Origin of the sequence: Mesorhizobium sp. M0011, assembly GCF_040324155.1 — a bacterium.
Taxonomy (GTDB): Bacteria; Pseudomonadota; Alphaproteobacteria; order Rhizobiales; family Rhizobiaceae; genus Mesorhizobium.
This window is the reverse complement of record NZ_JAMYVQ010000002.1, coordinates 1-57,045: the sequence shown is the minus strand read 5'-3', so window position 1 is coordinate 57,045 and position 57,045 is coordinate 1. Positions and strand designations below refer to the sequence as shown.

Genomic DNA, 57,045 nt, shown 5'->3' with positions numbered 1-57,045 from the left:
GCGCCGAGACCGGTGGGGCGATCACGCTGTTTGCCGCGACCTGGCTCGGCGTTCCCGTATCGACCACGCACACGATCACCGGCGCCATCATCGGCGTCGGCGCCGCCCGCCGCGTCTCGGCCGTGCGCTGGGGCATTGCCGGCAATATCGTCATCGCCTGGATCGTCACCCTGCCGGCCACCGCTTTGATTTCGGCGCTCACCTACCTCGCGGTTGGCTTGGCCAGGTGAGGTGAGGAAATCTACCTGTCCACAAGGTTCAGGATGTTGCCGTCTGGATCCTTGAACCAGGCGACCTTCATTCCGTAACCGACGTGGATATCGCCCTCCAGTGTCAGGCCCGGCATCTGATAGTGCTCGAACGCGACGCCCTTCGACTTCAGCGCCTTGACGATATCGCCGATCCCGTCGCCAACCATCCAGGTCACCGCTGTCGCCTTATTGGTTCCGGCAAATTGGGAATGATAGACGTTGAGGGTGGTATCGCCACTTTTGTAGACGATCAGTTCGCCGCCCTCATCGTGCACCTGTTGCAGGCCAAGCGTTCCCTCGTAGAAAGCCTTGGCCTTTGCCAGGTCGCTTACCGCCAGATTTGCCGTTGCGTTGCTGTTTGCGAGCATGATGGTCTCCTTTCCTGGTTGTCGGCCCGTGCTGGTCACCGAAATAGGTCGCCGCGATTGTTTGACGACTGTCGCTTGACCTGATTGTTGGCCGCATCGGCGCTCGATTATCTGGAAGACGTTTGGCGTGGATGAAATCCGACAGGACCCGCCGCTTTTTCAGGCACGCCAAGACAGCCATTGCTCCACGGCTTGGTTCTGTCCGGAAACTGCATTATCTCAGGTGCAAGCTGCATCTCAGGCGCAAGCTGCGTAAGGAAAAACTGCCATGTCCGTCACCAAGGAAATCGTCACCGAGCGTCTGAAGACGGTCAACGGGCCGGATTTCACCGGCAACATCGTCGACCTCGGCATGGTTTCGGAAATTTTCATCGCCGACGGGAAGGTCTTCTTCTCGATTACCGTTCCCGCCGCCCGCGCCCAGGAGATGGAGCCGCTGCGCGCTGCCGCCGAGCGTGTCGTCAAGGCGATCCCCGGTGTCGCCGGCGCCGTCGTCGCGCTGACGGCCGAAAAGAAGGGCGGCGGCATGGAGGCGCCGGTTCCCTCGCGCCCCGCACCCAGGCCCGCGCCGCCGGCTCAGCCCGCTGCCGCCGCGGCGCGTGCGACTCCGCACGCACCGGCCTCGCACAGCTCGGGCAAGCGTGGCGTGCCCGGTATCGAGGCGATCATTGCCGTTGCCTCCGGCAAGGGCGGCGTCGGCAAGTCGACCACCGCCGTCAACATCGCGCTCGGCCTCGCCGCCAACGGCTTGCGCGTCGGCGTGCTGGATGCCGACATCTACGGACCGTCCATGCCCAGGCTGCTCAACATCCACGGACGGCCGCAGACCGTCGACGGCAAGATCCTGAAACCGATGGAGAATTACGGCCTGAAGGTGATGTCGATGGGCTTCCTCGTCGACGAGGAAACGCCGATGATCTGGCGCGGCCCGATGGTGATGTCGGCGCTGACGCAGATGCTGCGCGAGGTCGAATGGGGCCGTCTCGACGTGCTCGTCGTCGACATGCCGCCCGGTACCGGCGACGCGCAACTGACCATGGCCCAGCAGGTGCCGCTGGCTGGTGCTGTCATCGTCTCGACGCCACAGGATCTGGCCCTGATCGACGCGCGAAAAGGCCTCAACATGTTCAAGAAGGTCGACGTCCCGTTGCTCGGCATCGTCGAGAACATGAGCTATTTCATCGCCCCGGACACCGGCAAGCGCTACGACATCTTTGGCCATGGCGGCGCGCGCCGCGAGGCCGAGCGCCTCGGCGTCACCTTCCTTGGCGAAGTGCCGCTCGAGATGGGCATCCGCGAAAGTTCGGATGCCGGCACGCCGGTTGTCGTCTCGAAGCCTGACGGCGCCGAGGCGAAAATCTATCGCGACATCGCTTCGAAGGTCTGGGACCGGGTCAATGAAGAGCGTGGCGCGGCGGCAGCGGCGGTGCCGAGTATTGTGTTCGAGTGATGCCCGCTTGAGGGCTCAGCCGCCGACCTTTTCGCCGAACGACGAAAAAAACTGTCCGGCCAGTTTCTTCGAGGTCGATTCGATCAGGCGGCTGCCGAGCTGGGCGATCTTGCCGCCGACATCGGCCTTGGCCGCGTAGTTCAATACCGTGGCGTCAGGTCCATCTGCCGTCAGCGTCACGTCGGCGCCACCCTTGGCGAAGCCGGCAATGCCGCCCTTGCCTTCGCCCTGGATGGTGTAGGAGTGCGGCGGCTTCAGGTTCTTCAGCGTCACTTCGCCGTTGAACGTCGCCTTGATCGGTCCGATCTTCACCACCACAGTTGCCGCCATCTCGGTCGGCGACTTCATCTCCAGGCTCTGGCAGCCGGGAATGGTCGCCTTCAACACCTCGGGATCGTTCAGCGCTTCCCACACTTTTTGCAGCGGTGCGGCAATGCGCTCCTCGCCTTCGATCACCAAAGCCATGAAAACCTCCCGGACAAGACTGTCCGAACCCGTAACGCACGGCTTGGTGCGTGTCTATCGCACCAAAGTCCGGTTGCGACCGCACGCCCTCTTGCCTGCTCCCGCGCGTTGCCATATCGATTTGTCTTACAAATACGGAGACCATGATGGCAGGCGCCCCCACCCACAAGAAAAAATTTCGCTCGCAGGAGTGGTTCGACAATCCCGACAATCCGGGCATGACGGCGCTCTATCTCGAGCGCTATCTCAATTACGGCCTGACGCGCGCCGAACTGATGTCCGGCAAGCCGCTGATCGGCATCGCACAGACCGGCTCGGATCTGTCGCCTTGCAACCGTCACCATATCGAACTCGCCAAGCGTGTGCGCGAAGGCATCGTCTCGATGGGCGGCATTCCTTTCGAATTCCCCTGCCATCCGATCCAGGAGACCGGCAAGCGCCCGACCGCGGCACTTGACCGCAACCTTGCCTATCTCAGCCTTGTCGAAGTGCTCTACGGCTATCCGCTCGATGGCGTCGTGCTCACCATCGGTTGCGACAAGACGACGCCGGCGCTGCTGATGGCAGCGGCCACCGTCAACATCCCGGCGATCGCGCTGTCGGTCGGGCCGATGCTCAATGGCTGGCACAAGGGCAAGCGCACCGGCTCCGGCACCATCGTCTGGGAATCACGCCAGCGCCTGTCGGCCGGCGAGATCGATTATGACGAGTTCATGGACATCGTCGCCTCGTCGGCGCCGTCCACCGGTTATTGCAACACCATGGGCACCGCCACCACGATGAACTCGCTGGCCGAAGCGCTTGGCATGCAGTTGCCGGGCTCGGCCGCGATTCCCGCGCCCTACCGCGAGCGCGGCCAGATTTCCTATGAGACCGGAAAGCGCATCGTCGAGATGGTGCATGAGGATCTGAAGCCGTCCGACATCATGACGAGAGAAGCTTTCGAGAACGCTATCGTCGTCAATTCGGCCATTGGCGGCTCGACCAACGCGCCGATCCACCTCAACGCCATCGCGCGCCACCTTGGAGTCAAGCTCGACAATGACGACTGGCAGACGGTCGGCCTCAATGTGCCGCTACTGGTCAATTTGCAGCCGACGGGCGAATACCTTGGCGAGGACTACCACCATGCCGGCGGCGTGCCGGCGGTCATCGCCGAACTCATGAAGGGCGGGCTGTTGCCGCATCCCGGCGCGCGCACCGTCAACGGCAAGTCGATCGGTGAGAATAGCGAGGGCGTCGCCAACGAAAATCCCGACGTCATCCGCTCTGTCGCCAAGCCGCTGAAGGCCAATGCCGGCTTCATCAATCTTCGGGGCAATCTGTTCGATTCGGCGATCATGAAGACCAGCGGCATCTCGCCGGAATTCCGCGAACGCTATCTCTCCAACCCCAAGGATCCCGAGGCTTTCGAAGGCAACGCCATGGTTTTCGATGGGCCGGAGGATTACCACGCCCGCATCGACGACCCGGCGCAAGGCATCGACGAACACACCATCCTGTTCATGCGCGGCGCCGGCCCGGTCGGCTATCCAGGCGGTGCCGAAGTCGTCAACATGCAGCCGCCGGCCTATCTCATCAAGAAGGGCATCCACGCGCTCGCTTGCATCGGGGACGGCCGCCAGTCGGGTACGTCGGGTTCGCCGTCGATCCTCAACGCCTCGCCGGAAGCGGCGATCGGCGGCGGACTGGCGCTGCTCAAGACGGGCGACAGGGTCCGCATCGACTTGCGCAAGGGCACGGCCGACATCCTCGTTACCGACGACGAGATCACCCGGCGCCGCGCCGAACTGCAGAACAATGGTGGCTTCCACTATCCCAAGCACCAGACACCCTGGCAGGAGATCCAGCGCGGCATGGTCGCGCAGTTCTCGGAGGGAATGGTGCTGAAGCCGGCGGTGAAGTATCAGGACGTCGCGCACACCAGCGGCGTTCCCAGAGACAATCACTGATTGCTCCGGGGACAATCACTGATTGCTCCGGGGACAATCATTGATTCTGGATCGACGGATGGCGGCTTGATCAAATCAAGCCGCCATCGGTTTTCCGGTCAGCGTGTTGCCGGGTAGGTCGAGGACGGTCACCGTCCTTGACAAGCGCGCCCAACAAATCCACCATCATGACAAGGGGTGCATCGCGACGACCCCGTGAGGCGTCAGCCCAACGTTCGCGTCCAAGCTTCTCTTCCAGGAGGTGGACGCCATGCCGTCAACAACCGCTATCACTGTATCGCAACTGTCCCGGCTCATCGGTCTGCCGGGCGCGCCTGTCATTATCGATGTTCGCATCGATGACGATTTCGACGCCGACCCGCGCCTGTTGCCGGCTTCGTGCCGGCGCGATTTCAAAACCGTTTCGACCTGGGCGGCCGCATTCGCCGGCAAGCCGGTGGCCGTCGTATGCCAGAAGGGGCAAAAGCTCTCGCAAGGCGTCGTTGCATGGCTGCGCCATGAGGGGATATCAGCCGAATCCCTTGAAAGCGGGTTTGAGGCCTGGCGCGATGCCGGGGGACTTCTGGTCCGCACCGCCAAAATGCCGCCACGCAATGAAAAGGGCGCCACCGTCTGGGTGACGCGATCGCGCCCGAAGGTCGACCGCATCGCTTGCCCATGGCTGATCCGGCGTTTCCTCGACCCCGACGCGGTGTTCCTGTTTGTCGAGCCCGCTGAAGTGTTGGCTGTTGCCGACCGCTTTCAGGCCGTGCCGTTCGACATCGACAATGTGTTCTGGAGCCATCGTGGCGAACGCTGCACCTTCGACACGATGATCGAGGAGTTCGGGTTGGAATCCGAGGCGCTCGATCGCCTCGCCGCAATCGTGCGTGCGGCCGACACCGCAAGCCTCGACCTGGTGCCCCAGGCGGCCGGTTTTCTGGCTGCCTCGCTGGGTCTGTCGCGTATGTACCGCGACGATCTGGAACAACTGGAAGCAGGCATGCTGCTCTACGACGCGTTCTTCCGCTGGTGTCGCGACGCCACCGAAGAAACGCACAACTGGCCCGCTGCGGGTAAGCCGTCATGACCATTCTTGTCCCCGACAACAAGGCGGTGGCCGTCGAGCCGCCGGCTGCGCCGACCTTCGCGGAAGCCACGAAGGTCTGGGCGAGGATCGGATTGCTCAGCTTCGGCGGACCTGCCGGGCAGATCGCGCTGATGCACAAGGAGCTGGTCGAGGACCGGCGCTGGATCGGTGAACAGCGCTTCCTGCATGCGTTGAACTACTGCATGTTGCTGCCTGGCCCGGAAGCCCAGCAACTCGCCATCTATGTCGGCTGGCTGCTGCACAGGACGATCGGCGGCCTTGTCGCCGGCATCCTGTTCGTCTTCCCGGGCGCGCTCGTCATGCTCGTCTTGAGCAGCCTTTACATGCTCTACGGCGACATGCCGCTCGTCGCGGCGCTGTTTTTCGGGGTCAAGGCGGCGGTGCTCGCCATCGTCATCGAGGCGGTGATCCGGATCGGGCGACGCGCCCTGAAAAACCCGGTCATGGTGTCGATCGCGGTCGCGGCGTTCATTGCCATCTATGCGTTGAATGTGCCGTTTCCGCTCATCGTCCTGTTCGCCGGCCTGACGGGATGGCTGGGGGATCGCATTGCTCCCGGCCTGTTTTCCGGCTCGGCCCATGGCAAGGACGGTGTTGCCGACTTCAAGGGAGCGGTCGACCTGATGTTCGAGCGTGGCGAACTGGCCCATGTCAAACCGACCAGATGGCATGCACCGCGCACCGTCGCCATCTGGCTGCCGATCTGGCTCGGGCCTGTTCTTTTGATCTGGTGGTTCACCGGCTCCGCAAGCGTCTGGACCGAGATAGGCCGGTTCTTCAGCCTGATGGCTGTCGTCACCTTCGGTGGCGCCTATGCGGTCCTCGCCTATGTCGCGCAGGCAGCCGTCCAGTCCTTCGGCTGGCTGGCCCCTGGTGAAATGGTTGATGGCCTTGGGCTTGCCGAAACGACGCCGGGGCCGCTCATCCTAGTGCTGCAGTTCGTCGGCTTCATCGCCGCGTTCCGCCATTCCGGCTCGCTGGACCCGTTGCTTGCCGGATCGCTGGGGGCGTTGCTCACCCTGTGGGTGACGTTCACGCCCTGCTTTTTCTGGATATTCCTCGGGGCGCCCTACATCGAGGCGTTGCGCGGCAACAAGGCACTGTCGGCCGCACTGGGCGCGATCACCGCCGCAATTGTCGGGGTGATTATGAATCTGGCCCTATGGTTTGGCTTGCACGTCATCTTCCGTGAGGTGCATGCGACGGGTCTTGGCATGAATGTGCCGGTGCTTTCGTCGATCGACTGGCGTGCGGCCTTGCTTTCGGGTGCCGCCATGATCGCGATCCTGAAGCTGAAGATCGGCATGCTGCCGACACTCGCGCTATCCGCCCTTGCAGGGGTCTTGCTGGCGGCGGCTGGTTAGATAGCACCGCCTTTGTAATTCGCTTGCCCACCACCTAAGTGGGCTGGAACGGAAGGAAACATCATGGCCGGACGGCGCTCTTCCCTCGGCTTCCTCGGAATGTTCGGCCGCTCGGGCGACTTGAGGCAGCTCGACGATGCATTGCGCGGCGCGGATCTGCATCCAGCCCTTGTGCCGGAGGGCGTGAAGCTTACCCTGGTCAATCTCATGAAGGATCGCTGGCCCGACGAGCCGCCACGGGGTACCTATGCGTCGGTGGCACAATTATGCAGCTATTGCATCGCGGGTCCCGAAACCTTCGAGCAAGCCAATGGCCATCAGCGGACGCTGGAAGCCGAGCGCCGCATCGAGGCGGCGCTTGAAACCGGCGACAGCCTCGACGCGCAGATCGTGCTGATGACACTGCATGCCAAGCTCATCAACCCCGAAGTCGTCGACCGATACGGGCTCAGCGCGGAATGACGCGAAAGGCAAGATCTGCCTGATCCTCCTAAGGCAGCCGAACCGTTCAGGCCCGGCTGATCTCCTCGAGATACCAGCCGATGTAGCGCAGTTCGTTGTATTCCATCGGCGCGATAGGTCCGGGCACGAAATAGTGCGAGCGCACGCCGCGCGCGGTGTGCTCGATGATCTTCTTGTCTTCGTCGGTGGTGACCTTCCATAGCCAGGTCAGCTTCTCCAGATCGTAATCCTGACCCTCGACCGCGTCGCCGCGCACCAGCCAGATCAGTTCCATCTCGCATGTACCAGCCGTTTTCGGGATGAATCGGTAGATCATGCCGTGATCGGGATAGCAGACGAGAAAGGTCGTGCCGCCGAGATGGATGGAAGTGACGCCACCGTCATAGTCGGTGAAGCGGCCCATCAGCGGGGCCACCGGAGAGCCGTCCTGGCTGCCGCTCGAAACGCCGTCATAGAGCGCGTAGCGGAAGGTGTCGATTGCTTCCTGACCGGCCGCCGAGTTCTGCCAGCGGTTGGCGCTGCCGATCTCGATGCCGAGCGCGCAGGTGCGCTGCTCCATCGCCGCATTGAGCTGCTCGATCATCTCGGCCGGTTTTTCCAGCGCATGCGTCTGCGAATATTCCGGATGCGCCGGTCCGCAATGGTAGCATTCGACATAGTTCTCGACGGCGAGCTTCCAGTTGGCGTCGAGCGGATAGGACTGACGATACGCCACCTTGGCGTCGCCCCAGCCATATTGGCCGCAACTCGTGCGCAGCGACTGTTCGATCGGATCGAAATCGAGCGGCGTCTCGGCGAAGGAAATGAAGACCAGCCCGGAGGCGACGCGGACATGAAGCTTCTTCAGCCCGTGCGCCGAGCGGTCGAAATCCTTCGGCATCAGGCGGGCAGCGCGCAATGAGCCGTCATTGGAATAGCTCCAGGCGTGGTAGGGGCACACGAACATCTTCGCGTTGCCCTTTTCCTTGGTGCAGACCTCGGCGCCGCGGTGGCGGCAGACATTGAGCATGGCATGCACGGTGCCATCCATGCCGCGTGTCAGGATGACCGCCTCGTCGCCCAGTTTGAACAGCTCGAAATCGCCCGGGTTCGCGATGACGCTGGCATGGGCCAGGCAGTGCCAGTGGCGGCGAAAGACACGTTCCATGTCGCGCTCGAAGATTGCCTGGTCATGATAGAAGGCACGCACCAGGCCGTGACCTGGCCGATGAGATGCCACCAGCCGATCGATCGCGTCGCCGTCTGTGTGGGCTTGCTGGATAGGATGCACACTCATTTGTCGTTCTGCCCGATGGTTGTCCCCAGAGCAATTTCAGGAAAGGTGTGAAGCGGTTTTCCGTCCTGAATTGGCTCCGGGTGGTGGCTGTATGGCTGCACGAACTCGTCTCCGGTCAGCCGCCCATTTGCGTGCGCGGCAGGTGGATCAGGTTGCCGAAGCGGGCACGCAATCTGTCGTCGACTTGTTTTGGCACGTGGCGCGGAAACCGTTCGGCAAGAATGCGTTTCTTCTCGGTGATCGCACGCAGCAATATATCAGGCCGGCCTTTTTCGTTCCATTCCTTCGGCGAGGAACGATCGCCGAGGGCGGGATAGAAGTGCTCGGTCTGCATCAGCTTGAGCGTCTGTTCGTTGTCGAGATAGTGGCCCGGGCCCTTGAGGCAGACCTCGGCGATGCTGTCGATCGACAGGGCCTCGTCAGTCACGTCGATGCCACGCGCGCAGCCCAGGCAATGACCGAGCATGTCGTTGTCGATGACCAGGCTCTCCAGGCAGAAGCCGAGCAGCGAGGCATGCATGCCGGCCGCCTCGTAGACGAGGTTGAGGCCGGAGAGGCCGGCCATCACATTGGTGATACCCTTTTCGTAGCCGGACTGAATATCGGGCAATTTCGAATCCGTCATGCCGGCGGCGGAGCCGCCGGGCAGGTCGTAGAATTGCGCCATCTGGGCACAGGCCGCCGTTGCCACCGACTGCTCGGCCGACCCGCCCGCCATGGCGCCGGTGCGCAGGTCCGACATGAACGGCCAGGCGCCGAAGATCGCCGGATGGCCGGGCTTGAGCGCGTTGACATAGACCAGGCCGGCCAGCACTTCGGCCACTGCCTGCACGACGGCGCCGGCCATCGCCGCGGGTGCCGTGGTGCCGGACTGGCCGGTCGACAGCAGCAGGATCGGGATGCCGCCTTCGACGCAGGCCTCAAGCACGCCGCAGGCATCCTCGGCGAACTTCATTGGCGGCACGACGAATGAGTTGGAGTTGGAAACGAACGGCCGGGCACGGAAATTCTCCTCGCCGCCGGCGATGGCGTACAGCATTTCAAGCGCAGGCTTCACGTTCTCACGCACGGTGAAGGATGTTCCGACGTGCTTCGATGTTCCCATCACACAGGCATAAAGCGTGTTGAAATCCATCTCGAGCGGATCGGCGATGTCGCGCGCCACCATCGGCCGCTGGAAGAAATGGATATTGTCCAGCCCATCGACGATGCGGGCCGCATCATAAATATCCTGCAGCTTGGATTCGCGGTACTCGCGCTTCTCCAGATCCACCAGGTGCACGGCGATGCCTGCCGTGCCGTAGTGCACGCGCTTGCCCTGGACCACCATGTCGTGCCTGGGGTCCTGGCCATGAAGCGTGAAATGTCGTGCCGCCCGCTTGATGGTGTCGAGCACGAGCGCGCGCGGAAAGCGGACACGGCCATCGTCGCCGTGGACCGCCCCCACCTTGGTCAGCACCTTTATGCAGGAAGGAATGGCGTTGGCGAAACCCACCGTCTCCAGAAGCGTCAGCACGCCCTCGTGGATACGCTCGCGGTCATCCCCGCGCAGCGGCCCGTAGCCGCCGCCCTCGATGGCCTTGTGCTGTGGTCTGGTATCCTCCACCAGGGGAGATGATCGCATGGCATGTCCTGTTTCGCGAAGACCGGAGCGCTGCGGACGACGGTTCGCCGGCGTGTCCTGCTGTTCGACAGCCACTGGCATGGAAGCACTCCACCTTCGTCGGCAGGAACACGTGGCGGTTGGTCCACCATCGGCCTGCTTCTTCCCATGACGCCGACTATGCCGCTGGCACTGGCCCATCCTATGGTCCAGCTGGCCCAGTTCCATGTGCCAGAACTAAAATACCGGAGCCGCTGCGAGCGGCTCCGGCACGAGAGATCGACGATGGATCAGGCGGCCGCGGGTCTGCGTCCGGCGGCCGTGGCCAGTTCGCGGATGCCTGGCTCGATGTGCTGCAGTGCGATCGACGAGATGCCCAGCCGCATGAAACGCGAAGGCTTTTCAGTGCGATCGAAGAAACGGTCGCCTGGCTCGATGATGACGCTGCGCGAGGCCGCGGCCTCGGCCAGGCCGCGCGAATCGGTACCGCGCGGCCCTTCGAGCCACAGCGACGTGCCGCCGGCCGAATCGGTCGAGCGCCATTCCGGCAGGAAGGCGGAAATCGCATGGACCAGCCGCTTGCGCCGCTCGTCGAAGGCTGAAGACAGCCGCCGCACCAGCGCCTCGTGGTGGCCGAGCGACAGGAACAGTGCGACGGCGCGCTGATTGTTCGCCGGCGGATGACGCAGCATGAAGCGGCGCAGCGCCCTGAGTTCCGCGATGAGTCCGGCGGACGCCACGATGTAGCCGAGCCGCAGGCCCGGAGCCAGCGTCTTGGACATCGAGCCGACATAGACCACGCGGCCGGAGCGATCGAGGCTCTTCAGTGCCTGCTGCGGTGCCTCGTCGAGAAGCTGGCTGTCATAGCCGTCCTCGATGATGATTTGGTTGTAGCGGTTGGCGCGCGCCAGAAGATCCTGCCGCCGTTCCGCCGACAGCGGCACCATGGTCGGGCAATGATGGCTTGGCGTGACGAAGACGAAGCCGGAATCATTGGGAATAGAAGCGGTTACGATGCCGGACTGGTCGACCGGCACCGGCTGTATCTCCGCGCCCGCAAGGCGGAAGATCGAGCGGGCGTCGGGGTAGCCGGGGTCCTCCATCGCCACCTTGGAGCCTTTGGACATCAGCAGCGTCGCAAGCATGTAGAGCGCGTTCTGGGCGCCCAGCGTGACGATGATCTCGTCGGGATTGGCGAAGATGCCGCGCCGGGGCAGGAGCCGCGCCTGGATTTGCTCGATCAGCAGCGGATCGTCACGGTCGACCATGTCTGACGCCCAGTTGCGGATTTCCAACACCGCCAGCGCCATGCGGTTGCACTCGCGCCATTCGGCGGTCGGGAACAGCGCCGGATCGAACTGGCCGTAGACGAAGGGGTAGGACGACTTGATCCAGTTCTCGTGCTTGGCCGGCGGCGGCATGTCGCTGGCGAAGATCTTGCGGCGTGCCTTCCAGTCGATCTCGTTGGCCTGGTCGGGCGCCTTCTGGTGCGGCTTGGCGGGCGTCGCCAGCACATCGGGATTGACGAAATGGCCACGCCGCTCGCGCGCCACCAGGAAACCCTGGTCGACGAGCTGCTGGAACGCCAGCACCACGGTTCCGCGCGCCACGCCGAGTTTTTCGGCCAGGATCCGGCAGGAAGGAAGCGGCATCGAAGCGGCGATCTGGCGGTCGAGAATGGCGGCTACGATGGCCTGGCGGATCTGCGCCTGAAGGGTTTGGCCGGATTCAGCCGAAATCCGGAACAGGCCGGACCATATCGCCGTGTCGTTTCGCTGTGGCATGGGAGATTTCCTCGATGGCCAGCCTTTTTCGTTTGGCTGGACCAGCCGAACGTAACCGTGGCACAAGGGGTTGCGCCAATCAATTTTTCTGATCGTTGGGATTTATGCCAGTGATCCTTCACGCCATTTTGATGCTGCGCCGCGGCATAGCTGCGTGACTCCGTGCGTCATCGCTGCGCATTGAAACGGGTGGAGTTCGGCCCGATAGATTGTCGCGACGACACGCGCCGGAAACATCCGGTCCGTAATGATGGCTCGAGGTCTCGGAGTTTGGCAGTGGATCAATCGTCCTTTCAAAAACAGCTCGCCGCCTTGCGCGATCACCGCGCGGCAGCGCCCGCCAGCATGCGCCAGGCCTTCGCCGCCGATCCCAAGCGGTTCGTGGAATTCTCCGCCACCGATGGCGATCTGCTGCTCGACTGGTCGAAATGCGCGGTCGATGCGACCGCCATGGAACTGCTGGAAAAGCTCGCCCTGGCCGCCGATCTCGAAGGTCGTCGCGCCGCCATGTTCGCCGGCAAGAAGATCAACGTCACCGAGGACCGTGCCGTGCTGCACACGGCGCTGCGCAACCTGACCGGCAAGGGCGTCACCGTCGATGGCCAGGACGTCAAGGCCGACGTCATCGCCGTGCTCGACGCCATGGGCGCCTTTGCCGATGCCGTGCGCTCGGGCAAGGCGGCCGGCGCCACCGGCAAGAAGATCATTGACATCGTCAACATCGGCATCGGCGGTTCCGATCTCGGCCCGGCCATGGCGACGCTGGCGCTGGCGCCCTATCATGACGGGCCGCGCGCCCACTACGTCTCCAACATCGATGGCGCCCATATCCACGACACGCTGAAGGGGCTGTCCGCCGAGACCACGCTTTTCGTCATCGCTTCCAAGACCTTCACCACCGTCGAGACGATGACCAATGCGCAGACGGCGCGCGATTGGGTGCAGAAGGCGCTCGGCAAGGAAGCGGTCGGCAAGCACTTCGCCGCCGTGTCCACCGCGCTCGATCTGGTCGCCAAGTTCGGCATCGCGCCCGATCGCGTCTTCGGCTTCTGGGACTGGGTCGGCGGCCGCTATTCGCTCTGGGGCGCCATCGGCCTGCCGGTGATGATCGCTGTCGGCCCGCGGAATTTTCGCGCCTTCCTCGACGGCGCGCATGAGATGGACGAGCATTTCCGCACCGCGCCGGTGCAGGAGAACCTGCCGGCGCTGCTTGGATTGGTCGGCTGGTGGCATCGCGTGATCTGCGGTTACCCGGCGCGCGCCGTCATCCCTTACGACCAGCGCCTGTCCAGGCTGCCGGCATATCTGCAGCAGCTCGACATGGAATCGAACGGCAAGAGCGTCACCCTCGAAGGCACAGAGGTGACGACGCCGACCGGACCGCTGGTCTGGGGTGAGCCCGGCACCAACGGCCAGCATGCCTTCTTCCAGCTGCTGCACCAGGGCACCGATTTCATCCCGGTCGAGTTCCTCGCCGCCGCCGTCGGCCACGAGCCCGATCTCAAGCATCAGCACGATCTGCTGCTCGCCAACTGCCTGGCGCAGTCGGAAGCGCTGATGAAGGGCCGCACGCTGGACGAAGCCCGCGCCCAGATGCTGGCCAAGGGCATGAAGCCGGCCGAGGTCGACAAGATAGCCCCGCACCGCGTCTTCTCCGGCAATCGCCCCTCGGTCACCATCCTCTACCGCAAACTCGACCCGCGAACCTTCGGCCGGCTGATCGCGCTCTACGAGCACCGCGTCTTCGTCGAGGGCACGCTGTTCAACATCAACTCCTTCGACCAGTGGGGCGTCGAACTCGGCAAGGAACTGGCCACCGGCCTTCTGCCTGTCGTGGAGGGCAAGGAAAGTGCCGCCAAGCGGGACGCATCGACCGCTGGCCTCGTGGGATTCATCCACCATTTGCGTGGCTCGGAGTGAAAAGCTTGGCAGACATCAAGGGAATATTGTTCGACAAGGACGGCACGCTTGTCGACTTCAACGCCACCTGGCTCGGCGTTGCCGACTTCATGGCCATGGATGCGTCCGAAGGCGATCGCTGGAAAGCCGACAGGCTGCTGGCCGCCGCCGGCTTCGATTTCGCCAACAAGCGCTTTAAGCCTGACTCGATATTTGCCTCCGGCACCAATCTCGACGTCGTCGAATTGTGGTTTCCGCGCCTGTCCAACGAGGACCAGATGCTGGCGGTCGCCCGCTTCAACGAGATCACCTCGGTGCAAGGCTCGGCGATGGCCGTGGCGCTGCCGGGCATCGTCGACACGCTGACGGCACTGCACAGGAAGTCCTACCGGCTTGGCGTCGCCACCAACGATTCGACCAGCGGCGCGGAAAAGACGCTTGTCACGCTCGGCGTCGCCCAATTGTTCGACGCGGCCTATGGCTACGACGCGGTGGCCAATCCGAAGCCGGCGCCCGACACCATCCTGGCCTTCAGCGATCTCACTGGGCTGAAGCCGGCGGAGATCGCCATGGTCGGCGACAACCGCCATGATCTCGAAATGGCGCGGGCCGGCGGCTGCGGGCTGGCGGTCGGCGTGCTCTCCGGCACCGGCACCCGCGAATCGCTGGCCGGGATTGCCGACATTGTTCTTGATTCGGTTGCCGATCTGCCCGATTTCCTCTCGGCACGGGTCAAGGAGACGATCTGATCCCGTCGGTAGACGCGGCCGCCTCGTCAGCCTTCGAAGCGAAAGACGCCGCTTGGCTGCAGCGCGCTGTCTTTCGCCTGGCCGAAATCCGGCACCTTATGTTCGGCGAGCAGGCGCAGCCGTGATCGTGGCAGATAGGCGCGGCTAGGATCGCCGACCAGGACCTCGATGCCGGCATTCAGGCAGCGTTCGAAAAAAGGCATGACGCGGTCGGCGACGCCTTGGCTGTAGAAGACATCGCCTGCAAGCACGAGGTCGACGGCCGGCGGCGGACCCCTGGTGATGTCGTCTCCGATCACGGTGATGGCGACACCGTTGGCCGCCGCGTTTAGAGCGAGCGCGGCAACGCCGTTGCGGTCGATCTCTGCGGCGATGACTTCGCGTGCCCCAGCCTTGGCGGCGGCAATGCCGACAAGACCCGAACCGGCGCCGAGGTCGAGCACGCGGCGGCCGGCTACCGTTTGCGGATGATCCAGTATGTGGCGCGCAATCACCGCGCCGCCGGCCCACACATAAGCCCAGTAAGGCGGCTGCGGCTCGGGTCCATCGTTGTCCGCCTCGATCGTGTCGTCATCGTCGCCAGCGCTTTGGTGCGGATCTATGAGCCGTCTCAGGCCACTGGCCGGATGCGGTGTATAAAGCTGGATCTCAGGCACCGACGGCACCGGGGCGAGGCGCATGTTCGTTCTGATGAATTCTGCCGGGTCAGGACGGCAAGGTGCATTTACGGCCTCCGCGCCGCCGGCTGCAATCATTCGCGCAGTGCTCGCCGCAGGATCTTGCCGACCGGCGTCTTCGGCAACTCGGTCCTGAATTCTATGTATTTGGGCCGCTTGTAGCCGGTCAGGTTCTCGCGGCAGAAGGCGGTGAGCGTCTCCGCGGTCAGCGCCGGATCCTTCTTGACCACGAACAGTTTCGGCACCTCGCCCGAATGCTCGTCCGGCACGCCGACCGCCGCCACTTCGAGCACGCCCGGATGCATCGCCACGACTTCCTCGAGCTCGTTCGGATAGACATTGAAGCCCGAAACCAGGATCATGTCCTTCTTGCGGTCGACGATCTTGGTGTAGCCGCGCTCGTCCATGAAGCCCATGTCGCCGGATTTGAAGTAGCCATCCTTGGTCATCACCTTGGCGGTCTCATCGGGCCGGTTCCAGTAGCCCGTCATCACTTGCGGTCCTCGGATGCAGACCTCGCCGACCTCGCCGAGCGGCAAATTGTTGCCGTCGTCGTCGCGGATGGCGATCTCGGTCGAGGGCAGCGGCAAGCCGATGGTGCCGGTGAAGTCGCCGGCGGTGAACTTGTTGGCGGTGGCCACCGGTGAGGTTTCCGAGAGGCCGTAGCCTTCGGTGACCGAACAACCGGTCAGCGTCTTCCAGCGCTCGGCGACGCCCTTCTGCACCGCCATGCCGCCGCCAAGCGTCAGCACCAGCGGTTTGAAGTCGAGCTTGCGGAAATCCTCGTTGTTGAGCAACGCGTTGAACAGCGTGTTGAGGCCGGGAAAGATGTGCACCGGATATTTCTGCAATTCCTTGACGAAGCCTGGAATGTCGCGCGGGTTGGGAATGAGCACATTGCGGGCGCCTTGCTGCATGCCCATCAGCGCGTTCACCGTTAGCGCGAAAATATGATAGAGCGGCAGCGCGCAGATGAAGTTGGGGTGCGCCGGTTTCGGCTTGATCGTGTAGGCATCCTCCATCCACTGCGCGTTCTGCGCGACGTTGGCGAGCACGTTTCTGTGCAGCAGTGTGGCGCCCTTCGACACGCCCGTGGTGCCGCCCGTATATTGCAGGAAGGCGACATCGTCGGCTTCCACCTTGGCCGGCTTGAAGCCCATGCCGGCGCCGGCCTTCATGGCGGCATTGAACTTGACATGGCCGGGCAAGGACCATGCCGGCACCATCTTCTTCACGCGGCGCACGACGAAATTGACGATCGTGCCCTTCAGGCCGCCAAGCATGTCGCCCATCGCGGCGACCACCACATGCTTGACCGCGGTCCTGGCGATCACCGCCTGCAAGGTGTTGGCGAAGTTTTCCAGGATGACGATGGCTTGCGCACCGGAATCCTTCAACTGGTGTTCGAGCTCGCGCGGCGTGTAGAGCGGATTGATGTTCACCGCCACATAACCCGCTCGCAAGATCGCCATCATCGCCACCGGATATTGCAGCACGTTCGGCATCATCAGCGCGACGCGCGCGCCTTTCTGCAGGCCTTTCGATTGCAGGTAGGCGCCGAAGGCCGCCGACAGCCGCTCGACATCGGTGTAGCTGATGGACTTGTCCATGCAGGTGAAGGCCGGCTGCGCGGAAAACTGCTTGCAGGCGGCGACGAGGAAATCGCCGATCGAGCTGTAGGGCAGGGCACCGATCTCGGCCTGCACGTTTTTCGGATAGCTCTTGAGCCACGGCTTTTCCGGCAAGCCGGCGGCCAGCGCCGTCAACGCTTTCGGCAATCGGTTGGCGGTGGTGTCGGCCGGCTTTGCCGCCGGTGGGGTCTTCATCGCCGCGGCGGCCTTCGACGCCGGCCTGGCAGCGGGCTTTGCCGCACCCGCTTTATTTCCCGACGCCGTCTTTCCGGCCGCGGCCTTGGCCGGGGCTTTCACCACTGGCCTTGTGCTTGCCCTTACGGGCGCCGCGGCCGCCTTCGGCGTGGCGGCTTTGGAAACGGGTGCTTTCGGCTTGGCAGTACCGGCTGCTTTCGACGGCGCCTTGGCTCCCGCTTTCACCGGCGCCGTCGTCCTTGATGCTTTTGCCAACCGTTCCTCCCTGGACAAGTCTTGTTCATCCGCGCCGCGCTCGCCCCTGAATTGACAAGGACGCCCTCCGCTGCGGCCGCTACACCCTATGTATTGCCTCCGTTGGTGACCGTGCAAGTCTTGCCCTTGCGGCAACATGGCGAAAGTTTTGCCGTCGAAAGTATTTGCCGCCGCCAGCGCTCCCAGGGGGTGTCCTGGCGCATCCCTCGGCCGCTCGGAAGCGCCGGGAACATTTATATCGTCAGCTTGGCGATCAATAAAAAAATTCGGTTGTTAATAATCTCGTGAATGGAAGAAACTGCTAATTTTTTCTGCAATTTGGCAGAATAGCGGATTTTTTTCCTGCTTCCCGCGGGGTAAGCAAACGGGGTGTTCCAAAGCCGGAAAAACGGTGCTTATATGCGCGCTTCGCGAGCCTGATAGAGGGGCTTGGAAGAACATCAGGGAGTGCTCAATGAATAAGAAGCTGACTTTTGCAGCCGCGTTGCTGGCTGCAAGCGTCCTGGGCGGCATGGCCAATGCGAAAACTCTGGTCTACTGCGCGGAAGCTTCGCCGGAAGGTTTCGATCCGGCGCCGTATACCGCAGGCCAGACGTTCGACGCGTCATCGCGCACCGTCTTCAACCGCCTTGTCGAATTCGATCACGGCAAGACGACGACCTCGCCGGGCCTGGCCGAGAGCTGGACGATCTCCGACGATGGCAAGGAATATGTCTTCAAGCTGCGCAAGGGCGTCAAGTTCGCCGCAACCGACTATTTCACCCCGACGCGCGACTTCAACGCCGACGACGTGGTGTTCTCGTTCGAACGTCAGGTCGACAAGAACGGCCCCTGGTTCCAGTACATTCCGGGCATTGCCTACCAGTATTACAATGACCAGTTCGGCGACAACATCACCAAGGTCGAGAAGGTCGATGACCTGACGGTGAAGTTCACCCTCAAGGAGCCGGCGATCACCTTCATTCCGACGCTGGGCATGGATTTCGCCTCGGTCGTCTCCAAGGAATATGCCGACAAGCTGCAGGCCGACAAGACGCCTGAGCTGTTCAACCAGAAGCCGATCGGCACCGGCCCGTTCATCTTCGTCGACTACCAGACCGACGCCGCCATCCGCTACAAGGCCAACCCGGACTATTGGGGCGGCAAGCAGAAGATCGACGATCTGGTCTTCGCCATCACCACCGATCCGGCGGTGCGCGCGCAGAAGCTCAAGGCCGGCGAATGCAACATCATGTCGTACCCGGCACCGGCCGACATCGCCGGCCTGCAGGCCGATGCGAACCTGAAGGTCGAGGAGCAGGAAGGCCTCAATGTCGGCGCGCTGATGTACAACACACAGCAGAAGCCGTTCGACGATGTGCGCGTCCGCAAGGCGCTCAACATGGCCATCAACAAGAAGGCCATCATCGACGCCGTCTTCCAGGGCGCCGGCCAGGTGGCGATCAATCCGATCCCGCCGACCATGTGGTCCTACAACAAGGAAGTGAAGGACGATCCTTACGATCCGGATGCAGCCAAGAAGCTGCTTGAAGAGGCCGGCGTCAAGGACCTCAAGATGAACGTGTGGGCCATGCCGGTGTCGCGCCCGTATATGCCGAATGCGCGTCGCACCGCCGAACTGATCCAGGCGGATTTCGCCAAGGTCGGCGTCACCGTCGAGATCGTCAGCTACGATTGGGGTGAATACCTCAAGCGCGCTTCCGCGGTCGATCACGACGGCGCCGTCATCGTCGGCTGGACCGGCGACAACGGCGATCCGGACAACTTCCTCGGCGTGCTCCTGAGCTGCGCTTCCGTCGGTTCGAACAACCGCGCGGAATGGTGCAACAAGGACTTCGATGCGCTCATCAACAAGGCCAAGACCGTTTCGGACCAGGCCGAGCGCACCAAGCTCTATGAACAGGCACAGGTCATCTTCAAGGAACAGGCACCCTGGGCGACGCTCGCTCACTCCAAGGTGTTCATGCCGATGCAGAAGACCGTCACCGGCTTTGCGATGGATCCGCTCGGTATCCACCGCTTCGACGGCGTCGATATCGCCGAATAAGGTTGCGAAACGGGGGCGCCACCATGTGGTGACGCCCCCACTCGCCCGCCATGCTGCGTTATATCCTCGGCAAGCTCGCCCTCATCATCCCGACCTTCATCGGGATAACCATCCTCGCCTTTGGCTTCGTGCGCATCCTGCCCGGTGATCCCGTGCTGGTGCTTGCGGGCGAACGCGGCCTGTCGCCCGAACGCCACACGGCGCTGATGCACCAGTTCGGTTTCGATCTGCCGATTTGGCAACAATATTTGACCTATCTGACGAATGTCCTGAGCGGCGATTTCGGCACCTCGTTTTCAACCAAGACGCCGGTGCTCAAGGATTTCCTGGTGCGCTTCCCGGCAACGGTCGAACTCGCCATCTTCGCCATGATCTTTGCCGTTGTCCTGGGTGTCGCCGCCGGCATCTTCGCCGCCATCCGCCGCGGCTCCTGGTTCGATCAGCTGACGATGGGCACGGCGCTGGCTGGCTATTCCATGCCGATCTTCTGGTGGGGCCTGCTGCTGATCATCGTCTTCTCCGGCACGCTGCACTGGACGCCGGTTTCCGGCCGCATCGACCTTCTCTATTTCTTCAAGCCGGTGACCGGCTTCATGACCATCGATTCGCTGATCTCGGGGCAGAAGGGCGCATTCCGCTCGGCACTGTCGCACCTCGTCCTGCCCACGATCGTGCTCGGCACTATCCCGCTCGCAGTCATCGCCAGGCAGACGCGCTCGGCGATGCTCGAAGTGCTGGGTGAGGACTATGTCCGCACCGCGCGCGCCAAGGGCCTGGCGCCACGCCGCGTCATCGGCCTGCATGCCTTCCGCAACGCGCTGATCCCGGTCGTCACCACCATCGGTCTGCAGGTCGGCACGCTTTTGACCGGCGCCATCCTGACCGAGAGCATCTTCTCCTGGCCCGGCATCGGCAAATGGATGATCGACGCCATTTCCAAGCGCGACTATTTCACCGTGCAGGGCGGGTTGCTTTTGATCGCGCTGATCGTCATGTCGGTCAACCTCATCGTCGACGTGCTCTACGCCGTCATCAACCCACGCATCCGGGCCAACTGACATGAGCAATGAAGGCCCAGCCACCATCGAAGCCGCGACCGTCGTCAAGCCGCAGGACGCCAGGCTGCAGATGTTCGGCGAGTTCTGGCATTACTTCTCCGTCAACAAGGGCGCGGTGATCGGGCTCTTTGTCTTTGCGCTGCTGATCCTGATCGCCATCTTCGCGCCGCTGCTGGCGCCCCATTCGCCAGACGATCAGTTCCGCGATTTCTTCCTGACGCCGCCGGCTTGGCAGGAAGGCGGCAACGCGCAGTTCCTGCTCGGCACCGACGCTGTCGGCCGCGATATGCTGTCGCGGCTGATCTACGGCTCGCGGTTCTCGCTCGCCATCGGCTTCGTCGTCGTCACGTCAGCGCTGATCTCAGGCGTCATTCTCGGCCTGCTCGCCGGGTACTGCCGCGGCTGGGTCGACACGCTGATCATGCGCATCATGGACATCATCCTGGCCTTCCCGTCGCTGCTGCTGGCCCTGGTGCTGGTCGCGGTTCTCGGCCCTGGCCTCGTCAACGCCATGATCGCCATCGCCTTCGTGCTGCAGCCGCATTTCGCCCGGCTCACCCGCGCCGCCGTGATGGCCGAGAAGACCCGCGAATATGTCGTCTCGGCCAAGGTCGCCGGGGCCAGCCATCTCAGGCTGATGCTGGTCACCATCCTGCCCAACTGCATCGCGCCGCTGATCGTGCAGGCGACGCTGTCCTTCTCCAACGCCATTCTCGAGGCAGCCGCCCTTGGCTTCCTCGGCATGGGCGCGCAGCCGCCGACGCCGGAATGGGGAACGATGCTGGCCGAAGCGCGCGAGTTCATCCTGCGTGCCTGGTGGGTGGTTACTTTCCCGGGTCTCGCCATCCTGATCACCGTCTTCGCCATCAACCTGATCGGCGACGGCCTGCGCGACGCGCTCGACCCCAAGCTGAAGAGGTCGTGAGCATGCCTCTGCTCGAGATCAAGAACCTCACCGTTTCCTTCGACACCGCGGCCGGACCGTTCATGGCCGTGCAAGGCATCGACCTCTCGATCGAGCCGCGCGAAGTGCTGGCGATCGTCGGCGAGTCCGGTTCCGGCAAGTCTGTGGCGATGCTCGCAGTGATGGGCCTGTTGCCCAACACGGCAACCGTCAAGGCAGACCGCATGGCCTTCGACGGCGTCGATCTCCTGAAGCTCAGCCCGTCCGAACGCCGCAAGATCGTCGGCAAGGACATCTCGATGATCTTCCAGGAGCCGATCGCCAGCCTCAATCCGTGCTTCACCGTCGGCTTCCAGATCGAGGAGGTGCTGCGCTTCCATATGGGTATGGATCGCGCTCAGCGGCGCGCGCGGGCCATCGAGTTGATGAAGCTGGTCGGCATCGCCGATCCGGAAGAACGGCTTAGCTCGTTTCCGCACCAGATGTCGGGCGGCCAATGCCAGCGCGTCATGATCGCCATCGCCATCGCCTGCAATCCGAAGCTGCTGATCGCCGACGAGCCGACGACGGCGCTCGACGTCACCATCCAGAAGCAGATCCTCGATCTGCTGGTTTCGCTGCAGGCCAAATACGGTATGGGCCTGATCATGATCACCCACAATATGGGCGTGGTGGCCGAGACCGCCGACCGTGTCATCGTCCAGTACAAGGGCCGCAAGATGGAAGAGGCCGACGTGCTGTCGCTGTTTGAATCGCCGAAGAGCAATTACACGCGGGCGCTTTTGTCGGCGCTGCCGGAGAACGCCGTCGGCGACCGGCTGCCTACCGTTTCCGACATGATGTTCGAGCCGGCGCCTTCGGCAGTTGGAGCCGCCTGATGAGCACCACGGTCCTCGAAGGCAAGAACATCGTCCGCGACTACCATATCGGTGGTGGCCTGTTCACCGGGCCGCGCACAGTGCACGCGGTCAAGGGCGTCTCGTTCAAGGTCGACAAGGGCAAGACGCTGGCCATCGTCGGCGAAAGCGGCTGCGGCAAGTCCACGCTCGCCCGCATCATCACGCTGATCGATCCGGCGACGTCAGGCGACCTGTTCATCGACGGCAACAAGGTCGACATCGCCAAGGGCGGATTGACCAAAGAGATGCGCCGCAAGGTGCAGATCGTCTTCCAGAACCCCTATGGATCGCTCAATCCGCGCCAGAAGATCGGCGACGTGCTGGGCGAGCCCCTGCTGATCAACACCGACAAGCCGGCGGCCGAGCGGCGCGACCTGGCGATGAAGATGCTGAAGAAGGTCGGCCTCGGTCACGAGCACTACAACCGCTACCCGCACATGTTCTCGGGCGGCCAGCGCCAGCGCATTGCCATTGCCCGTGCGCTGATGCTCAACCCAAGCCTGCTGGTGCTGGACGAGCCGGTCTCGGCGCTCGATCTTTCCGTGCAGGCACAGGTGCTCAACCTGCTCGCCGACCTGCAGGACGAGTTCCAGCTGACCTATGTCTTCATCAGCCACGATCTGTCCGTGGTGCGCTACATCGCCGACGATGTGATGGTGATGTATTTCGGCGAAGCGGTCGAATACGGCTCGCGCGACGAGGTCTTCGCCGACCCCAAGCACAGCTACACCAGGACGCTGTTCGCGGCGACCCCGCGCGCCGACGTCGCCTCGATCAAGGCGAGGCTAGCGAAGAAGAAAGCCGCCTGACGCCGCGGCGTCAGGCCGTAGCAATTCAGCTCGCTCAGGACAGCTTGGCGATGATGCTGCGTAGCGCTTCGCTGAAGCGCCGGACTTCCTCGACTGTGTTGTAGTGGACCAGTGAGGCGCGGATGGCGCCGCTGTCCATCGATAGGTTGAGGCGCTTCATCAGCCGCGGCGCATACATGTGGCCGTCGCGGATGCCGATCTGCATCTCGGCCATCTCTTCGACGATCCGCTGCGGCGACAGTGTGCCGATGTTGAAGCAGAACGTCGGCACGCGTTCGGTGATGCGGGCCTCGTCTGCGACGCCATAGATGGTCGCGCCGCAACCTTTCAGCACCGCAAGCATCTCGCGCGCCAGCACCAATTCGTAGTCGCGGATGGCGCCCATGCCGGCAACGATGTTGTCGCGCCGCGAGCGGTTGTTGGAGGGTGCGAGATTGCGGCCGATCAGTTCCAGGTACTGCACGGCGGCATCCATGCCGGAGACGTTCTCGTAGATGAACGTGCCTGCCTCGACCTTGTAGGGCGGCTCGTTGGGGATGAAATCCTCGCGGAAGGTCGGCAGCCGTTTCAGCGTTTCGAAACGACCCCAGAGGAAGCCCATATGCGGCGAGAAATTCTTGTAGCCGGAGCAGACGAGATAGTCGCAGTCCCAAGCCTGCACGTCGATCAGCCCGTGCGGTCCGTAATGCACGCAGTCGAGGAACACTTCGGCGCCGGCCGCGTGCGCGATCTTGGCCACCGCGGCGACATCGACGATCGAGCCGATCGAGTGCGCGGTGACCGTGCAGGCGACGAGACGGGTGCGGTCGGAAACCAGCGGGCGCAGATCGTCGACATGCAGATTACCGTCCTCGCGCATCCGCCACCATTTGAATTTCGCACCGGCGGATTCCAGCGCCAGCCAGGTCGCGATGTTGGCGTCGTGGTCCATGTCGGTGATGACGATCTCGTCACGCTCCTGAAGCATCTGACCGATACCGAGGCTGACCAGGCGGATGAACGAGGTGGCGTTCATGCCGAAGCAGATTTCCGCCGGGCTATAGGCGTTGATGAGCAGCGCTACGCTTGTCCGAGCATCGGCGACCGACTGGTCGACGGTGACGCTGCGGCCATAGCGGCCGCCGCGCTGCACATTGTGCGAAACCAGATGGTTGGTCACCGCGTCGAGCACGCTTTGCGGGATCTGCGCGCCGGCGGCGTTGTCCAAAAAGATGAAGTCGCCAGCCCGCTGCAAGGCTGGAAACATGGCGCGGATGGCGTCGACGGGGAACGCGGTGGCGTTTGCATTGTCGGTTTGATGCTTGTTCACGGGTAGGCTCCTGCAAAGGACTTGAGCGGGGATCAGGTAGTGGAGGTCAGCGCTTCTTTTCGGTCTTGAAGCGCTCTTCAAGCAGGCTGACGAGGCGGACCATCGGCCAAAGGAAGATGAGGTAGACAAGCGCTGCGCCGATCAGCGGCGAGGGGTTGGCGTAGAGCGACTGCGCGTTGGTCGCTTCCTTCAAGAGTTCCGGCAGCGCCACGGTGGAGGCGAGCGAAGTGTCCTTGAACATCGAGACGCAGTTGCTGGTCATCGGCGGGATGACGACGCGGATCGCTTGCGGCAGCACCACCTTGCGCAAGGTCAGCAGGAACGGCAGGCCAAGCGCCTGCGACGCCTCGAACTGGCCGCGCGGGATGCTCTCGATGCCGGAGCGGAACACCTCCGCCGAGTAGGCCGACATGATGAAGGCGAAAGCAGTCACGGCGGAGGCCCAGGACGACAGGCGTATGCCGAGGAACGGCAGTGCATAGTAGATCAGGATCAGCACGACCAGCACCGGCAGGGCGCGGAAGATGTCGGTGTAGCCGACCGCAAGCCACCGCAGCGGCTTCGGCGCGTAAAGCCTCACCAGGCTGATCACCAGGCCGATCGGGATGCCGATGCCGATGCTCAAGATGCCGAGCAGCAGCGTGTTCAGGAAGCCGCGCAGCAACGCCGGCAGGCTGGACATGATGACATCGGGATTGAAGAAGGTATCCAGCAGCGACATGGGAGCGTTCCCGAACCCGAGAGCAAGGATGCTCAGGTTAAAACCAATCGACCTCGCCAACGGCGAGACGGTCTGCGCGGAAGCCGGCGCTGGCGCATGAAATGAATCGTGCCGGCCTGGAAAGCCGGCACGATGTCAGCGCAGCTTTCAGCTCAGGCCTTCGGCAGCGGCATTTCCTTCATGGTCGAAGAGTCGGCGGGCGCGTCGCTGCCGAACCACTTCTTGTGGATGGCGGCCAGCGTGCCGTCCTTCTTCATCGCGCTCAGCGCGTCGTTCAGCTTGCCGAGCAGCGGATGGTCCTTGGTCATCATCAGGCCGTACTGTTCGCCGGTCTTGATGCGCTCCTTGACGACCAGATCCTTCATCTTGGTGAAGGAATATTCCATGCCCGGAATGTCGCTGACGGCGGCGTCGACGCGGCCGGCGCTAAGGTCGAGCAGCAGGTTCTGCTGCGTGTCATAACCCTTCACGTCGCTGAAGCCGTCGGCTTCCTGATGCGCCTTGACCCAGGTCTCGCCGGTCGAGCCCGACAGCACGCCGACGATCTTGCCCTTGAGGTCGGCCTCGGCCTTGATTGGGCTGTCGGCCTTGGTGGCAATGCCCATGTCGGAATCATAATAGGGCTGCGTGAACGACTGCGACTTCAGCCGCTCGGCCGTGATGGTGATCGACGAGATGGCGACGTCGATGCGCTTCGACGTGGTGGCGGCAAACAGCGCCTGGAAGCCGAGATCGGCGATGTCGGTGGTCATGCCGATGCGCTTGGCGGCTTCGTTGATGATGTCGACTTCAAAGCCTTCGAAGGTGCCGCTCTCGTTCTTGAATTCGAAGGGCGGGTTGGTCGGATAGGCGCCGACATTGAGCACATCGGCGGCATAGGCGGTGGCGGGGCCGGCGGCGATGCCGACGGCGGCGGCAAGAAGAAGCAATTTGCGGCGCGTGAAGCTCATTTGTGTTCCCTCTGTTGTTGATCGGGCGGGTTGCTCCCGCACGGTTTTTTGCCGCCCCGCTTCACGCAGGACGTCAATTCATGGCAGCGACCATGCGGTCATGGTTAGCGACGTTTTGTGTTGCAGATCGCGTATCTGCGCGCGCACTTCATTGAAGGCATGGCGCGCATTGGATGATGACTGGGGCAGTATGAACGACAAGAACTGAGACTCCCACCCGGAGCACCCACGATGGACTGGCCGGCACGATGGACTGGTCTGCACGATGGACTGGCCGGCAAGCCCGTCCGGCACGGCAATCGCCATCGACTCTGGAATGCTTATCCAAAGTGCGGCGCTTTTCAAGGCGAAAGTTTTAAGCTTAAAAAGCTGCGGTGTCCGTTGCGTGGCCGACACGGTGCGGCCCGCTGGAACCGATACCCGCGAGCGATGGCGACGCGAAGCTATTTCAGGCTTGAAATATCTCCGCGCGGGCCTAGCGTGTGCTCTCTCGCCGGGAGGTCGCGACATGAACAAACCACACCCCTTGCACGGCCCGAACAGATTGAAGCTGGGGGTCTTTTCGACCAATGCCGATGGCGGGCTGGCCATAACCGATGTGCCTGAACGCTGGACGGCAAGCTGGCAGGACAATCTGACCGCAGCCCAGATCGCCGACCGTGCCGGGCTGGAGTTCATGCTGCCGATCGCCCGCTGGCGCGGTTTTGGCGGCCGCAACAAGGTGCGGGAATGGTCGTTCGAGACCTTCACCTGGGCGGCGGCGCTTGCCATGGCCACCGAGCAGATCGGCCTGTTCATGACGGTGCATGTGCCGCTGGTGCATCCGCTCTATGCCGCCAAGGCGCTGGCGACGGTCGACCATATCAGCCAGGGCCGCGCGGGCTTGAACATCGTCTGCGGCTGGAACCCGAAGGAATTCGGCATGTTCGGCACGCCTCTGGTCGAGAAGGGCTACGACCAGGCGGCCGAATGGATCGAAATCCTCGAAAAGCTTTATGCCTCGCCCGACCCGCTCGACTATGAGGGCACCTACTACCGCCTCAAGGAAGCCGTCAGCCGTCCGGCCAGTCTGCAGGTGCCGCGCCCGGTGACCATGAACGCCGCTTTCGGCGGGCCCGGCCGCGATTTCGCCGCCGCGAGATGCGACTATCTGTTCACGACCTTTTCCGAAATGGGCGATGCCGGCAAACATGTCGCCGACATCAGCGAGCGGGCAGACAAGGTGGGCCGTGATGTCGGCGTCTACACCGTGGCGCATGTCGTCTGCCGCCCGACGATGGAAGAGGCGCGGGCATATTACACGCGCTATGCGGTCCATATGGCCGACCACGACGCCGTCGATGCCCACATGGCCGGCAAGAAGGAATTCTCGCAGTCGCACGACCCGCACGCCTATGACCGCTACCGGCAGCGTTTCGCCGGCGGCGCCGGCACCTACCCGCTGATCGGAACGCCGGAAACGATCGCCGCCGACATGGTCGCCATTGCCGGGCATGGCTACCAGGGCATCGCGCTGTCCTTCGTCAATTACACCAGGGAGTTGCCCTATTTCTGCGATCACGTGCTGCCGATTTTGCGGAAGGCGGGGCTTCGCGCATAGTAGTGGTGATCAGTTGCGGTGGATCATCGCGGATATTCGGAATTAGCCGAAGCCTCCCCAACGTCGTCATCCCTGGGCGAAGCAGGAGCGCAGCTCCCGTCGCGGAGACCCTGGGATCCATGCCGCGACTTCGGCCGTGGAGTGCAGCGGTGCAGAATTCTGGACCGTGGTGACGCTTTGGAGTCCCGGCATGGATCCTCGGGTCTGCGCCGCGTCGCTTCGCTCCTTGCTTCGCCCGTGGATGAGGAAGTAATGGGCGTTTACTCCGGACGAACGAATTCCCTATTCCGGGATGACCGCAGTCGCCTGGATCTCCACCTTGGCGCGGTCCTCGACCAGCGCCACCACCTGCATGGCGGCCATCGCCGGAAAATGCCGGCCGATCACCTCGCGATAGGCCTCACCGATGCCCCTGAGATTGGCGAGGTATTCGGCCTTGTCGGTGAAATACCAGGTCATCGAGGTGATGTGCTGCGGCCCGGCACCGGCTTCCGCCAGCACCGCGACGATGTTCTGAAGCGTTTGCCGCACCTGGCCTACAAAATCGTCGGTCTCGAACTGGCATTGCCCGTTCCAGCCGACCTGTCCGCCGACGAAGACGAGCTGCCCGCGTGCCGCGACGCCATTGGCGTAGCCGACAGGTTTTGCCCAGCCTTCGGGCTGCAGAATCCTGTGCATTCAAAACCTCCCGGTATTCCAAAACCCAATTTTCAAAATCGAACGCTCGTCAAAATCTCTGCCGTCAGGCCGCGCCCATCACTTGCCGTGCAATCACCACTTTCTGCACGTCGGAGGCACCTTCATAGATGCGCAGCGCGGGGATCTCGCGATACAGGCTTTCGATGATGTGGCCCTTGCGGACACCGTCGCCGCCATGCAGTTGCACAGCCTTGTCGATCACCTCTTGCGCCTTGTCGGTGGCAAACAGCTTGGCCATCGCCGCCTCGCGTGTGACCCGCGCGGCACCCATGTCCTTGGTCCACGCAGCGCGGTAGACCAGAAGCGCCGCCGCATCGACGTCGAGCGCCATATCGGCGATATGCCCCTGCACCATCTGCAATTCGGCCATCGGGGCGCCGAACAGTTTGCGCTCCGCCACGCGTTTGATGCTCTCGTCCAGTGCGCGGCGGGCAAAGCCAAGCGCCGCCGCGCCGACGGTCGAACGGAACACGTCGAGCACCGACATGGCGATGCGGAAGCCATCGCCCGGTTTGCCGATCAGCGCAGAGGCGGGAAGGCGGACCTGGTCGAAAGACAGCCGCGCCAGCGGATGCGGCGCGATTACTTCCAGCCGTTCGGCGATGCCAAGGCCCCTGGCGTCGCCAGGCACGAGGAAGGCGGAAAGCCCCTTGGCGCCCGGCGCCTCGCCGGTGCGGGCAAAGACGACATAGAGGTCGGCGATGCCGCCATTGGAGATCCAGGTTTTTTCACCGGAAAGAACATAGCTGTCGCCGTCGCGGGTCGCCGTCATTTCCGTGTTGGCGACATCCGACCCCGATCGTGGTTCCGACAGGGCGAAGGCTGATATCGCCTTGCCGGCGCGCGTCTTCGAAAGCCATTGCTGCTGGTGCGGCGTACCGAACAGGCTGAGCGCGCCGGTGCCGAGCCCTTGCATGGCGAAGGCGAAATCGGCCAGCCCGTCATGACGGGCGAGTGTCTCGCGCGTGATGCACAAAGTGCGGACGTCGAGGGGGCCAGGATTGTCCGTGTCGAGCGCCGTCGGCTTCAGCCAGCCGTCTCGCCCGAGCTTGCTGACCAGCTCGCGGCAGGCGGCGTCGACATCATGGTGATCGACCGGCAGGTTTTTAGCGCACCATGCGTCGAGTTGTTCGGCCCACTCGCGATGGCGGTCTTCGAAGAACGGCCAGGAGAGGAAGGAGCGGTCAGGCATGGGTGCCTCCTTCCGCGCAGCGATCCTTCACACCCCCCTCTGCCCTGCCGGGCATCTCCCCCGCAAAGGGGGAGATCGGACGTTGTTTTGGCTTTCGCCAATCTCCAAAATTGCAGTATGGGCGCTGCCAACGAAACCGCTGATCTCCCCCCTTGCGGGGGAGATGCCCGGCAGGGCAGAGGGGGGTGCCTGGGCGCAAACCGCTCATCCTCAATCCCCCTCGAACACCGGCTTTTCCTTGGCCACGAACGCCTTGTAGGCGCGCTCGAAGTCGCGGGTCTGCATGCAGATCGCTTGCGCCTGCGCTTCCGCTTCGATCGCCTGGTCGAGACCCATCGACCATTCCTGGTTGAGCTGCGTCTTGGTGATGCCGTGGGCGAAGGTCGGGCCGGAGACGATGCGCGCCGCCATGTCGAGCGCGTCGGCCTCCAGCGATGCGGCATCGACCAGTCTGTTGTAAAACCCCCAGCGCTCGCCTTCATCAGCCGTCATGGTGCGGCCGGTGTAGAGCAGTTCGGCGGCGCGGCCCTGGCCGATGATGCGCGGCAGGATCGCGCAGGCGCCCATGTCGCAGCCGGCAAGGCCGACGCGGGTGAACAGGAATGCGGTCTTGGCTTCCGGCGTGGCGATGCGGATATCGGAACTCATCGCGATAATGGCGCCGGCGCCGACCGCGACGCCATCGACGGCCGCGATGATCGGCTTGCCGCAATTCAGCATCGCCTTCACGAAATCGCCGGTCATTCGGGTGAAGGCGAGAAGCTGCTTCATGTCCATCTTGACCAGCGGGCCGATGATGTCGTGGACATCGCCGCCGGAGCAGAAATTGCCGCCATTGGAGAGGAACACCACGGCGTCGACATCGTCGGCATAGACGAGGCCACGGAACGTGTCGCGCAGTTCGGCATAGCTGTCGAAGGTCAGCGGGTTCTTGCGCTCAGGCCGGTCGAGCCGGACCTTTGCGATCCTGCCTTCGACCTCCCAGAGGAAATGCTTCGGCTTGCGTCCGGCCATTTCGGTCATTCGCGTCCCTCCCAGTTGCTGCGGAACGAGGTCAGCATGCCGGTCAGCCGGCGCGCGTCGTCCTCGCTGACCTTGCCCAGCAATTCGCCGATCCAGCCTTCATGCGCCGCGGCGATGGTGGCGAAGGCCTGCGTGCCTTCCTCGGTCAGCCGCACCATCGACGTGCGGCGATCGCCATTGCGTCGCGCGCGGGCTACAAGTCCTTCCGACACGAGCCGGTCGACGATGCCCGTGACATTGCCGTTGGAGACCAGCAGGAAGCGCGACAGGTCGCTCATCAGCATGCCTTCCGGCGCGCGATAGAGGGCGGCCATCACGTCGAAGCGCGGCAGCGTCGTGTTGAAGTCCTTCTTCAGGCGCTCGCGCAGCTCGGCCTCGATCGTGCGCGAGGCACGCAGCAGCCTGATCCACAGACGCAAGCGGTCCTTGCCGGGTCCCGACGGCGCGGGCAGGGGGCCGGCTACCATGTTTCGCCTCCTGAAATGGAAATCGCCTGTCCGGTGATCGACTGGGCGGCGTCGCCACAGAGCCACAGCACGGCGGCGGCAACCTCATCCGGCTGGATGAAGCGGCCTTGCGGATTGGTCGAGGCAAGGCTCGACCGTGCCTGCTCGACCGAGCGGCCGGTCTTCTCGATGATGCGCTGGATGGAGTCTTCCAGCATTTCGGTTTCGACAAAGCCCGGGCACACCGCGTTGACGGTGACGCCCGATTTCGCCGTTTCGGCGGCAAGAGCCCGCATCAGGCCGACGACGCCATGTTTGGCGGCGACGTAAGGCGCGACATAGGCGTAGCCTTTCAGTCCGGCCGTGGAGGCGATGAAGACGATCCGCCCCGCCTTGCGCGCGGCCATCCCGGCCAGCGCCGGCTTCACGGTCAGGAAGGCACCGGTCAAATTGACGTCGAGCGTCCGCTGCCAGTCGCTGAGCGCGGTTTTGTGCGCCGGCGCGCTGCCGGACATGCCGGCATTGGCGACGACGATGTCGAAGGGTCCGCGCGCGGCTTGCGCCGCCTCGTAAAGCGACGCCATTGCCGCCTCATCGGTGACATCGGCGGCGATGCCGAAAATGCCTTTGCTTTCGCCGGCCACCTTGGCGAGCTCCGCCTCCCGGCGGCCGCATATGGTCACGTCGATGCCGGCACCCGCCAGCGCCAGCGCGATTGCCCGGCCGACACCGGACCCACCGCCAGTGACCAGCGCATGTTTGCCGGAGATCGTCGAGACGGCACTCATACTTTCAGCCCCGCTGCCGCGTCGCGCTCGGCCAGCCGGTAGAGCTGGTCGCGTCCGGGCAGATAGGGATCGGGCCATTTCACGCCACGGTCGCCGAGCGTGACCGCGGCATGCAGCGTCCAGTAGGGGTCGGCGAGATGCGGCCGTGCCAGTGCCACCAGGTCGGCGCGGCCGGCCATCAGGATCGAATTGACATGGTCCGGCTCGTAGATGTTGCCGACCGCCATCGTCGCCATGCCGACCTCGTTGCGGATGCGGTCGGAAAACGGCGTCTGGAACATGCGGCCGTAGACCGGCTTTGCCAGTGCCGAGGTCTGGCCTGCCGAGACGTCACAGATGTCGACGCCGGCCTCATGCAGCAGCCGGGCGATCTCGACCGCATCGGCCGGCGTCACGCCCTCGATGCCGACCCAGTCATTGGCCGAAATCCGGATCGAAATCGGCTTCTCCGCCGGCCAGGCGGCGCGCACCGCTCGGAAGATTTCGAGGGGATAGCCCATACGGTTTTCCAGCGAACCGCCATAGTCATCCGTGCGCCGGTTGGTGACCGGCGTGATGAAGGACGACAGCAGATAGCCATGCGCGGCGTGGATCTCGAGCATGTCGAAGCCGCAGCGATCGGCCATCTCGGCCGAGGCGACGAATTCGTCGCGCACTTTGTCCATGTCGGCGCGGTCCATCGCCTTCGGCACCTGATTCCCAGGCGACCACGCGACGGCCGAGGCCGCCACCACAGGCCAGTTGCCTGAGATCAACGGCACGTCGGTGCCCTCCCAGCCGAGCCGGGTCGAGCCCTTGGCGCCGGAATGGCCGATCTGGGCGCAGATCTTCGCCTCGGTTTCGGTGTGGACGAAGTCGACCAGCCGCTTCCACGCCACCTCATGCTCGGGCGCATAGAATCCCGGACAACCGGGCGTGATCCGCCCCTCCGGGCTGACGCAGGTCATCTCGATATAGATGAGCCCTGCGCCGCCCTTGGCCCGCTCGGCATAATGGGTGAAATGCCAGTCGGTCGGACAGCCGTCGACGGCCTTGTACTGCGCCATCGGCGAGACGACGACCCGGTTCTGCAGCTTCATGTCGCGCAGCTTGAACGGCGCGAACATCGGTGCGCGGCGCAAGCTGTTGCCGCCGGCGCCCGCCTGGCGCTGAAACCATTCCTCCGCTCCGCCCAGCCATTCGGCATCGCGCATCCGCAGATTCTCGTGGCTGATGCGCTGCGAGCGGGTCAAAAGCGAATAATTGAACTGCACCGGATCGAGGCCGAGATAGCGCTCGACCTCTTCGAACCATTCGAGCGAATTGCGCGCCGCCGATTGCAACTTCAGCACCTCGGTGCGGCGGGCATCCTCATATTTGCGGAAGGCAGCCTCGAGGTCCGGCTCGGTTTCGACATACTCGGCCAGCGCAACCGCACTCTCCAATGCGAGTTTGGTGCCGGAACCGATCGAGAAATGCGCTGACGCCGCCGCATCGCCCATCAGCGCCAGATTCTTGTAGGACCAGCGCTCGCACAGAACGCGCGGAAAATTTATCCAGGCCGAACCACGGATGTGGTTGGCATTGGTCATCAATGCGTGGCCGCCGAGGTGCCTGGCGAAGATCCGCTCGCAGACGGCGATCGATTCCTGCTGCGACATCGCGCCGAAGCCGAAGGCAGTCCAGGTCTGTTCGCTGCACTCGACGATGAAGGTCGCGGTGTCGCTGTCGAACTGGTAGGCGTGCGCCCACACCCAGCCATGCTCGGTCTTCTCGAAGATAAAGGTGAAGGCGTCGTCGAACTTCTGGTTGGTGCCGAGCCAGACGAACTTGCATTTGCGAGTGTCGATGTCGGGCTTGAAGATGTCGACGAAACTGTTGCGCGCCCTGGAGTTCAGGCCGTCGGCCGCGACGACCAGATCATGCGTCTCCATGTAGGGCTTGGGATCTGCAATGTCGGTCTCGAACATCAGCTTGACGCCGAGTTCGCGCGCCCGGCGCTGCAGCAGGACCAGCAGCCGCTTGCGGCCGATGCCGCAGAAACCGTGCCCTGACGAGACCGTGCGCACGCCGTCATGGATGACGGCGATGTCGTCCCAGTAGGCAAAGTGCTTCTTGATCCAGACGGCGCTGACCGGGTCGTTTTTCGACAGATTGTCGAGCGTCTCGGCCGAAAGCACGACGCCCCAGCCGAACGTGTCGTCGGCGCGGTTGCGCTCGAACACCGTCACATCGTGCGCGGCGTCCCTCAGCTTCATCGAAATGGCAAAGTAGAGGCCGGCTGGTCCGCCGCCGAGAACCGCAACCTTCATGTCTGCGATCTCCTCTTCGCTTGCTGGAGTTCAGTATCGCGCCGGCGACAAGATATTTCAAGCTTAAAGTTTTATATCAAAACGATTGTCCTGACATGGCGAAAGCGCGCCTGCGTGTCATCACGCAAGCGCGCTGCCGGATCAATTTTCCGGGTTCTTCGGGCTCCACAGCACCGTCTCGGCGTCCTTCTCATAGGCCATTCCGTCGGGATAACTGATCGCTTCCAGTTGCAGCCCCCACGGCGCCTGGAAATAGAGGATGGTCTGGCCGGCGGCCGGCCCTTCCTTGACCGGCAGCGGCCCCATCCGCGTCTTGACGCCCTTGCCTTCGAGATAGGCTTTGGCGGCAGCGACGTCGTCGACATAGAAGGCTATGTGGAAGCCGCCAATGTCGCTGTTCTTCGGCGTCAGGTCCTTCTGGTCCGGTGCTGTGTATTTGAACAGCTCTATGTTCGATCCATAGCCGCAGCGGACCATGGTGACCTCTTCGATCACCGCCTTCGGGTCGACGCCCAGGAGATCCTGCATGAAGGTGCCCTTGTCGTCGGCGAACGGACCGAACGACATCGCCTTCTTGCAGCCGACCACTTCGGTGAAGAAGTCGACCGCTTGCTTCATGTCGGGAACGGTGATGCCGGTGTGGTCGTGGCCGCGCATGCCCGGGATCGAATCCGCCGAGGCCATGCCGGCGCTGCCGAGCATCGCGGCGGCCAGCGTTGCAATTGCGATAGTGGTCTTCATGTCAGTCCTCTCCATTTGGCGGGACTTGGGTCTTTTGGTCGCACGCCCGAGGCCCGCTCTTCGGCGTGCGTATGCATTCATGTCGGCGCCTTGGCGGCGGAAGGAATGTCCAGCCAGCTCGCATCGATCTCGGGCAGCGGAATGGCCGCGATGAGATCGCGCGTGTAGGCCTGCTGCGGCTTGTCGAACAAGGCGTCGGTGGCGCTCGCTTCGACGATCACGCCTTCGCGCATGACGATCACTTGCCGGCACAGCCGCCGGATGACCGACAGATCGTGGCTGATGAAAGCGACGGTCAGCCCCATTTCCGCCGCCAGCTTTTCCAGCAGCGTCAGGATCTGCGCTTGCGTCGACACGTCGAGCCCTGAGACGATCTCGTCGGCCAGCACGAATTTCGGCGACAGCGCCAGCGCCCGCGCAATGCCGACGCGCTGGCGCTGGCCGCCCGACAATTCGTGGCGATAGCGGCTGGCGAAACTTTGCGGCAGGCCGACACGCTGCAGCGCCTCAGCGACGCGCGCCTTGAGATTGTCGCCGAGGCCATTTTGCTTGAGTGGCGCGGCGATAATGCTTGCAATGGTGCGGCGCGGGTTGAGCGACGACATCGGATCTTGGAAAATCATCTGCAGATTGCGCCGCAGTGGCCGCAGTTCCGCCTCCGGCAGATGCGTGATGTCGCGGCCCTCGAAAGTTATGCTGCCGGCGCTGGGCTCCAGCAGGCGCACCAGCGCGCGGCCGAGCGTCGACTTGCCCGAACCGGATTCGCCGACAATGCCGGCCACCGAGCCCCTGGGAAGGTCAAAATCCAGGCCCTTCAGAATTTCGACCAAGGGCGCGCGGCCGATCAGTGGCTTGCGCGTCATGTCGGGCAGCGCGACCTTCAGCCCGCGCACGGAGAACAACGGTTCAACCATGCGACCGCCTCCAGGCTTGGTCGGCGGCAGCGATCTCCGAAGCAAGCCCGGCCAGAACCGCCTCGTCCACCGGCTTCAGCGAGGCGAAAGGATCGGTGTAGCGCGGCGTCGCCGCCATCAGCGCTCGTGTATAGGGGTGCTGCGGCGCGGCGAAGAGCGCTGCGGTCTCGGCCTCCTCCACCACCTTGCCGGCATAGAGCACCGATACCTTCTGGCTGATCTTGGCGACGACGCCGAGGTCATGGGTGACGAACAGGATCGCCGTGCCGTGCTCGCGCTGCAACTGCACGATCAGCCGCAGGATCTGTTTTTGTACGGTCACATCGAGAGCCGTGGTCGGCTCGTCGGCGACGATCAGCCTTGGCTCCGCGGCGAAGGCGGCGGCGATCAGCACGCGCTGGCGCATGCCGCCTGACAGTTCGTGCGGATAGCTTTTCAGCACACGGTCGGGATCGCGGATTTGCACCTCGTCCAGCAATTGCCGAATGCGGGTATCGGCCCTCTCGCCACTCCAGCCGAGGATGCGCACCAGCCGGTCAGTCATTTGCGAGCCGACGCGGCGCGACGGGTTAAGCGCTGTCAGCGGGTCCTGCGGGATCAGCGCCGTGCGTGCCCCGATCAGCGTGCGCCGTGCCTTGGGCGGAAGCTTGCCGAGGTCTTCGCCTTCAAGCCGCATGTCGCCTTCGACAATGCGCACACTCGAAGGCAGGACGCCGAGCACCGCCTTGCCGATCATCGTCTTGCCGGCGCCGCTTTCGCCGACCAGCGCGCGGACTTCACCGGGCTGGACCGCAAGCGACACCGATCGCAGCACGCGCTGGCCGTTGGGCAGCACCGCGCTCAGATCCCTGATGTCGAGACAGCCGCTCATCGCAGCACCGGATCGAAACGCGTCTTCAGCGCCTCGCCGAACTGGCTGAACGACAGCACGGTCAGGATCAGCGTGATCAGCGGGAACACCAGCACCCACCAGGCCTGATGGATCGACAGCCGGCCCTCGGCGATGATGCCGCCCCAGGTCGGATCGTCGGTCGAGATCGACAGATTGACGAAGGACAGGATCGCCTCGACGATGACGGCGACGCCCATTTCCAGCGACAGCAATGCGACGATCGACGGCACCACATTGGGCAGCACTTCGCGCAGCATGATGCCGATGCGGCCATAGCCGGCGATGCGGGCGTTCTCGACATAGTCCATGCGCGACTGACCCATCGTCTCGGCACGGATCACCCGGCAAAAACGCGTCCAGTCGATGATGGCGATGGCCAGGATGACGGAACTCAAACCCGTGCCAAGCACCGCCACGAGCAATATGGCGAACAGCACCGGCGGAAACGCCATCCAGACATCGACGACGCGCGAGATGATGCGGTCGGCCCAACCGCCGAAATAGCCTGCGATCAGGCCGAGCGTCGAACCGACCAGGCACGCAGCGATGGCTGCGGAAAAGGCGACGATGAAGGCGATGCGGCCGCCGAAGATCAGCCTCGACAACAGATCGCGGCCGAGGCTGTCGGTGCCGAGCCAATAGCCGGGTTCGGCGCCATTCATCCAGAATGGCGGCAGCCGTTCCAGCATCAAATCCTGCGCCAGTGGGTCCTGCGGCCCGACCAGCGGTGCGAAGATCGCGGCCAGCAGCGCCAGCAGCAGCCAGCAGCCGGCAAGCCACAAACGTGGCGACACACCTCGCCTTTGAGCACGACCCTCATCCATGGCGTAGCCTCGGATTGAGCAGCGCGTACATCATGTCGACGCTGAGGTTGATCAGCACGAACAGCAGCGCGAAGACCAGCACGATGCCTTGAATCAAAGGCAGGTCGCGGTTGATGACGGCGTCGATCGCCATGTTGCCGAGGCCTTCATAAGAAAACAGCCGTTCGACGATGACCGTGCCGCCAATGAGAAAGGTGAACTGCACACCGACCAGCGTCAGCGTTGGCAGCGCGGCGTTCTTCAGCGCCTCGCGCAGGATGACCTGCGTTTCCGAGAACCCCTTCACCCGAGCCAGCACGACATAGTCGAGGTCGAGCACTTCCTTCAGCGACTGTTTCAACAGCTGCGAGATGATTGCCGCCAGCGGCAGCGCCAGCGCCACCGCCGGCATCAGCATGTGCTTCAGGAGGTCCCAGGTCAGGTCGAGGCGCAGGCGCAACAGGCTCTCGAACAGATAGAACTGGGTGACGAAAGGCAGGTCGAGCTGCGGCGACACCCGGCCGGAAATGTCGAAGATCGGCACCAGCACGCCGAACAGCAGGATCAGCACCAGGCCCCACAGGAAATCGGGAATGGAAAGCGCCGCGCCGCTGGCGATGTCGATGCCGGCCTCGACCGCCGTGCCGCGTTCGCGCGCGCCGATGATCGCCGTCGTGCCGCCAAGCATCACCGCCATGATGAGCGCGACGATGGCGAGTTCCAGCGTCGCCGGCAGCCGGTTGAAGACGAGGCCGAGCACGTCCTGCCGCAGCGAGATCGAGGTGCCGAAATCGCCCCGGGCTACGCCCGACAGCCAGATCAAGAATTGCTGCACGATGGTCTTGTCGAGCCCATAGAGCGCGCGCAGCCGGGCGATGTCGGCATCCGTCGCGCCGGGCGGCAGCATCATGGCGATCGGATCGCCGGGCGCGACGCGGATCACGACAAAGACGACGACGGCCACGCCGAACAGCGTGATCAGCATCGTCAGCAGACGGATCAGGAATCTTTGCAGGAGCATTCTGGCGCAGGCCTAATGCGTTTCAGTGATTGATCGAACGAACAGCCCCCTCATCGGCCGCTTCGCGGCCACCTTCTCCCCGAGGGGAGAAGAGGTCGCTGACGGCTGAGCCAGTCTCTTCTCCCCAGCGGGGAGAAGGTGGCCGCGAAGCGGCCGGATGAGGGGGCCTGCGTCGTTAAAGAAGACACGCCGTCTCGCGACAGCGTGCCTTCCCATATCGGTCAGGCCGGGGTCATCAGGGCCGGCAAAAGCGCGCCGGACACATGCTGCACCACATTGACGCCCTTGGCATGCACGATCGGTTGCGCATACTGGATCAGCGGCAGCACATAGGCCTGCTCGGCGATGTATTTGTCGACTGCCTTCCAGCCGGCGATGCGCTTGGCCTCGTCCTTTTCGCCCCACAGCGGATTGATCATGTCGATCAAATCCTGGCTGTCCCACACCGAATGCGGGCTCGGGCCGTACATGGCAAAGCCGGTCGAGGTGGTCGGATCGCCGATGGCATTGCCCCAATTGTAGAAGGCCGCCGGCGCCAGCTTGTCGGCGGCGCGCAGTTCGTAGTGCTTGGCGATCTCGTAGACTTCGATCGTCGCCTCGATGCCAACCTTGCGCCACATGCCGACGATCGCCTGGATCATCTCATAGTCCTTGGGCTTGAAGCCCTTGGTCGTCTGGATGGTGAACTTGACCGGCTTTTCCGGCGAATAGCCGGAAGCGGCCAGCAATTCCTTGGCCCTTTCCGGATTGTGCTCGACCTTGATCGACGCGTCGTAGGATGCGTATTCCGGCGTTTCCAGCGTATCGATCGGCTGGCCGTAGCCGCGCAGCAGGCGATCGACCAGCAGCTTCTTGTCGACGGCCATCACGGCGGCCTGGCGGACGTTCTTGTCCAGCATCGCTTCGATGTCGTTGAAGAAGATCATGCCGATGTCGGAAACGTTCTTGCACGAGCCGGCCAGCCCGTCCTTGGCGATCAGCCGGTCATACTCCTCATAGGGGATTTCGAGCGTCACCTGCGAGGACCCGGATTCGATCTCGGCGACGCGGCTCGCCGCGTCGGCCACGAACTTGATCGTCACATTCTCGAAGGCCGGCTTGCCGCCCCAGTAGTTCGGGTTTGCCTTGAGCCGCAGGAAGGCGTTGCGCTCGAATTTTTCCACCATGTAGGGGCCGGTGCCGATCGGCGCCTTCTCGAAACCTTCGGCGCCGACCTTCTCGTAATAGGCCTTCGGCATGATGTAGCCGGTCAGGAACGACATCCATTTGAAATACACCGGGTCGAACTGCACCACGTCGCCGGTGATCTTGTTGCCGTCGATCTTGAAGTTGTTGACATTCTTCCAGACGAACTGGATCGGGTTGCCGGTCTTTTCGTCACCTGCCCGCTGCAGCGACCAGACCACATCCTCTGGCGTGAACGGCGAGCCGTCATGCCAGGTCACGCCTTCGCGCACCGTCATCGTGATCTTGGTGCGGTCGTCGTTCCAGCCCCACTCGGTGAGCAGGCCCGGCGCGAAGGACAAATCGGGCTTCTGCGGGATGAACTGGTCGAACACCGACTGGTAAAGCCCCTGGATGGTCGGGTTGACGGCCGAGGGGCCGGTGGTTGGATCCCAGGATGGCAGGTTGACGTTGTAGGCGATGGTCAGTTCGCCGGCAGCCGCCTTGGCGATCTGCGGCAGGCCGACGGCGGCCACCCCGAGTGCCGCGGCGCTGTATCCCAGCAATTCCCGTCTGTTGATTGTCATGGTCGTTCCCCTTGTTGGTTTTGTTTCTGCGCGCGGCGTCTTAGGTCATTGGTTCAGGCTTCTTGGGCAGCAGCGCCTTGCCCCTCGTCGCCTCAAGGAAATCTCCGGCTCCTACCTCCCGCCAAGCTGTTGTGCGAGCATGAAGCCCGACGCCGCACCGGTGCCGGCGCCCGGCCATGTCGCGGCTCCGGTGAGGTGCAGATGCGCCACCGGCGTGTTCCAGCCGGCATAGCCGCGCGCCGGGCGGAATAAAAAGTTCTGCGCCAGATGATGGCTGCCGCAGACCTGGTCGCCACCGACGAGGTTCGGGTTCTCGCGCTCGAGATCGATGGGCGAAAACACGGCCCGGGCGATGATCTTGTTTCGCAGGCCGGGTGCGTAGGTCTCGATGATGTCGAGGACACGCTCGGCGTAGGCGTCCTTCACCTCGTCCCAATGCGCTGGCGCGATCTTGCCGGCCGCATCGCCCAGGATTTCGGCGGGCAGCATCCGCACCTGCACCCAGAGCACATGCTTGCCTTCCGGCGCACGCGATGGGTCGATCGCTGTCGGCTGGCCGACGACCAGCACCGGCTCGTCCGGCAGCATGCCCGCCATCGCCTGCTGATAGGTGCGCGACATGGCGTCGAGCGACGGCGACAGATGCACATAGGCGAACTGCCGAAGCTCGCGCCCGGCGCGCCAGTCCGGCAGATCGTCGAGCGCCAGATGGATCATCATCGTGCCCGGCGCGTGGCGGAATTTTTGCATGGCCGTGTCGAAGCCGGTGTCACCTGAACCGTTGGGCAGCAGTTTGCCGGTCAGCGCCTTCGGCGCAACGCCGGCGATGACCGCCCTCGTGGCGGTATGCATCTCGCCGGAAGCCAGCCGCACGCCGGTCGCCTTGCCGGCGGAAACGGTGATCTCGGCCACTTCGGCATCGGTGGCGATCTTGCCGCCGGCTGAGGTGACCATGCCCGACAGCGCCTTAATGATGGTGTCGGCGCCGCCTTTGCCCAGCACCATGCCGAAACTCTGGTTGGCCATCGATTCCAGATAGGGGAAGACGGCGCCGCCGGCGATGTCGGGCGCGAAGTCGAGATGCATGCCCCAGGTGGCGAGCGTTGCCCTGATATGCGGCGACTCGAAATTCTCCTCCAGCCAGGCGCGGGGCGAGGACAACAGCAGGCGGCCCGTATCGAGCGCCCCAGACATGCCCTTCTTGCGCCACAGGCCCCACGCCGTGCCGGCAAGCGCGCGAGCGCTCATCGGCGATCCCAGCAGCCGGAACAGATGCTCGGCCTCCGCCGGGAAGGCGGCGACCAGCCTGCGCCATGTCGTGGCATCGGCGGCGGAGAAGGCGGCCATGCGGGCAGTGGTCTTTTCCAGATCGTTGCTGACGCCGAACCACCGACCGTCCGGAAAGGCGCTGGCGAAACAATCGGCGACCGGGGCAAACTCCAGCCCCTGTGCTTTCAATTCATTTGCATATTTCCGGTGGAAGGCCGAGCCGGCAAACAGGCTCAGATTCATCGCGCCGAAATCGTGGCGGAAGCCGGGAAGGGTGAATTCGCGTGTCTGGACGGCGCCGCCGATCGTTGCACTGCGCTCGAAAATCCCGGTTTTCCAGCCTTTAAGCGCCAAATGCGCGGCGCATGCCAGACTGTTGTGGCCCGCCCCGACAAAGATGGCGTCGAATTCGCTCACGCCCCGTTCCCATTTCCTTTATGCTTAAAGATAATTGCAGATGCATATGTTTTCGTCTAGTAGGATATTAAGGGCCGAGACGAGCCTTGATCATCACACGAAAGAGGGAACAGAGAACCATGGACGCGCAAAAACTCCTCGGCGAAGTCGCCGGCCAGCTTCTTTCAGGCGCCATCAAGGTGGTCGACCTGACGGCGCCGCTCGGGCCTGACACACCGCTGATCAAACTGCCGCCGGAACTCGCCGTCGACACGCCCAAGGTCGAGATCCACTCGATCTCCCGATATGACAAGAACGGCCCGTGGTGGGCATGGAACTGGCTGAAGCTTGGCGAGCATTCGGGCACGCATTTCGATGCGCCGCAGCATTGGATCTCCGGCAAGGACTATGCCGACGGCGCCACCGACACCATTCCGGCGCAGAACTTCGTCGGCCCGGTCAATGTCATCGACTGCTCGAAGGAAGCCGCCGCCGATCACGATTTCCTGCTCACCGTCGACCACATCAAGGCGTGGGAAGCCAAGCATGGCGCGATCAATGCCGGCGAATGGGTGGTGATGCGCACCGACTGGTACAAGCGCAACGGCTCGGAAGCCGAGTTCCTCAACGCCAACGAGACCGGCCCGCACACGCCCGGCCCGACGGCCGAAGCCATCCAGTTCCTGATCAGCAAGGACATCAAGGGCTGGGGCTCGGAGACGATCGGGACGGATGCCGGCAAGGCCGGCGGAATGGAGCCGCCATTCCCGGCGCACACGCTGATGCACGAGGCCAACCGCTACGGTCTTGCCAGCCTTTGCAACCTCGACCAGTTGCCGCCGAAGGGCGCCATCCTGATCGCCGCACCGCTCAAGATCGAACACGGCACCGGCAGCCCGATCCGCGCGCTGGCACTGGTGTCGAAGGGCTAAGCGAAAGCGTTTGCCGTGACCCAGCCGGATCACATCATCGTCGGCAGCGGCATCAACGCGCTGGTCTGCGCGGCGATGCTCGGCGGCAAAGGGGCGCGTGTGCTCGTCCTGGAGCGCAACGACCGCATTGGCGGTTGCATGCGCACCGAGGAGATCACCGCGCCCGGCTTCATCCATGATGTGATGGCGACGACCTTCGTGCTGTTCATCACCTCGCCGGCCTTTGCGGCGCTGGGCGCCGACCTTGCACGGCACGGGCTGGAGTTCTGCCACACGGGCACGCCGACCGGCGTGCTGCGGCCGGACGGCAGCCATGCCGTGCTCAGCACCGACCGTGCCGCCAACGTCGCCGCCCTCAATGCGATCGCGGCAGGCGACGGCGACCGGCACGCGGATGATGTCGGCGACATCGAGCGCAATGCCGGCCTGCTGTTCGGCTTGCTCGGCGGCAGCCTGTGGTCCTATCCGACCGCCAAGCTGCTGGCCGGCGATGGCTGGCGGCGCGGCCCGCGCGGTCTTGCCGCCTTTCTCGGCGAGGCACTGGTGCCGGCGCGCGGCTGGCTCGAAAGCACCTACCAGTCCGAAACCATCCGTGCACTGTGGGCACCCTGGGTACTGCATGCCGGGCTCGGCCCGGAGGATGCTTTCTCCGGCCAGATCGCCAAGGTTATCGCCTTCGCGCTTGAGGCGGCGGGCGCGCCGATCGTCAAGGGCGGGGCAAAAAACCTGCTGGCGGCCTTCGAGGCTTTGATCCGGGAACGCGGCGGCGACATCCGCACCGGCGCCGATGTCGCTTCGATCGTTCAAAGCAATGGCCGCGCGACCGGCGTGCGACTGGCCTCGGGCGAAACGGTCCATGCCAACAAGAGCGTCATCTGCTCAGTCACGCCGACGCAGCTCTACGGCAGGCTGCTTGGAGCCGACGCTCCCCAAGCTGATGTCGAGGCGACGCAGAAATACCGATACGGCAAGGGCAATTTCCAGATCCATTATGCTCTGAGCAAGCCGCCCGCGTGGCGCGGCGAAGGCCTGGACAAGGTGGCGCTGCTGCACCTGACGCCGGGACTGGATGGCGTCTCGAAAGCCTGCAACGAGGCGGCGCGTAGCATGCTGCCGGAAGTGCCGACCATCTGTGTCGGCCAGCCGCATGCGCTCGACCCGTCGCGCTGCCCTGAAGGCAAGGCGATCCTGTGGCTGCAACTTCCCGAGGCACCCCGCTACATCAAGGGCGACGCCGCCGGCATCCTGCAGTTGCCGGTTGACGGGCAATGGACCGACGCTTTGCGGGAAGCCTATGCCGATCGCGCCGAGGCCATCCTCGCCGGCCATATCGATGGTTTCAAGGACAGCGTCATCGCACGGCGCGCCTATTCGCCGGCCGATCTCGATGCGATGAACATCAACCTGGTCGGCGGCGACCCCTATGGCGGTTCCTCGACCATCGACCAGTCGTTCCTGTGGCGGCCGTTCAAGACCAGCCGCAACCATCAGACCGGCATCAAGGGCCTCTACCATATCGGCGCCTCGACCCACCCGGGCGCGGGTCTCGGCGGCGGTTCCGGCTTTCTCCTGGCGGGGAGGCTGTGATGGAAGAGAAGGTCGCGGAAAAGCGCCAGCGCATTTCGACCCTGGGGCAGATCGGCCTGCAGCAATTCGCGCCCTATCTGATGAACCGCATCATGGGCCGCTACAACGCCACCCTGCGCGACGATTTCCGCAAGCAGGGCCTGACCATTCCGCAGGTGCGCACGCTGGCCGTGCTGTCGGTCAGCGACGGCATCACCGTCAACGACCTCTCGGTCTATACGGTCATCGAGCAATCGACCTTGAGCCGGACGCTCGACTCGCTGGAAGGCCAAGGCCTGGTACGGCGCGAACAGGGCGTCACCGACAGCCGCATCCGCCACGTGTTCCTCACCGATGACGGCCGCGCCGAGTTCGCGCGCGCCTGGCCGGCCATGCATGACGCGTTCGAGGCGATGTTCGACGATATCGATGACGCCGAATATTCCGCACTCATCGCCACGCTTTTGAAGATGCTGAAGAACATTCGCAAGCACGACATCTAGACCTACGCGCCGCCAATGCCAGCAGATGACGGGCTGGCGGTAACGGAAGGGAGAAAAAAATGGCCGAACGGTCTTTTGCCAGGGAAGTCGAAAAGCTCAGGCTCGGTGCCGGCGAGGAATTTGCCGGCGAAGGCATCCTCGCCATCACTAAAGCGCTGCTGCAATGCGGCGTCGGCTATGTCGGCGGCTACCAGGGCGCGCCGATCAGCCATCTGATGGACGTGCTCGCCGACGCGCAGGACATTCTGGGCGAGCTCGGCGTGCATTTCGAGGCCAGCGCCTCCGAGGCCACCGCCACCGCCATGCTGGCCGCCTCGGTGCATTACCCGATCCGTGGTGCGGCGACCTTCAAGTCGACGGTCGGCACCAATGTCGCCTCCGACGCGCTGGCCAATCTCGCCTCCGGCGGCGTCACCGGCGGCGCGCTGATCATCGTCGGCGAGGACTATGGCGAAGGCTCCTCGATCATGCAGGAGCGCAGCCATGCCTTCGCCATGAAAAGTCAAGTCTGGCTGCTCGACCCGCGCCCCAACCTGCCGTCGATCGTCAAGTCGGTGGAGGACGGTTTCGAACTGTCGGAGATTTCCAACACGCCGGTCATGCTGCAGGTGCGTATCCGCTGCTGCCACGTGCATGGCCATTTCATCGCCAAGGACAACAAGCGGCCGCCGATGACGGTCGCCGATGCGCTCGACGCGCCCCGCCGCGACACCGGCCGCATCGTGCTGCCGCCCGCTTCCTTCCTGCATGAGAAGGAGAAGGTGCAGAAGCGCTGGCCGGCGGCGGTCGATTTCATCCGCAAGAACAAGATCAACGAATTCTTCGGGTCGGATCATGGCTCGGTCGGCATCGTCATGCAGGGCGGCATGTACAATTCGGTCATCCGCGCGCTGCAGCGGCTCGGCCTTGCCGACATCTATGGCGACACCGACGTGCCGCTCTATGTGCTCAATGCCGTCTATCCGCTGATCGATGACGAGTTCCTGTCGTTCTGCGAGGGCAAGCAGTCGGTGCTGGTCGTCGAGGAGGGCCAGCCCAACTATATCGAGCAGGCCTTCGCTTCGATGCTGCACAAGGCCGGTCGCGGCACCAGGCTGGTCGGCAAGGAGCATTTGCCGATGGCCGGCGAATACACCGGCCAGGTCATGCTGGACGGCATCGGCGCCTTCCTGCGTGCCGAGGCGCCGCATCTGCTGCCCGGCGAAGTGCGGGCGCCCAACAAGGTCGGCGATGGCGTCGATGCCGCCGACCTGATCAATGTCGTGCCGGGCCGTCCGCCGGGCTTCTGCATCGGCTGCCCGGAACGGCCGATCTTTGCCGCGACCAAGCTGGTCGAGCAGGAGCTCGGAAAGCATCACATCGCCTCCGACATCGGTTGCCACCTGTTCTCGATCATGCCGCCCTTCGAACTCGGAGCCACCACCATGGGCTATGGGCTGGGGCCGGCCTCGGCCTCGGCGTTCAATTCGCCGGATGCCAAGCGCCGCTCCATCTCCTTTGTCGGCGATGGCGGCTTCTGGCACAACGGCCTGACCTCCTCGATCGGCAATGCGGTGTTCAACAAGAACGACGGCGTGATCGTCATCGTCGACAATTTTTACTCGGCCGCCACAGGCGGCCAGGACATCCTGTCGTCCCGCGCCGGCAACAAGACCAAGTCGACGAAGCATCCGATCACCGAGGCGGTGAAAGGCATGGGCGTCAAATGGCTGCGCCATATCGACCGCACCTATGACGTGACCAAGATGCAGGACACGCTGCGCGAGGCGCTGACCACCGACGAGAAAGGGCCGAAGGTCATCGTCGCCTCGTCCGAATGCATGCTCAACCGGCAGCGCCGCGAAAAGCCGCTGGTCGACAAGGCGATCAAGGGCGGGACCCGTGTCGTGAAACCGAAGTTCGGCGTCGATGAGGACATCTGCACCGGCGACCATGCCTGCATGCGGCTGTCCGGCTGTCCCTCGCTGTCGGTGAAGTCGCTCGACGATCCGCTGCGCGACGATCCGGTCGCGCATATCGACCAGAGCTGCGTCGGCTGCGGCAATTGCGGCGAGGTCGCCGATGCGGCGGTGCTGTGCCCATCGTTCTATCGCGCCGACGTCGTACACAATCCGAGCCGCTGGGATCGCTTCCTGGAAGCCGCGCGCCGTGCCACCATCAGCCTGTTGCAGCGCCGCCGCGAAAGCCGGCGCCTGACCTTCGCCGATGCTTGACGCCGTCCCCCCACTTCGCGCCCGCGCCGGCGCTCAGGATAGCGAGCGTGTCATCAAGCTCGCCGTGCTGGCGGTCGGCGGCCAAGGCGGTGGCGTGCTCGCCGATTGGATCACCGATGTCGCCGAGCGCAACGGCTTTGTTGCGCAATCGACCTCGGTCGCCGGCGTCGCCCAGCGTACCGGCGCCACCATTTACTATGTGGAGATGGCCCGCGATACCGGCCGGCTGCCGGTCTTCGCGCTGTCGCCGTCGCAGGGCGACGTCGACATCCTGATCGCCGCCGAATTGATGGAAGCCGGCCGTGCCATCATTCGCGGCTTCGTCACGCCCGACCGCACCACGCTGATTGCCTCGTCGCACCGCATCGCCGCCGTGTCGGAAAAGATCGAGCCGGGCGACGGCCGGGCTTCGTCCTCCAAGGTGCATGCGACGGCGGAAGCCGCATCGAAGCGCTTCATCGCTTTCGACATGGAAAAGATCGCCGCCGCCAATGGCTCGATGATCTCGGCCAGCCTGCTTGGCGCGCTGGCGGGGTCCGACGCCCTGCCGTTCACGCGCGAAAGCTACGAACAGGCGATCGGTGCCGGCGGCCGGGGCGTCAAGGCCAGCCTCGCCGCCTTCGGTGCCGCGTTTGATCGTGCGCGCGGCACGGCAGCACCGGCGCCTAGGCCGGCCGAGCCCGCGATTGTCGAATCTGCCTTGGGCACAGGACAGGTGAGTGGCCCGCAAAACCTGCTGCAAGGCTGGCAGGCCTTGGCTGCCCGCATCGATCTGTTGCCGGTGGCCGTACGCGACATGGCACTTCGGGGCTTGAGAAAGGTCGTCGACTATCAGGACATAGCCTACGGGCGCGAGTATCTCGACTGGCTGGACAAGGCCGTCGCGTTGGACGGGCCGGTTCAGGGCTATGGCCTGTCCATCGCTGCCGCAAAGCATTTGGCCAATGCGCTGTGCTACGACGACATGATCCGCGTCGCCGATCTCAAGACGCGCTCGACGCGCGACAAACGCGTGCGCCGCGAGGTCGGCGTCAAGGACGGCTCGATCCTGCAGGTGACCGAGTATTTCCATCCGCGCATCGAGGAGTTCTGCGGTACCTTGCCGGCGGGGCTGGGCAGCTACATCGAGGACCGGCCGAAGCTCGCCGCCTTTCTCGACCGCCGCATCAACCACGGCCGCCGCATCCGCACCGACAGTTTTGCCGGCTTTGCCGCTCTGTGGTTCATCGGCGGCCTGCGCCGCTGGCGCCGTAGTCTGCTGCGCCACAAGGTTGAGATCGCGCATCTCGACCGCTGGTACGCGCTGGCGCTCGACCATGTTCGCCAGGACTACGCGCTGGCCGTCGAGATCCTCAATTGCCGCCGGCTGATCAAGGGCTACAGCGACACCCATGTCCGCGCACAGTCGAAATTCGACCGGGTGCTGTCGGCGCTCGACCTGGTCAAGGGCCGCGCCGACGCCGCCGACTGGATCCGCCGCCTACGCGAGATGGCGCTGAAGGACGAGAAGGGCGACATGCTCGACGGCGCGTTGAAGACCGTGGCGTCGCTGGGACCGGATAAAATCGACTGAAATATCTAGCGGGCGTCTACCGATTGGAACGGCGCCGGCGCATGCAACGGCACCGCCTCCGGGAACAGATGCAGCAGCCCTGAATCGACACGCCGGCGCAGATGCGTATCCACCTCGGCCCGGTCCTTGCAGCCATGGAACCTGCCGCCGCAATGGTCGCGCAGGCGCACGAGATCGGCCATGACAGGCGACATCGGCAGGCCGGCCGCGTCGAGCAGGCTTGCGCTGAGAAAGCCGACGTCGAGCGGCGCCAGGTCAGGCATCGGATGGCGCAAAGGATGGTTGAAGGTGGTGAGCGTGTAGAAGGTGCGGTAGGCAAGCGAGCCAGGGGTCGCCAAGGCGTCGTCCCCGGCGATCGCGTCGACGAACGGCTTGGTCGCCGACGACTGGTGATCGCCGAACTCGAGCACCACGGCGCCGCGTTCACCGGCATCCGCTTTCCTCTCGTCGAGGAAATGCTGGAAATCGCCGCGCGCTACCGCCATCCGGCGCAGATACTCATTGGCCTGGAAATCGCCCGAGAAAGGCTCGCCCTCGACCTTCAACTCGGGCTCCATCCGCCCCTCATAGGGGGAGTGCGGAAACATGGTCTGGATTTCGAGGAACAGCGGCCGGCCGTCTTCCTTGCGGTGCCTGGCGATGAATGCTTCGGCCGCCTGGTAATAAAAGATATCGCGCAGGTGGTAGAAGGGCGCGGCGATGTCCTTGATGTCGAGCACGGTCTCGAAACCGATCGATTTCAGGAACGGCCCTTCATTGACGAACGAAAAGTCCATCGGCGTCATCACGACAGTTCGATAGCCGCAGCGCGCCAGCACCTCCGGCAAGGCGCCGGCGACCTTGTCCTGCAGGGTGATGGTCAAATAGGGGCTTCGCCAGCCGAAATCGGTGGCCGACAGGCCTGTCATCAGCGACAGATTGGTGATCCAGGTGCCGCCGCCAAACGTCTCGACCTGCATCGGATGCGGCGTGCCGGCCCCCGGCGCGAACCTCTGCAGGAATCCCGCGCCGTTGCCGACCTGCGGAAAATAGCCGGGATCGGACTGGCTTTCGCTGAGCACGAAAAAGACGTCGGGAAGATCAGCCCGCTCGCCGCAGTCGACCGTGTCGGCAAAAGGCGGCTGCGGCGCGACGGCTTGCAGCCGCTTTTCGAAGCCCGATTCAACAACCAGGTTGTGCAAATCCAGCAGCGAAACGAAGAAGGCCGACATGTGCCGGCCCTGCATGTAGTAGAAATAACGGTCCTTCGAGGCCTCGGCCGGAAAGGTCAGCGGCACCAGGACGACGAGCGCCGCCATCACCAGGACGCGTGCCGACACCGGCCAGCCGATTTTCCGATCGATCCGGAACAGAAGCACCGCCGCCGCAATGCCGAGCCCCAGGGCAATGACGACCGGCGCGATCAGATGGAGGTAGGAGCCGAGCAGGAAGCGGTACACTTCCGGATCCCTCGATACGAAGACCGTGTCGTAGAAGTGCAGCGAAAACCCCTTCATCCTGAATTTGATCGCTGAAACCACCGTGATGAAAGCAATGCCCATCCAGGCGAGATAGACGGAAAAGGCAAGGCGCCCCGCAGCCAGGAACAGAAGTCCGGCAAGGGCTGCCACCAGCGCCAGCGAGAACGGCACCGACAGCCATTCGTGCTCGGCCCGTCCGGCGGCGAAGACACCGGCTAGGCTGACCACGGCCAGCGTCAGCGGATGACAGAGCAGCCGACCAAGATTGTGAAGCTGAGCCACAGATTTTCCCATGAATATGCCTGAGCATAATTTCGGGAAACTCTTCGATTATTTGCGGGCTAAGAACAAATCTATAGTGAATTTAACCTTAATTCCGGGGATCGCGCTGTCCGCAACGGCGGGACCAGGTTTCACAAAAGCGCCTGGCCCTACCGTGCTTCGATCAGTAGTGGTGCCAGCGATGGTGCGGATGCCAGACGTGGACCGGAGCGTGCCAGTAGTGGTAGCGCGGGCGCACGATGACGACGCCGCTCGGCACGCAACGTCCCCATCTGTTCGGATGCCAGCCGATGCCGCAGCCCCAGCGGACATGCTCGACCGATGCCTGGGCGGCCGGCTGGGCAACGGACACGATGGGCATTGCGCTGGACGCGGTGGCTGTCACGACCGTTCCGCTGAGGGCCAGCATAGCGGCTGCTGCGTAGTTTTTCAGGCGACTCATAATTGGACTCCGAGTGCTTTCGAGTTTGAAGATGGCCGCCCTGCATGGTGCGATCGGGCAGGCTTGTCCCTTCGCATCGTTAAACGGCGTCTCCGGCCTTTTCCGTCGGTCGTCATGGCGATTTTTTCGGCGCAACGGCGGCGCGGCGTTCCATATGGCGCAGCAATGCCTGTGCCAGCACGCTCCGGTTTTCGTGTGACGTGTTCGCCGCGAAGTCGACAATGGCCTGTTCAAGCCGGCTGCGCACCGTCACATCGGCATTGCGTGCCCGCTCCAGCGCGGCGGACAAGGCGGCCTTGTCCATGACAGGCTGCTGCAACAGGTCCGCTGCCTCCTGCCTCGCCTGCTGGCCATCGAGAATGATCTGCCGAGACTCCACGCGAACCTGGCGCAGCGCCAGGCGGAACGCCTTGCGGTCCTGGTTGGGAAGCTGTCGGCCAGCCGATTCCAGCGAGACACCCGCGCCCGCTTTGGCATTTCTCAGCCAGACCGCACCGCCGGCAAATGCGCCTGCAAGAAAGACGTTCAACACCACGGAAGCAATGACCAGACCACGGATCCAGCGCGGGCTCATAGGCTTTCCTCACCGTTCTCGGCATCCGGGCCGGCATCGCCAAACGCCGTCACATTGGCATCCAGCACATAATGGTCCGGCTGGACCTCCGGCGTGACGATGGTCACCAGGGCCAGTCCTGCCACGGCACCGGCCAGACCAATGCCGGCAAGTCCAAGTCCCAGCCACCAGAACCACTGACGCCGGCGCTGGACGAGGTGCCGGCCGGCAGCCTGCAGAATGCTGCTGTGCAGTGCCTTGTCCGGGGCGTCGACGCGGTAGCTGTCGAGCAGCGCGTCAAGTGTCCCGGCCTGCCTCAAGATGGCCTTGCCCGCGCCGCTCGCGGCAAAGGCCGTGCCGGCCATTCGCTCAGCCTCGGGCCATCGCCGCAAGTCGCCGCCATAGGCCTGGGCCAAGGCGGCGAAGCGGCTGGCATCCATTGCGGGTTCGTTTCTGGACCCTTCAGCCATGTGTCTCCTCCTTGCCGGTCGGCGCCGAGCGCCAGGCGGCACCAGCAAGGCGCAATGGCCGTAGTGCGTTGGTGCTTGCCCGGTGCTTACTCATCGGCGCCATCCCCCGCCAGGATCGCCTGCAGCGACCGCCGGCCGCGCGCAAGCAGGCTCTCCAGGGCATCGACGCTGATCTGCAAGGTCGCTGCCGCCTCGATATTGGACATCTCCTGATAGTAGACCAGAACGATCGCTTCGCGCTGGCGCGGCGCTATGGCTTGCAGTGCCCGTTCGACCCGAAGCGCGTCCTCTTGGCGAGGGGCGTCGGGAAGTGCCGCAGGGTCGACCACGTCCGGCAGGTCGCCGGTCACCCACTCGCGCCTGCGACGCAGCCGGTCGTAGCAAAGGTTGAGCGTCACCCGGTGGATCCAGCTGTCGAAGCGCGCATTGCCGCGCCGCCAGCTCGCGGCATGGCGCCAGATCCGCACGAAGGTTTCCTGCGCGACATCCTCGGCCTCCGCCGCATCGCCGAGCATGCGCACGGCAAGCGCCAGGATACGCGGCAGCTTGCGCGCGACGAGCGTTTGCACGGCTGCGGGCTCGCCGGCGCCAACACGGCGAACCAGCTCCTCGTCCGGATCCGCAGCCATCAGTCTGCGCACTCCCGATGTTCATCGCGCGTCATTGCCTCTTGGTCATTGTTCCTGCTTGGGAGCGGTTTTGTGGCCCGGCAGTTCGTCGGCCGTTAAAATGCCGTCGGCATTCTTGTCCAGCCGGGCGAAGCGCCTGGCGAAGAATGCATCGAGTTCGGCGCGATCGATGAAGCCGTCATGGTTGGAATCGATCCGCGCGAAGGATTTGGCGGCGTCGCCTTTGGCGTTGCGCTTCGTCTGAAAGGCCTCCCACTCCAGCAGGCTGATCTTGCCGTCGCCGTCGGTATCGGCCGCCATGATCGCCTTCTCGCGCCGCTTCTGGAATTTGGCCAGCGTGATGTCGGACCTGGTCCCCGAAGCGCCTGGCGCGGCAAGTGGCGCGGCCGTTGGCGGTGCAGGCGGCGTCGCTGCCTGGGCGAAAGCCGCAACGGTCTGCAAACTCAAGGCAACGACTGATATCGAACGACTGATCATGTTGTGCGTCTCCAGGTTGGCGCGACGCAGACGGCTTGTGCCGCAATCGCGCTTCAACCGTTAAACGCCGCGACCCGGAAAATCCGTCGGTCGCGCGTGCTGATCCGTTCATCCCAGGACAACAGAGGCTGCCCATCTCGATCTGATCGGGATGGAAGAAACTCTAGTCCGACTGGTCGGCCGCAATCAGTTGTTCGGGCTTGAACCCGGCATGTTGCGGGGTCCACACCTCGCCCTCGCGATTGAACCAGTGGCACAGATACATGCCCGAGGCTGCGCCATCGCTGATCGTCATCCTGGGGCCTCCGGATTTCAGCCTGACGACGTCTCCGGTCTTGAAATTGTTGGGCATTTTTTGACCTCCCATGCTGAGGCCATGAGTTTCACACCAAACCGGGGTCTCGACAATGGCAGATCTGCCAGGCCGGCGTCGCAATCCTTTGCACCAGCCGCGAAGGGGCAGACTACAAAACGGAGGAGGAATGGTGCCGCTTAGGTGACTCGAACACCTGACCCCCGCATTACGAATGCGGTGCTCTACCAACTGAGCTAAAGCGGCCCAGGAAGCCAAGGCCTCCAAGATGCGGCGGTGATAGACGCAACCGGGCGCGAATTCAAGATGCGACTTGGCAATTCCTGCGTCGGCGTCATGGCACCCTCGAAAGCCGGCCGCCGCTTTGTCCGCCAGTCAATCGCCAAGGGAATGCGGCGCACGGTGCGTGCGCTCCCTGTGCGCGAAATCGGCGAAACATGCTGATTTTGTTGCCGGAACAGCGCCGGAATGGACTTTGCACACCTCTGCGAGGCAGAATACGCCGCTCGCCCGTTGATTGATTGGTCGCCTGCGGCTAACGATCACGGCAAGGTTGGCAAAGACAGAGGGACCTGCTTGGACGCGATCGAAAAAGCGATCCGGAACGCCTTGGAGAAAGGCAATGCCGAGGACCGCGCGTTCCGCGAGAGGGTCTATCGCTCGGCTTTTGCCGCGCTCGATCGCGCGCTCCAGGCCAATCCCGGTGTGACCGTCGAGGTCGCCATCAAGCGCCGCAAGGCAATCCAGGCGAAAATCACCGAAATCGAATCCGAGTTCCTGCCGGCGGTGCCGGATGTCGGCCAGCAGGGCGATGCACCGGCGGTCGAACTCGGAGCGGACTCGGCGCCCGCGGTCGAAACCGGCCGACAGGCATCGTCCCCCGATGTCGTCGTCGACGGACCCGTGCAATCCGCTGCCGATGCGCCGCGCTCGCGCGTTCTGCCCGTCGTTCCCGACATCATGCCGGACGCCACGCTTCCCGATGCTCCGGCCATCGACATGTCGGTTCCGGCCTCGGCCGGCGCGACGACGGAAGTGGCGCCCGACCGCGATGAACGACGCATAAGGGGGCGTCGCCTGCCGCTGACCGCCATCTTCCTGACCGTGACACTGCTCGCCGCGGTTGGCATCGGCCTGTTCTTCGCCGTGCAGACCGGCGTGTTCAAGACATCCGCGCAACTCGACACCGCCCCGCCGCAGGCGCCGCCGACCGTCGAGGACGACGATTTCACACCGGCCGACGGCGGTCCGGCAAAACCCGGCGCCGCGGACCAGGCGCGCGAATGGATCAATGTGTTTTCGCCGGCCGATGCATCCCATGTTAGCGCGCCGTCTGACGCCAGGGCCGAGGTGATGAAGGACGATACCGGTTCGTTCCTGCGCATCCGTTCCGGCGCGTCCGGTTCGGCGATCAGTTTCGACGTCGGACAAGGCGTGCTGGAGAAGCTGGCCGGCAAACATGCCGTGTTCGACATCATTGCCCGCTCCGAGGAAGGCAAGGAGACGCAGATTTCGGTCGACTGCAATTTCGGCGAACTCGGCGATTGCGGCCGCAAGCGCTATGCGGTCGGCCAGCAGCAGAACGAATATCTGTTCGATGTGCAGTTTCCGGACAAGCGTCCGGGCTCGGCCGGCACCATTGCCATCAATTCCGACTTCGACAAGCAGGGCAAGGCCGCGGACATCTACGAAATCCGCGTTTCGATCGAGCCGTAAGAGCGCCGAACGGTCTAGCGGTCGAGCAGCGCCTGCAGCGTCTCGATGCGGTCGGCCTCGTTGGCCGGCTTGTCCCAGCGCAGCCGCGAAATGCGGGGAAAGCGCATGGCGACGCCGGATTTGTGCCGGGTCGAGCGGTTCAGCCCTTCGAAGGCGACTTCCAGCACCAGGCCGTTGTCGCGGTCGGCCCGCACCGAGCGCACCGGCCCGAAACGCTCGATCGTGTTGTCGCGGACATATTTGTCGATCTGCTTCAACTCCTCGTCGGTGAAGCCGAAATAGGCCTTGCCGACCGGCACCAGTTCCTCCTCGCCTTCTGCACCTGTCCAGACACCGAACGTATAGTCGGAATAGAAGCTCGAGCGTTTGCCGTGGCCGCGCTGGGCATACATCAGCACCGCGTCCACCGTGTGCGGATCGCGCTTCCATTTGAACCACGGGCCTTTCGGGCGGCCGGCGACATAGGCTGAGTCCCAGCGCTTGAGCATGACGCCTTCGATGATCGGATGCGGCGGCACCCGGCGCAGTTCCTCCAGCGTTTGCCAATCCGTGAAGTCGACGAATGGCGAAATATCGAAACGGCTCGGGTCGAGCGTCCCGACAAACGCTTCCAGCCGGCCGCGCCGCTCGCGAAACGACAGCGCGCGCAGATCCTCGCCGCCGACCTGGAGCAGATCGTAGCAGCGCATGAAGGCCGGGTATTGCTGCTGCATCTTCGGTGTCACCGTCTTGCGGTTCAGCCGCTGCTGCAGATCCGAGAACGTTCCCGTCGCCTGCCGGGGATCGCCGACAAGCAGTTCGCCGTCCAGCGTTGCGGAAAAATGCATGGCATCGGCGAGGTCCGGAAAGGCACCCGAAACGTCATCGCCGGTGCGCGAATAGAGCCGGCGGATACCGCCCTCGGCCACCGCCTGGACACGGATGCCGTCCCATTTCCATTCGGCGGCATAATCCGCCGGATCGAGCTTTTCGAGATCGCCGTCGCCAACCGGGTTCGACAGCATCACCGGTCGAAACAATGCCAACGCCGTGTTCCTGGGTTTTTCGGCCTTGCCTTCCAGCCACGCGAACAGCGCTGTGTAAGGCGGTGACAGCCCGTGCCAGAGCTCTTCGATCTCGGCGATGTCGACCTTGCCGAAATCCGCCAGCGCCTGTTTGGCCAGCCGCGCCGACACGCCGATGCGCAAGCCGCCGGTGACCAGCTTGATGATGGCAAAGCGGGCCGAGATGCCGGCGCTGTCGAGCAGCCCTGCCAGCACCTTCGGTCCGTCGGAGCGGCTCGCCGCCTGCAGTCTGGCCACGACCTCGCCAAGCGTCGGCTCGCGGTTCGCGATGTTTCCGGGCGTTTGCGGCCAGACCAGCGACACCGTTTCGGCGAGATCGCCGACATAGTCGTAGGAATAGCCGAACAGCACCGGATCCATGCGTTCGGTGACCAGCATGCGCAGCATCGCCGGCTTGACCGCGGCAATGTGGAGATCGCCGGTGATGGCAGCCAGCGCCAGCCCGCGGTCGGGATCCTCTACCGTGCGGAAATAGTCGGTCAGCAAGGTCAGCTTGCCGTTGCGCGACGGCGTCAGCACCAGGCGGTCGAGTAGTTCGGCGAAGCGGTTCATGGTGACACTACCGGATGGGCTTGGCACTTCGGCACACCCCCCTCTGTCCTGCCGGACATCTCCCCCGCAAGGGGGGAGATTGGCAGCTTCGATGCCAGCACTCTCCTTGCGCGGTTGGTGATTAGCGAAAGCGGCGGTGACATCTGATCTCCCCCCTGTTTGGACCGGAGACATCGCGAACAGGTGTGCGAGGACATCGCGAACAGTTTGGCGTGCTTTGCGCCGGGAGGTTCGCGATGCCATTTGGGAACACCAGCGTGATGGATGGGAAGTTGGAGTTTGTGCGTCTTGCGGTGCAGGATGGCA

At 63.8% G+C, this 57,045-nt stretch carries 51 protein-coding genes and 1 tRNA gene (1 of these 52 only partly in view); 20 read left to right on the top strand and 32 right to left on the bottom strand.

Annotation, left to right across the window (positions count from 1 at the left end):
• Positions 1-230, top strand: the final stretch of a protein-coding gene (locus NKK51_RS02665) for an inorganic phosphate transporter (protein ID WP_023811692.1). It extends 775 nt beyond the left edge of the window; the window shows 230 of its 1,005 coding nt (coding positions 776-1,005); its start codon lies off the left edge, out of view; it ends in the stop codon at positions 228-230.
• A gap of 11 nt (positions 231-241) precedes the next feature.
• Here NKK51_RS02665 and NKK51_RS02660 read toward each other — a convergent pair whose 3' ends face one another.
• Positions 242-619, bottom strand: coding sequence for a VOC family protein (locus NKK51_RS02660; RefSeq protein WP_023811693.1), 378 nt, complete (start codon positions 617-619; stop codon positions 242-244).
• Between the two features lie 268 nt (positions 620-887).
• Here NKK51_RS02660 and NKK51_RS02655 point away from each other — a divergent pair, with 268 nt between their 5' ends.
• Positions 888-2,069, top strand: a complete 1,182-nt coding sequence (locus NKK51_RS02655; protein ID WP_128304844.1) for an Mrp/NBP35 family ATP-binding protein — start codon at positions 888-890, stop codon at positions 2,067-2,069.
• A gap of 15 nt (positions 2,070-2,084) precedes the next feature.
• Here NKK51_RS02655 and NKK51_RS02650 read toward each other — a convergent pair whose 3' ends face one another.
• Positions 2,085-2,534 carry an SRPBCC family protein gene (locus NKK51_RS02650; RefSeq protein ID WP_023811497.1) on the bottom strand — a complete coding sequence of 150 codons (450 nt, stop codon included), beginning with the start codon at positions 2,532-2,534 and terminating at the stop codon, positions 2,085-2,087.
• Between the two features lie 146 nt (positions 2,535-2,680).
• Between NKK51_RS02650 and NKK51_RS02645 the strand changes: the two genes are divergently transcribed.
• The 4 genes from NKK51_RS02645 to NKK51_RS02630 all read left to right on the top strand — a co-directional run bounded on the left by NKK51_RS02645 (position 2,681) and on the right by NKK51_RS02630 (position 7,402).
• The gene (locus NKK51_RS02645) at positions 2,681-4,486 is read left to right on the top strand and encodes an IlvD/Edd family dehydratase (protein WP_023811496.1); all 1,806 of its coding nucleotides are present in this window, start codon (positions 2,681-2,683) and stop codon (positions 4,484-4,486) included.
• A gap of 250 nt (positions 4,487-4,736) precedes the next feature.
• Entirely contained in the window at positions 4,737-5,555 is an 819-nt protein-coding gene (locus NKK51_RS02640) for a chromate resistance protein ChrB domain-containing protein (protein ID WP_023811495.1), read from the top strand.
• The gene (gene chrA / locus NKK51_RS02635) at positions 5,552-6,940 is read left to right on the top strand and encodes a chromate efflux transporter (protein WP_023811494.1); all 1,389 of its coding nucleotides are present in this window, start codon (positions 5,552-5,554) and stop codon (positions 6,938-6,940) included. Before NKK51_RS02640 ends, chrA begins: the two co-directional genes overlap by 4 nt.
• A 63-nt stretch (positions 6,941-7,003) precedes the next feature.
• The gene (locus tag NKK51_RS02630; protein WP_023811493.1) at positions 7,004-7,402 is read left to right on the top strand and encodes a hypothetical protein; all 399 of its coding nucleotides are present in this window, start codon (positions 7,004-7,006) and stop codon (positions 7,400-7,402) included.
• A gap of 46 nt (positions 7,403-7,448) precedes the next feature.
• Here NKK51_RS02630 and NKK51_RS02625 read toward each other — a convergent pair whose 3' ends face one another.
• The 3 genes from NKK51_RS02625 to pdxR form a co-directional block, all read right to left on the bottom strand.
• Positions 7,449-8,678: an aromatic ring-hydroxylating oxygenase subunit alpha gene (locus NKK51_RS02625; protein WP_023811492.1), complete on the bottom strand. Its 1,230-nt coding sequence runs from the start codon at positions 8,676-8,678 to the stop codon at positions 7,449-7,451.
• 115 nt (positions 8,679-8,793) lie between these two features.
• Positions 8,794-10,383 carry a trimethylamine methyltransferase family protein gene (locus NKK51_RS02620; protein ID WP_128287521.1) on the bottom strand — a complete coding sequence of 530 codons (1,590 nt, stop codon included), beginning with the start codon at positions 10,381-10,383 and terminating at the stop codon, positions 8,794-8,796.
• A gap of 188 nt (positions 10,384-10,571) precedes the next feature.
• Positions 10,572-12,065, bottom strand: a complete 1,494-nt coding sequence (pdxR, locus tag NKK51_RS02615) for a MocR-like pyridoxine biosynthesis transcription factor PdxR (protein WP_023811490.1) — start codon at positions 12,063-12,065, stop codon at positions 10,572-10,574.
• A 270-nt stretch (positions 12,066-12,335) separates the two neighbouring features.
• Here pdxR and pgi point away from each other — a divergent pair, with 270 nt between their 5' ends.
• Positions 12,336-13,985 (top strand): glucose-6-phosphate isomerase, encoded by a 1,650-nt coding sequence (pgi, locus tag NKK51_RS02610; RefSeq protein WP_502902436.1) that lies wholly within the window; start codon positions 12,336-12,338, stop codon positions 13,983-13,985.
• Positions 13,986-13,990: 5 nt separating this feature from the next.
• Positions 13,991-14,713 (top strand): HAD family hydrolase, encoded by a 723-nt coding sequence (locus NKK51_RS02605; protein WP_352551039.1) that lies wholly within the window; start codon positions 13,991-13,993, stop codon positions 14,711-14,713.
• A gap of 26 nt (positions 14,714-14,739) precedes the next feature.
• On the opposite strand, the gene NKK51_RS02600 is transcribed toward NKK51_RS02605, so the two are convergent.
• Both NKK51_RS02600 and NKK51_RS02595 read right to left on the bottom strand, forming a co-directional pair.
• The gene (locus tag NKK51_RS02600; RefSeq protein WP_352551037.1) at positions 14,740-15,468 is read right to left on the bottom strand and encodes a class I SAM-dependent methyltransferase; all 729 of its coding nucleotides are present in this window, start codon (positions 15,466-15,468) and stop codon (positions 14,740-14,742) included.
• Positions 15,465-17,471 carry a long-chain fatty acid--CoA ligase gene (locus NKK51_RS02595; RefSeq protein ID WP_352551036.1) on the bottom strand — a complete coding sequence of 669 codons (2,007 nt, stop codon included), beginning with the start codon at positions 17,469-17,471 and terminating at the stop codon, positions 15,465-15,467. Before NKK51_RS02595 ends, NKK51_RS02600 begins: the two co-directional genes overlap by 4 nt.
• A gap of 454 nt (positions 17,472-17,925) precedes the next feature.
• On the opposite strand from NKK51_RS02595, the gene NKK51_RS02590 reads away from it, so the two are divergent.
• The 5 genes from NKK51_RS02590 (at position 17,926) to NKK51_RS02570 (ending at position 23,188) form a co-directional block, all read left to right on the top strand.
• Positions 17,926-19,518, top strand: a complete 1,593-nt coding sequence (locus NKK51_RS02590; RefSeq protein ID WP_027039653.1) for an ABC transporter substrate-binding protein — start codon at positions 17,926-17,928, stop codon at positions 19,516-19,518.
• Between the two features lie 50 nt (positions 19,519-19,568).
• Positions 19,569-20,576, top strand: a complete 1,008-nt coding sequence (locus NKK51_RS02585; RefSeq protein ID WP_352551034.1) for an ABC transporter permease subunit — start codon at positions 19,569-19,571, stop codon at positions 20,574-20,576.
• A 70-nt stretch (positions 20,577-20,646) separates the two neighbouring features.
• Positions 20,647-21,501: an ABC transporter permease subunit gene (locus NKK51_RS02580; protein WP_224618710.1), complete on the top strand. Its 855-nt coding sequence runs from the start codon at positions 20,647-20,649 to the stop codon at positions 21,499-21,501.
• Positions 21,502-21,503: 2 nt separating this feature from the next.
• Complete coding sequence (locus tag NKK51_RS02575; protein WP_023811484.1) at positions 21,504-22,358, top strand: ABC transporter ATP-binding protein; 855 nt, start codon at positions 21,504-21,506, stop codon at positions 22,356-22,358.
• A complete protein-coding gene (locus tag NKK51_RS02570; RefSeq protein WP_023811483.1) occupies positions 22,358-23,188 on the top strand; it encodes a dipeptide ABC transporter ATP-binding protein in 831 nt (276 codons plus the stop codon). Before NKK51_RS02575 ends, NKK51_RS02570 begins: the two co-directional genes overlap by 1 nt.
• A 34-nt stretch (positions 23,189-23,222) precedes the next feature.
• Here NKK51_RS02570 and NKK51_RS02565 read toward each other — a convergent pair whose 3' ends face one another.
• From NKK51_RS02565 to NKK51_RS02555, 3 genes are all read right to left on the bottom strand, one after another.
• Positions 23,223-24,497, bottom strand: a complete 1,275-nt coding sequence (locus tag NKK51_RS02565; protein ID WP_352551033.1) for a cysteine desulfurase-like protein — start codon at positions 24,495-24,497, stop codon at positions 23,223-23,225.
• A 46-nt stretch (positions 24,498-24,543) separates the two neighbouring features.
• Positions 24,544-25,218: an amino acid ABC transporter permease gene (locus NKK51_RS02560; RefSeq protein ID WP_126067529.1), complete on the bottom strand. Its 675-nt coding sequence runs from the start codon at positions 25,216-25,218 to the stop codon at positions 24,544-24,546.
• Positions 25,219-25,370: 152 nt separating this feature from the next.
• Positions 25,371-26,168, bottom strand: coding sequence for an ABC transporter substrate-binding protein (locus tag NKK51_RS02555; protein WP_352551031.1), 798 nt, complete (start codon positions 26,166-26,168; stop codon positions 25,371-25,373).
• Positions 26,169-26,676: 508 nt separating this feature from the next.
• On the opposite strand from NKK51_RS02555, the gene NKK51_RS02550 reads away from it, so the two are divergent.
• Entirely contained in the window at positions 26,677-27,768 is a 1,092-nt protein-coding gene (locus NKK51_RS02550) for an LLM class flavin-dependent oxidoreductase (RefSeq protein WP_023811479.1), read from the top strand.
• A gap of 282 nt (positions 27,769-28,050) precedes the next feature.
• Here NKK51_RS02550 and NKK51_RS02545 read toward each other — a convergent pair whose 3' ends face one another.
• The 13 genes from NKK51_RS02545 to NKK51_RS02485 all read right to left on the bottom strand — a co-directional run bounded on the left by NKK51_RS02545 (position 28,051) and on the right by NKK51_RS02485 (position 42,015).
• Positions 28,051-28,446: a RidA family protein gene (locus tag NKK51_RS02545; protein WP_023811478.1), complete on the bottom strand. Its 396-nt coding sequence runs from the start codon at positions 28,444-28,446 to the stop codon at positions 28,051-28,053.
• Between the two features lie 64 nt (positions 28,447-28,510).
• On the bottom strand, positions 28,511-29,659 hold the full coding sequence (locus NKK51_RS02540; protein ID WP_352551029.1) for an acyl-CoA dehydrogenase family protein: 1,149 nt from the start codon (positions 29,657-29,659) through the stop codon (positions 28,511-28,513).
• 210 nt (positions 29,660-29,869) lie between these two features.
• Positions 29,870-30,682 (bottom strand): enoyl-CoA hydratase family protein, encoded by an 813-nt coding sequence (locus tag NKK51_RS02535; RefSeq protein WP_352551027.1) that lies wholly within the window; start codon positions 30,680-30,682, stop codon positions 29,870-29,872.
• On the bottom strand, positions 30,679-31,149 hold the full coding sequence (locus NKK51_RS02530) for a MarR family winged helix-turn-helix transcriptional regulator (protein WP_027039644.1): 471 nt from the start codon (positions 31,147-31,149) through the stop codon (positions 30,679-30,681). The genes NKK51_RS02535 and NKK51_RS02530 overlap by 4 nt, the downstream gene beginning before the upstream one ends.
• Positions 31,143-31,916, bottom strand: a complete 774-nt coding sequence (locus NKK51_RS02525; protein WP_352551025.1) for an SDR family NAD(P)-dependent oxidoreductase — start codon at positions 31,914-31,916, stop codon at positions 31,143-31,145. Before NKK51_RS02525 ends, NKK51_RS02530 begins: the two co-directional genes overlap by 7 nt.
• Positions 31,913-34,207: a bifunctional salicylyl-CoA 5-hydroxylase/oxidoreductase gene (locus NKK51_RS02520; RefSeq protein ID WP_352551023.1), complete on the bottom strand. Its 2,295-nt coding sequence runs from the start codon at positions 34,205-34,207 to the stop codon at positions 31,913-31,915. The genes NKK51_RS02525 and NKK51_RS02520 overlap by 4 nt, the downstream gene beginning before the upstream one ends.
• Positions 34,208-34,348: 141 nt before the next feature.
• A complete protein-coding gene (locus NKK51_RS02515) occupies positions 34,349-34,948 on the bottom strand; it encodes a VOC family protein (protein WP_352551021.1) in 600 nt (199 codons plus the stop codon).
• 77 nt (positions 34,949-35,025) lie between these two features.
• A complete protein-coding gene (locus NKK51_RS02510; RefSeq protein ID WP_352551019.1) occupies positions 35,026-35,862 on the bottom strand; it encodes an ATP-binding cassette domain-containing protein in 837 nt (278 codons plus the stop codon).
• A complete protein-coding gene (locus NKK51_RS02505) occupies positions 35,855-36,733 on the bottom strand; it encodes an ABC transporter ATP-binding protein (RefSeq protein WP_352551017.1) in 879 nt (292 codons plus the stop codon). Before NKK51_RS02505 ends, NKK51_RS02510 begins: the two co-directional genes overlap by 8 nt.
• Positions 36,730-37,578, bottom strand: coding sequence for an ABC transporter permease (locus tag NKK51_RS02500; protein WP_352551016.1), 849 nt, complete (start codon positions 37,576-37,578; stop codon positions 36,730-36,732). The genes NKK51_RS02505 and NKK51_RS02500 overlap by 4 nt, the downstream gene beginning before the upstream one ends.
• A complete protein-coding gene (locus tag NKK51_RS02495) occupies positions 37,571-38,578 on the bottom strand; it encodes an ABC transporter permease (protein ID WP_352551014.1) in 1,008 nt (335 codons plus the stop codon). The genes NKK51_RS02500 and NKK51_RS02495 overlap by 8 nt, the downstream gene beginning before the upstream one ends.
• Before the next feature lie 221 nt (positions 38,579-38,799).
• Positions 38,800-40,329 (bottom strand): ABC transporter substrate-binding protein, encoded by a 1,530-nt coding sequence (locus NKK51_RS02490; RefSeq protein ID WP_352551012.1) that lies wholly within the window; start codon positions 40,327-40,329, stop codon positions 38,800-38,802.
• A gap of 111 nt (positions 40,330-40,440) precedes the next feature.
• The gene (locus tag NKK51_RS02485; RefSeq protein ID WP_352551010.1) at positions 40,441-42,015 is read right to left on the bottom strand and encodes a phytoene desaturase family protein; all 1,575 of its coding nucleotides are present in this window, start codon (positions 42,013-42,015) and stop codon (positions 40,441-40,443) included.
• A gap of 119 nt (positions 42,016-42,134) precedes the next feature.
• On the opposite strand from NKK51_RS02485, the gene NKK51_RS02480 reads away from it, so the two are divergent.
• From NKK51_RS02480 to NKK51_RS02460, 5 genes are read left to right on the top strand one after another with little or no spacing between them, the layout of a single operon-like run.
• Positions 42,135-42,926, top strand: coding sequence for a cyclase family protein (locus NKK51_RS02480; protein ID WP_352551008.1), 792 nt, complete (start codon positions 42,135-42,137; stop codon positions 42,924-42,926).
• A gap of 15 nt (positions 42,927-42,941) precedes the next feature.
• The gene (locus NKK51_RS02475; protein WP_352551006.1) at positions 42,942-44,513 is read left to right on the top strand and encodes a phytoene desaturase family protein; all 1,572 of its coding nucleotides are present in this window, start codon (positions 42,942-42,944) and stop codon (positions 44,511-44,513) included.
• A complete protein-coding gene (locus tag NKK51_RS02470) occupies positions 44,513-44,995 on the top strand; it encodes a MarR family winged helix-turn-helix transcriptional regulator (protein ID WP_352551004.1) in 483 nt (160 codons plus the stop codon). Before NKK51_RS02475 ends, NKK51_RS02470 begins: the two co-directional genes overlap by 1 nt.
• 59 nt (positions 44,996-45,054) lie before the next feature.
• A complete protein-coding gene (locus tag NKK51_RS02465; protein WP_352551003.1) occupies positions 45,055-47,208 on the top strand; it encodes a thiamine pyrophosphate-dependent enzyme in 2,154 nt (717 codons plus the stop codon).
• Positions 47,201-48,781 (top strand): indolepyruvate oxidoreductase subunit beta family protein, encoded by a 1,581-nt coding sequence (locus NKK51_RS02460; RefSeq protein ID WP_352551001.1) that lies wholly within the window; start codon positions 47,201-47,203, stop codon positions 48,779-48,781. The genes NKK51_RS02465 and NKK51_RS02460 overlap by 8 nt, the downstream gene beginning before the upstream one ends.
• Before the next feature lie 5 nt (positions 48,782-48,786).
• On the opposite strand, the gene NKK51_RS02455 is transcribed toward NKK51_RS02460, so the two are convergent.
• The 8 genes from NKK51_RS02455 to NKK51_RS02420 all read right to left on the bottom strand — a co-directional run bounded on the left by NKK51_RS02455 (position 48,787) and on the right by NKK51_RS02420 (position 53,653).
• Positions 48,787-50,523 carry a sulfatase-like hydrolase/transferase gene (locus NKK51_RS02455; protein WP_352550999.1) on the bottom strand — a complete coding sequence of 579 codons (1,737 nt, stop codon included), beginning with the start codon at positions 50,521-50,523 and terminating at the stop codon, positions 48,787-48,789.
• Between the two features lie 163 nt (positions 50,524-50,686).
• On the bottom strand, positions 50,687-50,965 hold the full coding sequence (locus NKK51_RS02450; RefSeq protein ID WP_352550997.1) for a GCG_CRPN prefix-to-repeats domain-containing protein: 279 nt from the start codon (positions 50,963-50,965) through the stop codon (positions 50,687-50,689).
• A gap of 112 nt (positions 50,966-51,077) precedes the next feature.
• Entirely contained in the window at positions 51,078-51,539 is a 462-nt protein-coding gene (locus NKK51_RS02445) for a periplasmic heavy metal sensor (RefSeq protein ID WP_023811459.1), read from the bottom strand.
• On the bottom strand, positions 51,536-51,988 hold the full coding sequence (locus NKK51_RS02440) for a hypothetical protein (RefSeq protein ID WP_352550996.1): 453 nt from the start codon (positions 51,986-51,988) through the stop codon (positions 51,536-51,538). The genes NKK51_RS02445 and NKK51_RS02440 overlap by 4 nt, the downstream gene beginning before the upstream one ends.
• Before the next feature lie 86 nt (positions 51,989-52,074).
• A complete protein-coding gene (locus NKK51_RS02435; RefSeq protein ID WP_352550994.1) occupies positions 52,075-52,617 on the bottom strand; it encodes an RNA polymerase sigma factor in 543 nt (180 codons plus the stop codon).
• 45 nt (positions 52,618-52,662) lie between these two features.
• Positions 52,663-53,094: an EF-hand domain-containing protein gene (locus tag NKK51_RS02430; RefSeq protein WP_023811456.1), complete on the bottom strand. Its 432-nt coding sequence runs from the start codon at positions 53,092-53,094 to the stop codon at positions 52,663-52,665.
• 163 nt (positions 53,095-53,257) lie between these two features.
• Positions 53,258-53,446, bottom strand: a complete 189-nt coding sequence (locus tag NKK51_RS02425) for a YodC family protein (RefSeq protein ID WP_023811455.1) — start codon at positions 53,444-53,446, stop codon at positions 53,258-53,260.
• A 131-nt stretch (positions 53,447-53,577) separates the two neighbouring features.
• Positions 53,578-53,653 (bottom strand) — tRNA-Thr (locus NKK51_RS02420).
• A gap of 330 nt (positions 53,654-53,983) precedes the next feature.
• On the opposite strand from NKK51_RS02420, the gene NKK51_RS02415 reads away from it, so the two are divergent.
• Entirely contained in the window at positions 53,984-55,123 is a 1,140-nt protein-coding gene (locus tag NKK51_RS02415) for a hypothetical protein (RefSeq protein WP_352550991.1), read from the top strand.
• A gap of 14 nt (positions 55,124-55,137) precedes the next feature.
• Here the strand turns inward: NKK51_RS02415 and NKK51_RS02410 are convergent, their stop codons facing one another.
• Positions 55,138-56,739 carry a cisplatin damage response ATP-dependent DNA ligase gene (locus NKK51_RS02410; protein ID WP_352550990.1) on the bottom strand — a complete coding sequence of 534 codons (1,602 nt, stop codon included), beginning with the start codon at positions 56,737-56,739 and terminating at the stop codon, positions 55,138-55,140.
• Positions 56,740-57,045: the final 306 nt, after the last annotated feature.

Excerpts from the sequence above, each read along its gene's own strand:
- NKK51_RS02440 (WP_352550996.1), bottom strand. The coding sequence starts at position 51,988 with ATGGCTGAAGGGTCCAGAAACGAACCCGCAATGGATGCCAGCCGCTTC.
- NKK51_RS02430 (WP_023811456.1), bottom strand. The coding sequence starts at position 53,094 with ATGATCAGTCGTTCGATATCAGTCGTTGCCTTGAGTTTGCAGACCGTT.
- NKK51_RS02640 (WP_023811495.1), top strand. The coding sequence starts at position 4,737 with ATGCCGTCAACAACCGCTATCACTGTATCGCAACTGTCCCGGCTCATC.
- NKK51_RS02555 (WP_352551031.1), bottom strand. The coding sequence starts at position 26,168 with ATGAGCTTCACGCGCCGCAAATTGCTTCTTCTTGCCGCCGCCGTCGGC.
- NKK51_RS02645 (WP_023811496.1), top strand. The coding sequence starts at position 2,681 with ATGGCAGGCGCCCCCACCCACAAGAAAAAATTTCGCTCGCAGGAGTGG.
- NKK51_RS02535 (WP_352551027.1), bottom strand. The coding sequence starts at position 30,682 with ATGACCGAAATGGCCGGACGCAAGCCGAAGCATTTCCTCTGGGAGGTC.
- NKK51_RS02620 (WP_128287521.1), bottom strand. The coding sequence starts at position 10,383 with ATGCCAGTGGCTGTCGAACAGCAGGACACGCCGGCGAACCGTCGTCCG.
- NKK51_RS02460 (WP_352551001.1), top strand. The coding sequence starts at position 47,201 with ATGCTTGACGCCGTCCCCCCACTTCGCGCCCGCGCCGGCGCTCAGGAT.
- NKK51_RS02515 (WP_352551021.1), bottom strand. The coding sequence starts at position 34,948 with ATGAAGACCACTATCGCAATTGCAACGCTGGCCGCCGCGATGCTCGGC.
- chrA (WP_023811494.1), top strand. The coding sequence starts at position 5,552 with ATGACCATTCTTGTCCCCGACAACAAGGCGGTGGCCGTCGAGCCGCCG.
- NKK51_RS02585 (WP_352551034.1), top strand. The coding sequence starts at position 19,569 with ATGCTGCGTTATATCCTCGGCAAGCTCGCCCTCATCATCCCGACCTTC.
- NKK51_RS02525 (WP_352551025.1), bottom strand. The coding sequence starts at position 31,916 with ATGAGTGCCGTCTCGACGATCTCCGGCAAACATGCGCTGGTCACTGGC.
- NKK51_RS02580 (WP_224618710.1), top strand. The coding sequence starts at position 20,647 with ATGTTCGGCGAGTTCTGGCATTACTTCTCCGTCAACAAGGGCGCGGTG.
- NKK51_RS02590 (WP_027039653.1), top strand. The coding sequence starts at position 17,926 with ATGAATAAGAAGCTGACTTTTGCAGCCGCGTTGCTGGCTGCAAGCGTC.
- NKK51_RS02425 (WP_023811455.1), bottom strand. The coding sequence starts at position 53,446 with ATGCCCAACAATTTCAAGACCGGAGACGTCGTCAGGCTGAAATCCGGA.
- NKK51_RS02655 (WP_128304844.1), top strand. The coding sequence starts at position 888 with ATGTCCGTCACCAAGGAAATCGTCACCGAGCGTCTGAAGACGGTCAAC.
- NKK51_RS02560 (WP_126067529.1), bottom strand. The coding sequence starts at position 25,218 with ATGTCGCTGCTGGATACCTTCTTCAATCCCGATGTCATCATGTCCAGC.
- NKK51_RS02450 (WP_352550997.1), bottom strand. The coding sequence starts at position 50,965 with ATGAGTCGCCTGAAAAACTACGCAGCAGCCGCTATGCTGGCCCTCAGC.
- NKK51_RS02410 (WP_352550990.1), bottom strand. The coding sequence starts at position 56,739 with ATGAACCGCTTCGCCGAACTACTCGACCGCCTGGTGCTGACGCCGTCG.
- NKK51_RS02505 (WP_352551017.1), bottom strand. The coding sequence starts at position 36,733 with ATGAGCGGCTGTCTCGACATCAGGGATCTGAGCGCGGTGCTGCCCAAC.
- pdxR (WP_023811490.1), bottom strand. The coding sequence starts at position 12,065 with ATGCCACAGCGAAACGACACGGCGATATGGTCCGGCCTGTTCCGGATT.
- NKK51_RS02545 (WP_023811478.1), bottom strand. The coding sequence starts at position 28,446 with ATGCACAGGATTCTGCAGCCCGAAGGCTGGGCAAAACCTGTCGGCTAC.
- NKK51_RS02445 (WP_023811459.1), bottom strand. The coding sequence starts at position 51,539 with ATGAGCCCGCGCTGGATCCGTGGTCTGGTCATTGCTTCCGTGGTGTTG.
- NKK51_RS02490 (WP_352551012.1), bottom strand. The coding sequence starts at position 40,329 with ATGACAATCAACAGACGGGAATTGCTGGGATACAGCGCCGCGGCACTC.
- NKK51_RS02650 (WP_023811497.1), bottom strand. The coding sequence starts at position 2,534 with ATGGCTTTGGTGATCGAAGGCGAGGAGCGCATTGCCGCACCGCTGCAA.
- NKK51_RS02500 (WP_352551016.1), bottom strand. The coding sequence starts at position 37,578 with ATGGATGAGGGTCGTGCTCAAAGGCGAGGTGTGTCGCCACGTTTGTGG.
- NKK51_RS02470 (WP_352551004.1), top strand. The coding sequence starts at position 44,513 with ATGGAAGAGAAGGTCGCGGAAAAGCGCCAGCGCATTTCGACCCTGGGG.
- NKK51_RS02465 (WP_352551003.1), top strand. The coding sequence starts at position 45,055 with ATGGCCGAACGGTCTTTTGCCAGGGAAGTCGAAAAGCTCAGGCTCGGT.
- NKK51_RS02550 (WP_023811479.1), top strand. The coding sequence starts at position 26,677 with ATGAACAAACCACACCCCTTGCACGGCCCGAACAGATTGAAGCTGGGG.
- NKK51_RS02625 (WP_023811492.1), bottom strand. The coding sequence starts at position 8,678 with ATGAGTGTGCATCCTATCCAGCAAGCCCACACAGACGGCGACGCGATC.
- NKK51_RS02575 (WP_023811484.1), top strand. The coding sequence starts at position 21,504 with ATGCCTCTGCTCGAGATCAAGAACCTCACCGTTTCCTTCGACACCGCG.
- NKK51_RS02520 (WP_352551023.1), bottom strand. The coding sequence starts at position 34,207 with ATGAAGGTTGCGGTTCTCGGCGGCGGACCAGCCGGCCTCTACTTTGCC.
- NKK51_RS02570 (WP_023811483.1), top strand. The coding sequence starts at position 22,358 with ATGAGCACCACGGTCCTCGAAGGCAAGAACATCGTCCGCGACTACCAT.
- NKK51_RS02480 (WP_352551008.1), top strand. The coding sequence starts at position 42,135 with ATGGACGCGCAAAAACTCCTCGGCGAAGTCGCCGGCCAGCTTCTTTCA.
- NKK51_RS02600 (WP_352551037.1), bottom strand. The coding sequence starts at position 15,468 with ATGATTGCAGCCGGCGGCGCGGAGGCCGTAAATGCACCTTGCCGTCCT.
- NKK51_RS02630 (WP_023811493.1), top strand. The coding sequence starts at position 7,004 with ATGGCCGGACGGCGCTCTTCCCTCGGCTTCCTCGGAATGTTCGGCCGC.
- NKK51_RS02530 (WP_027039644.1), bottom strand. The coding sequence starts at position 31,149 with ATGGTAGCCGGCCCCCTGCCCGCGCCGTCGGGACCCGGCAAGGACCGC.
- NKK51_RS02510 (WP_352551019.1), bottom strand. The coding sequence starts at position 35,862 with ATGGTTGAACCGTTGTTCTCCGTGCGCGGGCTGAAGGTCGCGCTGCCC.
- NKK51_RS02540 (WP_352551029.1), bottom strand. The coding sequence starts at position 29,659 with ATGCCTGACCGCTCCTTCCTCTCCTGGCCGTTCTTCGAAGACCGCCAT.
- NKK51_RS02495 (WP_352551014.1), bottom strand. The coding sequence starts at position 38,578 with ATGCTCCTGCAAAGATTCCTGATCCGTCTGCTGACGATGCTGATCACG.
- NKK51_RS02435 (WP_352550994.1), bottom strand. The coding sequence starts at position 52,617 with ATGGCTGCGGATCCGGACGAGGAGCTGGTTCGCCGTGTTGGCGCCGGC.
- NKK51_RS02660 (WP_023811693.1), bottom strand. The coding sequence starts at position 619 with ATGCTCGCAAACAGCAACGCAACGGCAAATCTGGCGGTAAGCGACCTG.